Below are 53,130 nucleotides of genomic sequence, written 5' to 3'. Positions count from 1 at the left end.
TCCACCGTGGAAACCGCCCGTCTGCGGGGTCAGGATCCCGTCGACGTCTTGATGTCCTTGCGCTGCTGACCTTCTACAAGCCGCTAATCAGATACCATCCACCTTACAACACCTCGAACAACCCCGCTGCGCCCATGCCGCCGCCGACGCACATGGTCACGACCACATGCTTCGCGCCCCGGCGTTTGCCTTCCAAGAGGGCGTGTCCGGTGAGGCGTGCGCCGCTCATGCCGTAAGGGTGGCCGATAGAAATGCTGCCGCCGTTGACGTTGTACTTTTCGGGGTCGATGCCCAACTTGTCGCGGCAGTAGAGCGCCTGCACCGCGAACGCCTCATTGAGTTCCCACAAATCGATGTCGTCCACGGTCAGACCGTGGCGCTTGAGCAGACGCGGCACCGCGAAGACCGGCCCGATGCCCATCTCGTCGGGTTCGCAGCCGTGAACGGCGAAGCCTTTGAACAGGCCGAGGGGCGCGAGGCCACGCTCACGGGCGAGGTCAGCGCTCATGACCACGCAGGCCGACGCGCCGTCGCTGAGCTGCGAGGCGTTGCCCGCCGTGATGACGCCGCCCTCGAAGACCGGCTTGAGCTTTTGCAACCCTTCCAGCGTGGTATCGGGGCGGTTGCCCTCGTCGAGCTTGAGCGTCACTTCTTTATCGGAAATCTCGCCGGTGGCCTTGTCCTGCACCTTCATGCTGGCGGTGTACGGCACGATCTCGTCGTCGAACTTGCCCGCCTGCTGGGCGGCGGCGGTGCGCTGCTGGCTTCTCAAGGCGTACTCGTCCTGCGCGTCACGCGAAATGCCGTAGCGCTTCGAGACATTTTCCGCCGTTTCCAGCATCGACATGTAGATGGCGGGCTTGTGTTCCATCAGCCACTCGCCGCGCAGCCGGAACTTGTTGGAATGCTCGTTCTGGGTCAGGCTGATGCTCTCCAGCCCACCCGCCACGATGATGTCGCCCTGCCCGGCCATGACGCTGTTGGCGGCTATAGCGATGGCGTTGAGGCCGCTGGAGCAAAACCGGTTGACGGTCACACCCGACACGCTGACCGGGAATCCGGCCCGCAGCGCGATCTGGCGGGCAATGTTGCTGCCGGTCGCGCCTTCGGGGTTGCCCGCGCCCATGATCACGTCTTCGATCTCAGACGGATCAACGCCCGCCCGTTTTACGGCGTGGCTGACGGCATGTGCGCCCATGTCGGAGCCGTGGGTGTCGTTGAGGTAGCCCCGGTAGGCCTTGCCGATGGGGGTGCGGGCGGTGGAAACAATGACAGCTTCAGGCATGGTGGAACTCCTTTGGTTGAGAGGGCTTGGATGCATTGGCTTGCGTTGAGACGGGAGAAGCGGCAGAAAGTAAAAGTCGGGCCAGCCCCGCTGCTGTGTGCTGGGGCGTGTGCGCGGCCAGCACCCGCGCCCGCGCCGCCGCCCCCATCTGGCGGGCACGTTCGGGACTCGCCGACAGGCGGAGCAACGCCAGCGCCAGCAGGTGCGGGGCAGGCGGTACCAGCAGACCCGACACGCCGTCCTCGACGAGTTCGGCCTGTGCGGGAATCGGCGTGGTGATGATCGGCAGGCCGGAAGCCATCGCCTCCAAAGTCACCAGCGACTGGTTTTCGGCCAGCGTGGGCTGGAGCAGCGCGTCGGCGGCGCGGTAGAGGGCAGGCATGTCATGGCGGCGGCCCAGAAAGCGGACGTTGCTGAGACGGGCCAGCCGTTTGAACTGCACGGCCAGCTTGCCCAGCAGTGAGTCCATATCGCCCACGAACACGAAATCAAGGTCGCGGGCGTGCCGGGCCGAGCGCAGCGCCGCCCACTGGTTTTTTTCCAGCACGAAGCGGCCCGGCACCAGCACCGTGAAGCGGGTAAAGCCCAACTCGGCGCGGAGGGCGGCGCGTTCCTGCTGTGTGGCAGGCTGGAACCGCTCCACTTCCACCCCATTCTTTACAAAACCGGAGGCGGGAAGCTTGAAGCGGCGCAGCCAGTCGTCGGCCCACTGCGAGACGGTCAGCACGCCGCTGGCAGAGCGCATGCCCCAGCCTTTGGTCAGCCGAAAGCCCAGCCGGTAAAAGGCCCGCAGGCCCAGCGGATAAAAGAACTCCAGCTGGTCATGAATGACCACCCAGCGCGGCTCGGCCAGCTGCGGGAAGAGGTGGGCGTAGGTGAGCAGCCCCCAGGCGTGCATCACTCGCAGGTCGAAGTCGCGGGTCAGGACGGGCAATTCAGCGAGCCGCTCGAAGCGGGTCACAGGGAGGCCCGCCGCCGTCAGCCGCTCAGCGAAGGTGTCCAAGGCCACTCCCACCGGCACAAACACCGCCGGAGCAATGCCCAGCGCTGGCAGATGCGGTAGCACGCTGAGCAGCCACACTTCGCTGCCCGCCACTCGCGGCGCGTCGGTGAGGAAGGCAACGTTGAGCACCTAAGCATTCTCCTGGCCGAGCGGGAAAACGGAAATCTGGCAGGTGTCTTCCTCGCCGCCCACTGCCGAATACAGGCGGCGGGCGGCCACATTGTCCGGCTCGGTCAGCGTCCAGGCTGCCACGCAGCCCAGCGTGCGGGCGTGCTCTAGCAACGTGTCCATCAGCCGCCGCCCCAGCCCTTGCCCCTGATAAGCGTCCGACACGCCCACCTCGTTGATGAACAGTTCCGGCGGCTTGTCGGGGTGGACATAGTGGACGCCAGACGCCATGCCCACCACCGTTTCCCCGTCCAGCGCGGCGGCCAGATGGTGCCGGGCATCCGCGAAAAACTCTGCCGTCCAGCGCGGGTCAGGTGGATTGTCAAACACGTCTGGGGCGAGATGATTGAGAATATGGGCCTCGTTGGGGTTGAGGACTCGAACTTGGATGGTCATAAGGCTTGAGCAGTGAATTTGACTTGAAGTTGAGCATCCAGCGACCCGGACACCCGCAGCACTTCCAGCGAGTGTTCCCAATAAAAGGGATGGGTCAAGCGACTGACCGCCGAGCGATGGCTACCGATATTTTTGCACTCACCCCCGCCCCGCCCCCTTGTCCCACCCCGCAAACGTTCCCCCCGCATCGGCCAATTGCTTCAGCAAAGGCGCGGGCGTCTGGCCGTACTGCTCCAGATCGGCCACCACATTCTTCAGGCCTTGCTCGTCGGCGTACTGCATCGGGCCGCCCCGGTAGGCCGGGAAGCCGTAACCGTAGATGTAGATCACGTCGATGTCACCGGCCCGCTGGGCAATGCCTTCTTCCAGAATCTTCGCGCCTTCATTGACGAGACTGTAGGTCAGGCGTTTGGCGGCCTCTTCCTGACCGACTTCACGGGGCGTAATACCCTGCTCGGCGCGGTAGTTGGAGAGAAGCTGCGTGACTTCGGCATTCGGCTTGGGCTTGCGGTCTTCGCCGTAATCGTAGATGCCCGCCGCCGTTTTCTGACCCTTGCGGCCCTTTTCCACGATCCGGTCGAGCCAGCCGTCCGGTTTGGGCTTACCCGCGACCTTGGCCTGATGCTGGCGAATGGCGTAACCGATGTCCAGCCCGGCCATATCGCCCATCTGGAATGGCCCCATCGGGAGTCCCAGCCCGTTCATGGCGGCGTCCACGTCCTGCGGGGCCGCGCCCGCTTCCACCAGTTGCCGGGCTTCGTCGCTGTAGCGGTGAATCATCCGGTTGCCGACGAAGCCGTCACAGACGCCCACCACCACGCCGACTTTCTTGATCTTCTTGGCCAGCGCCATGCTGGTCGCCAGCACCGAAGCCGAGGTCTTGTCGGCCCGCACGATCTCCAGCAATTTCATCACGTTGGCAGGGCTGAAAAAGTGCAATCCGATCACACTTTCGGGGCGCTTGGTGACGCTGGCGATCTCGTTCACGTCCAAGGTTGACGTGTTGGACGCCAGAATCGCGCCGGGCTTGGCAATGCCGTCCAGCTTGGTGAAGATGTCCTTCTTAACGTCCATGTTCTCAAACACCGCTTCGATGATGATGTCAGCGTCTTTGAGGTCAGCCATGTCCAGGGTGGGCGTCAGCAGACCCATCCGCTTCTCGACGTCATCCTGGGTCATGCGGCCTTTCTTGGCGGTGTTCTCGTAGTTCTTGCGAATGGTCGCCAGGCCCCGGTCCAGGGCGTCCTGCGCGGTTTCCACGATCATCACCGGCATGCCCGCATTCAGGAAGTTCATGGCGATGCCGCCGCCCATCGTACCCGCGCCAATGATGCCCACCGACTTGATCTCGCTTTGCGGCGTGTCCTTGCCGAGGCCCGCGATCTTGCCCGCCTCGCGCTCGGCGAAGAAGATGTGGCGCAGCCCACGCGATTGCGGCGAGTCCTTGGCCTGCATGAATAAACTGGCCTCGGCGTCCCAGCCTTCCTGAAACGGCGTGGTGGTGGCCTTTTCGGCCAGGTCGATAATGAAACTGGGCGCGAGCTGACCCCGGTGGGTCTTCTTGATGCCTTCTCGGGCGGCGGCAAAGACTTCAGGGCTGCCCTCGGCGGTCTTCTCGCTGATGCGCGGCAGCGGGCGGGCGTCAGCGTGCGCCTCGGCAAACTTCACCGCACCCGTCAGCAGATCGCCGTCTACAATTTCGTCGACCAGTCCCAGCCCAGCCGCCTCGCTGGCTTTAATCGGGTTGCCCGACAGCATCATCTCCAGCGCCTTCTGAGCGCCGACCACACGCGGCAAACGCTGGGTGCCGCCCGCGCCCGGCAGCACGCCGAGTTTGACTTCTGGCAGGCCCAGCATGGCGTCCTTGACGGCCACCCGGTAGGTGCAGGCCAGCGCCACTTCCAGGCCGCCGCCGAGGGCCGTGCCGTGAATGGCGGCCACCGTCGGCTTGGCAAAGGCGTCCAGCCGCACGATGAAACCGCGCAGATCGGGCGACTGTTCGCGGGGCAGGTCGAAGGTCTTGATGTCGGCCCCGGCGATGAAGGTGCGCCCACCGCCGATGATGACCACCGACTTGATGGCCTGATCCTGCTCGGCGGCGTCCAGACCAGCGTGAAGGCCTTCCGGCACGCCCGGCGAGAAGGCGTTGACGGGCGGATTGTTGATGGTCAAAACGAGAACGTTGCCCTGGCGAATCTGGTCTACGATGCTCACGGTGCTACCTCCGGGGTGCGGTGTGGGTGAAGAGGGCTGAAACGCTCAACGTGTCTGATAGGTTGACTTGGCCCGCTCATGGTTTCACGCGCAGGCGAGCAGGTCAACCGCCGCCACTCACCGTTTGTTGCAACTCCGAGGCGAACACGGCGCTTACTGTACAACGTGCTCTCTCCTTCATCCGGGCGATCAGCAGGCGCTTAAAGTAGAGCCATGACCAATTCCGAGACCATGCGCCAAATCTGGGTAGAACAAACCGGCAACCCCGACGTGATGCAGCTGCGTGAAGTTGCCAAGCCCGAACCACGTGCGGGCCAAGTGCGCCTCAAAGTGCAGGCGGCGGGCATAAACTTTGCCGACGTACTGGCTGTCAAGGGTCAGTATCTGACGCCCACCAAGCTGCCACTGATTCCCGGCGGCGAGTTTGCCGGAACCATTGACGCGCTGGGCGAGGGCGTCACCGGCTTTGAAGTGGGCCAGCAAGTCGCCGCGCTGACTGGGCAAGGGGCTTTGCAGGAATACGCCATCGTTCCTCTGCGCGGCATCATTCCGGTGCCGGACGGTCTGGACGCCGCCGAAGCCGCCGCTTTTCCGGTGAGCTATTACACCGCCTTCATCACCCTGATCACTTTGGGCCGCGCCCAAAAAGGCGAAACGGTGCTGATTCAGGGCGCGGCGGGCGCACTCGGCACAGCGCTGATTCAGGTTGCCAAAGCGCTTGAACTCAACATCATTGCGCTGGCCAGCACCGACGCCAAGCTGAAAATAGCCGCCGACTTGGGAGCGCAGACGACCCTTAATTCCGAGCGCGAGGACATCGTGGAGGCGGTCAAGGAAGCGGCGGGCAGCGGCGGCGTCAACATTCTGGTGGAAATCACCGGCGGCGAGATGGTCGCCAAAAGCCTGAAGATGCTGGCCAACATGGGCCGCCTGATGATCGTGGGCGCGGCTAGCGGTGAGCAGGCCACCATCAATCCCGCTGCCCTGATGAAGAAAAACCTGAGCGTGACCGGCGTGTGGCTCACCCCGATGATGGGCGACCCGAGCATGGTCAGGGACGCGCTGGCCTTCTTTAATCCGCTGGTGGCGGCGGGCAAGCTGCGCCCACAAGTCGGCCCGCGTTACCCGCTTGAGCAGTCGGCGCAGGCGTTTCAGGACATCCTGGACCGCAAGACCACCGGCAAAGTCACCATCGAGCCGCAGAAGTAAGCGGTGCTTTCCCTCACGGCGCAGACCCGGATTCGTCTGGCGCGGCCCAGCCTCGATCTGGCCGCCGCCGAGCGCTTTTATGGGCGGGGCTTGGGCCTGGAGGTGCTGCACCAACACACGGCCACCGCTGACACCGAGTTCTCGCTGCTGATGCTGGGCCTGCCGGGAGCGACCTGGCACCTGGAGCTGACCCACTCGGCCCTGCACCGGACCGTACCCACGCCCAGCGCCGACGATTTGCTGGTGTTGTATCTGGGCGAAGTGGTCCCGGAAAGCACCGTCAAACACCTGGAAGCCTGCGGCGGCGTGCGGGTGGCGGCGCTCAATCCGTACTGGGATCAGTGGGGGGTGACGTTGGCTGACCCGGATGGCTACCGGCTGGTGCTGTGTATGCGGGAGTGGACGGCGTGAAGTTGGCAGGCTCGTCACTTCCTTCCCATTCCCCTGACCTCACCGCGCTAACCTGACGGCTATGACTTCTGACAACACCTCTGCCAGCACCTCGCCGCACCCCGCCCGCAAGCGCGTTCTGGTGGCCAACGACGACGGCATCTTCTCGCCCGGCATCAAGGCGCTGGCCCTTGCCATTGCCCGCATCGCTGACGTCGTGGTGGTCGCCCCCGACGTGGAGCAGAGCGGTGTCGGGCACGGCATCACCTTTCGCCGCCCGCTGCGCTTCAAACACACCAGAGCGGCGGGTTTCGGCGACATTCCGGCTTACCGAGTCGACGGCACGCCCGCCGACTGCGTGGTGCTGGGCGCAAACTTGCTGGGCCGCCCCGATATGGTGGTCAGCGGCATCAACCTGGGGGCCAACATGGGCGACGATTTGACCCATTCCGGCACGGTGGCGGCGGCGATTGAAGGCGTGTCGCTGGGCGTGCCGTCTATTGCCCTGAGCCAGATCAGCAACGGGGGAGAGTACGACTTCGCGGCGGGGGCCGACTACGCCGCCAAGTTGGTGGAGCGGGTGCTCAGGGAAGGCCTGCCGCCGCGCACCTTCCTCAATGTCAACATTCCGCCGGTCATCAAGGGCGTCCGCGTGACCCGCCTCTCCGATCACCGCTACGAAGACACGCTGGTGACGCGCCAAGACCCCGAGGGCCGTGATTACCACTGGGTATCGGGCAAGCCCCGCGCCGAGTATGCGGGCGACACCGACTTCGGCGCGGTGGAAGACGGCTTTATCAGCGTCACGCCGATTCGGATGGACTTGACGGCCCGCGACCTGATGAACCAAGTGGCGGGGTATTTGCCGGAGGTCTGAGCCTGCCCTCACGTTTATCTGCTGGCGTTACCCTGAAGTGTGAAGCGAAAGGTGCTGTTTCCAAGTTTGGTGGCGCTGCTGAGTGTTGGCGCGGCTGCTGCATGGGCAACGCCGGACAAGGTTGCTGAGTGCCGAGGCTCGGCCTATACCTGCAAGCTGCCCAATCCCAGTCCGCCGAAGGGCAAAAGCTGCGGCGGCGTCAACCGGCTCAAGAATCCGCTGACAGGCGGCTGCGCCTTTCCGCTGCTGGGGCCGGCTCCACTCGTGGACGGGCTGGGCGGCGTCATTGGCACGGCCAGTTCTCAGGGCATCTCGATCAACTACGGTCAGCGCAAGTTGATTCGCGTCAACGGCGTCACCGCTTCCTACGTGTTCGCCCTCGGCGTCCGCCTGCAAGAAGGAGACGCGGCAGGGAGCGCTTACGTGGTGTCCGGCTGGTTGCCGCTGAGCAGTGTCGCGCCGCAGGGCAACATGCCCGCCGCCATGCCGCAGGTGGCCGCGCCCACGTCGCCCCCCGGCCTACTGAAGCGCTACACCATCACGGGCGGCAGTGCCAAAATCAGAAGCCAGTACGCCGAATTCAAGGTGACACCCAGCGCGCCGTTGGGGCCGAATAGCCATCAGAACGTCGGCGATTACCTGTCGCGGCCTACTCCGAGCGGTCAGGGCGTGGTGAACTTCCTTTACAGCTTGCCCGGCTCCGGCGGCGTGGCCACCGATACTTTGCCGGTGGGCAGCGCGTTCGTGGCTGCCAGTGGAATTACTCCCCAAGCTGTACCGATGTACGACGGCCACACGCGGGTGGCTCAAAAAATGACCTTCGTCTACGGGCGCGTGCCTGACCGCTTGAGTGGCTGGCGCTACGGCTGGATCGCCCGCTGGGCCATCACGCCAGTCGAGGGAGGCAAGTGAATCTGAGTCTACTTCCTCACCACGTTCAGGCCGCTGATCTTGACTGGCGTGAGTGGAATCTTGCTCAGATCGTCTACCTTGCCGACATGGTAAACCAAGACGGTGGGGATGCCTACGGCTTCGGCGTCGGCCAGCGCCTCGGGCGTATCCACCAAACGCAAAGTGGCAGGAGAATTGAGAAGTTGCAGAGAGCCGTCCAACGCAAGGTCTCGGTACGGCCTTAAAAATTTTGGTCAGGCAGACGATTTGCCTCCAGCCGCCGCGCTATGCTGAAAGACAAGATGAATTCTTATCCAAGTTCCAACCAAAACAACAAGGGCGGACGCGGCACCACTGGGAAAGTGCTGCTGTGGGTCGCTCTCCTCCTGAGTGTGGCACTGCTCGGCTTCATGACCGTCTGGGCCGTTCGCAGCAACCCGCTTTACAGCAACGCCGAGGCCAACGGCCTGAGCAAATACAAGTTCATTGAGCAGTGCAAAGATAAGCTGGCCGATCAGTTGGGCGAGTTTGCCAAGCAGCCGGGTGGCGCTCCACTTGGCGCGTCCTATAACGCCCGCGATATTGTGAGCAGCGTCAACGAAGGCATCTCACAGCGCCCTCCCGCCAACTCCACCGCCCTCCCGCCGCGCATTCCGGGTTGGTCGATGGTCAGTCAGGTCAAGGTGAGCCGTGAAGGATTCGCCTCGCAAACCGTGCCGTTTGGTTGCCAATACGAAAAAGACAAGCAAGTGCAGCTTCAATTCCCGCTGGCTCAGCAGTAATCAGCGCAAAAAACCTCTTGGCCCTGTTGTGGGCCTTTTTCTTTGCCCAAACTGCGACAAATCACTTTCCGTACTCTCTTTATCAGTGTCTGATAAACTGCGTACATGGAAGCCAATTTGTTCAAGGGCAATTTAGACTTGATCGTGCTGAGCGTGCTGGAGGGCGGCGAGCGCTACGGCCTGGAAATCGGCAAAGAAGTGGACGCCCGCACGGACGGGTATTTGACACTCAATGCCGGAAGTCTGTACCCCGCTCTGCACCGCCTGGAAAAACAAGGTTGGGTGCTGGCTGAGGAAAAAGCCCCGCCCAGAGGTGGCCCGCAGGTGCGCTACTACACCCTGACCCCCACTGGAGCAGCCGAGCTCAAGCGCCGCCGCGACGCCTACCAGATTTTTGATCAAGCGCTGCGGGCGTTGTGGTAAAGGCTGCGGCGAGTGAATCAGAAATGCCTGCCGCTGTGCAAGCCTACTTGGCCGCTGCCACCCGGCATTTGCCGGGGCGGGCGCGGGCAGTGGTGGCCGCCGAGCTGTACGCCAACTTGTTTCAGCGGATGCTGGATCATTCGCTGAGCCTGAGCGGTGAGACAGCCAGTACCGAAGAAGCTTGGGCGGCGGCGCTGCGCGACTTCGGGCCGCCTCAGCACACGGCGCGAGCCTTTGCCAAAGTTCACCGCTGGCCTGCGCTGATCCGCACCGCTTTGGCCGTGCTGGCGCTGGGCAGCGCTGGCTACGCGGCGGCGAGGAGCGTGCACTGGCAAGCGCTGGGCTGGCCGCTTGTCCAGAGCCAAAGTGAGACTCAGTCGACCGGCAGCGACGCGCCTCAATACACGGCTCAGTAAGTCATCAGTAATGTTTCTCTCTGAACGAATTCAGTGGCGTACACAAGGACATTGATGCACAAAAAGCGGGGCGCATTCCTATTCGGACGCGCTCCGCTTTTTGTGCATTGAGCTTACCTCAAGCTGGCGAGTTTAGCTTTGCTGGCTTCCAAATCGCGCTTTGCCCAGAAGGTGTCGGCGGGCAAGGCGACCATCTTTTGAAGTTGGGCAGCGGCGGCGGTTTTGTTGTTTTGCAAAATCAGCGCGTTGGCGTATTCCATCTTGTGGCTGGGGTTGTTGGGTTCCAGCGCGATGGCTTTTTCGAAGTTGGGAGCGATCTCGCTTCGGTCAGCGCCAGTGGCGCGGGTGGCGATAAAGCCCTTGGCGGTCAGCTCGGCGTTCCATAAGCCCAGCGCCACGTAAGCTGCGGCCAAATTTTTATTCAGGTCAATGGCAGTGTCCAGCTCGCGCTTGACTTCACCGGCCAGGCCCAAGCTCTGCAAAATGCCGCTGTACTGCGCCAATCGGCCATCGGCGCGGGCCAGCTCAAAGTGGGCGTTGGCGCTTTTGGCGTCAAGACTAATAGCCTGCTTGGCGAGGTCTTGCGCTTTTTGAAACTGGGCCTTTTTCTGGTTGTCGGGCAGCAGCGCCGCGCCGAGGGTGTACGACTGAGCGGCCAGCGCGTAGCCCTCGGCGGTTTTGAGGCTGCTCGCCGTGCTGGCGGCGTCTTGCCACTTGCCTTGGTCGAGGAGCGCCTGGGCGTCAGGTAAGCCGGCGGCGAGGGTCTGGCCCAGCAGCAAGGCGGCGAGGGTGGTCAGCAGGCGTTTGTTGAGCACGGGTTTGGGCATAAGAAGTCCTCCGAGGGGCCATCAATGAGTTGAAGTTAAGAAACTGAACCGAGTATAACCAAACCGCTTGACGCTTGCCTGACGAACCTGCCTTTGACGAGCGCTACCTGAAAAGTATGGCCTGAGGAGTGCTGCCCCCCGCGCAGGAACACCCGCTCCTCAGCGCGGCCTGACTCAGCTTTGATACAACTCTTTTACCGTGAACTGGCGTGAGATGCTCTCCATGCTGCGTCCTCACCTGCCTGCTCAGCGCGGAGCGGGTGGGGTGCGCGGTTCGCTGCGCTGGCTGGAAGAAGCCATGCGGGCAAGCGGAGCGAATCCAGCGGCGGTTCGCAACATCATTTACAAGGATGTGGGCCTGCCTGCCGATATGCAGGCGCTTTACGCCATTCTCAGCAGGCTGTACGCCGAGGCGGGCCTGAGCGCTCCGCCGCTGCAACTTCCCGCCAGCGTGCCTGCCGACCTCGAACTTTTGGGCCGCAGCAAAAAGCGGGCTTACCGCACTTTCCTGAGCGGCATTTTGGCAGGCCGCACGCCCAAGCTGATGGTGGCGGGCAAAGCGGGCGTCGGCAAAACCTTGCTGATCGAGCATCTGGAGCGCGAGTTGTCGCGGCAAGTTCCGGCGCTGCGCCTGACCCGTTTGTTGCTGGGCGAGGACATCAGCGCCGCGCTCGGGAGTGGGGACGGGGGCCACCCCAATTTACCGTTCGCCCTGCAAGCCGAGCAGCAAGCGCGGGCCGCTCAGCAGTTCTTGCAGGGGTGCGTGGCGGGTGGGCGCGGCGCTCTGCTGATTCGGGTCAGTGGGAGCGGGCCGTTGGGGGGCCGTCAGTTTGGGGGTCTGCCACTGAGAGGCCACGACGCCGAGCTGGTCAGCAGCGCGGCGTGGGCTGCCGAACACCTGCTGCGCCGCGCTCCCGAGGGGCTGGCGGTTTTGCTGGCGCTTGAAGAGGCTAGCGACCTACCGCCCGATCTGCGGGCCGAGGTGATTCATTTGGCTCAGCCCAGCTCCGCCGAAGCCCGCCGCTACCTGATGAGCACCCTCAGCGTAGACGCGGCGCGGGCAGACGAGCTGGTGCGCCAAACCGGACGGCACCTCGACCGCTTGACGCTGCTGGTGAGTGCCAAGCGCGGGCAGCCGGTGGCGGCCAAATTGCTGGCTGATCCGCAGGCCGCCCGTTTGCTGGCCGCCTTGCAGGTGGCGCAAGGCCCGGTGGGCGTCAGCGCCCCGCGCCCGATTCTGGAAGCGGCGCTGGGTCAGCCGCTGGAGAGCTTGCCTCCCTACCTGCGGACGCTCCTCGATGAAGTCAACCCCGCCGAGCCGCGCCCCATCTCGCCCAGCTTGCTCGCTGAAACCAGCGCCCAGCAAGACCCCGCCGTGTTGCGCCAAACGTGGCAACGCCTCGCCGCCGCTGCCCGCCTGCGCCCCGAGTGGGCCGAGTGGGAGCTGCGGGCGCTGACCGAGCTGCGCGACTGGCCCGCGCTGAGGGCTTGGTTTGAAAGTCACCCCGACTTGGCGGCCCTGGCTGCGCCGCTGTGGAGCCGCGTTCGGCAATCGGCTCCGCCACCAGCCCGGCAAGCGGTGGCCCGCTGGGTGGTGACGTATCAAGCCACGCTGGGCCGCTACGACCACCCGCAGGCCCGCGACGCCCTGTTTACCTTGCTGGAAGCAGAGGAAAGCGGGCCGCGCCTGTGGGCCAGAATCAAGCTGGCCGAGAGCAGTCTGGACGCGGGCCAGTTTGAGGCCGCCGCCGCCCAGCTCGCCCACCCGGAGGTGCGGGCTGCGCTAGACCGGTCTAGCTCATTGGACGCGTGGCACGCCGAAGCGCAGGCCGACGCGCTGCTGGTGGAGGCGGCCCTCAAGCGCTGGCAAGGCGACCTCAGCGCCGCCACCGCCTTTGTGGAGGACCCCCGCACCGACTCCAGCGGAGCGCGGGCGACGCTGTGGCGCGGGTTGATTGCCAAAGACGCCGGACGCTGGGCCGACGCCCTGAGCCTTTTGATGAGCGTGCCGCCGACTTCGCCGCTGCTGTTTGCCCGCGCCCGCGCTCAGGAAGGCGATCTGCGCCTGCGGCTGGGTCAAGTGGCCGCCGCCTTGAGCGCCCTGAATGACGCCAGCGCCCGCCTGCAACTGGGCGGCGCGTCTCCTCAAGAACGCGCCCGCACCGAGGCCCGCGCCGCCACCGCCCTGCGGCGCAGCGGTCACGTTCTCGCGGCGCTGGAGCGTAGCCGAGCGGCACAGGCACTGACAGCCCAGGCACTCACAACGCAGCCGTATACAGCAGTACAGCCGTCCGCTGACCAGGCCGACCCGGTGTTGCAAGCTCGCCTCGTCAGCGAGAGTATTCCGCTGCATTTGGCGCTGGGGCAGTGGCCAGAAGCGCTGGGAGCAGCGGCGCGGGCGCTTGCGCTGCTGGCTGAACCCAATGCCCGACAGGCTGAGGCCGCTTACCGCACCCGCCGTACCGAGTACCGGGCGGCGCTGATTTACTTGTCACGCGGGCTGGGGCTGCCGTATCTGCACCCGTTTCGTGGCCCTGGGCCTGAAGGGGACAACGCCGACCTGCGCCGCGCTCGCCAGATCCTAGACGCGCTCCTGAGCGCCGCGCATGGCCTCTCAGACCGCGAGCAGGTGTTGGCCTTTGACATGCGCCTTTCGCGGGTGCTGTGCGAGCCCGACGCGGCGGCGGCGCTGAACTTCGCCAAACTGGCCCTTGAGCTGACCGACCACCCTTACGCCGAGGCTCAGGCGCGGGCCACGCTGGCCGAAGCGCTGCTGCGCGGTGAGCAGATCGGCGCGGCGCTGGGCGAAATCAACCGCGCCCACGCGCTGCTGCGCCGCGTTGCGCCCTCCGGCACGACGGACACGGATCCGGGCCTGCACGCTCAGTTGCTGACATTAGAAGCCCGCGCAGGCTTGCTGGAAGGCCCAGCCGGAGCCCGAACGGCCCTGACTTGGCTGCAAGTTGCCCTGACCGAAGCCCACCTCGCTCCCTTCCGGGTAGGCGTCTGGCGCGAAGTGGGCCGCCTCTTGGAAGGCGTGGCGGGCGGTGAAGCGCTGGCACTCCGGCTCTGGCCCCAGCTTGGCTTGCCGCAATTTGATTTGGGTGTGTGGCGCTTGGCCGACGCCCTGCCGCTGGCGCTGGCTCCTGAGCCCAAGGCCGATCCGCTAGACTCAGCGCCATGAACTTGTTGCGCCCCGTGATGGGCATGTTGGGGCTGGCGGTCGGCTTCGGGCTTTACGCGGCGGCGGGCCGCTACGGCGATCCTGTCGCCAGCATTTTGATCGGCCTGATGTTCGTGGCGCTGGGCGGCCTGGCCATCTGGTACGCCAAGGGCGAGCGCTGGATTCAGGTGCTGGGCGCGGTGCTGGCCGTCTACGGCGTGCTGAGGATGACGCTGCTGCATTAACGCCTTCCAGACAACTCACCACGCCCTCCTGACAAGCGCGGCGTAAACTGGCAGGCATGATCGAGACCATTCGTGAACTGGCCAAGAAGACCGACGAAAAGATTTTGATGGTGGTGCTGGACGGCATTGGCGGCTTGCCGATGGACCCGGGCGGCGACACCGAGTTGGCCGCTGCCAAGACCCCCAACATGGACGTGCTGGCGCGTGAGTCCCAACTCGGCCAAGTTGAACTCGTCGGCGCGGGTATTACCCCCGGCTCCGGCCCCGGCCACCTGAGCTTGTTCGGCTACGATCCTCTGAAGTTCGTGGTGGGGCGCGGAGCGCTCAGCGCGGTGGGCATCGGCGTCAAGCTCAGTGCCGGTGACGTGGCGGTGCGCGGCAATTTCGCCACCTTGGAGGGCGACCGGATCATCAAAGACCGCCGCGCCGGACGCCCCAGCGACGAGAAGAATGCCGAGATCGTTGCCAAGCTCAAGGGTGTCATTCAGAATATTGACGGCATTCCGGTGGAAATCTATACCGAGAGCGAACACCGTTTCGTGGTGGTCTTCCGCGCTCAGGGCACGTCGCTGGGCGCGAACCTCAGCGACGTTGACCCGCAGGACACCGGCGTGCAGCCGATGATTGCCGTGGCCCACGATGAAGCCAGTCAGACGACGGCGGCGCTGGTCAACAGCTTTGTGACGCAGGCCGAAGCCGCCCTCAAAGACGAGCAGCAGGTCAATGGGGTGCTGTTCCGGGGCTATTCGGACGTGCCGCACTTTCCCAGCTTCGACGACATCTACAAGCTGAGGGCCGCCTGCATCGCCTCCTATCCGATGTACAAGGGCCTGGCCTCGCTGGTCGGCATGGACGTGCTGGAAGTCAAGGGCGAGGAAGATGCGCTGAACGGTAAAGTCGAAGCGCTTAAGACAGCTTGGGGCGAGTACGATTTCTTTTATTTTCACATCAAAAAGACCGACTCGACCGGCGAAGACGGCGACTTCAAAGCCAAGGTCAAAAAGATCGAGTTGTTCGACGCGCTCTTGCCTGAGTTGCTGGCGCTGGAGCCGGACGTGATTTGCATCGTGGGCGATCACAGCACGCCCAGCAAGTTGGCGACCCACTCGTGGCATCCGGTGCCGCTGCTGATTCGCAGCAAGTACGGGCGCAAAGACTTGGCCCAGCGCTACACCGAAGACGAATCGCTCAAGGGCAGTCTGGCGCTCCGCAAAGGCACCGAGATCATGCCCCTCTTGATGGCCAACGCGCTGAAGTTACAGAAATACGGAGCGTAAGTCTCCACCGATTTCATCTGAGACTTAACTTCCTGTGAATGGGCTACCGTCGTCTGGCGTACAACCTGCCTTCATGGCGTCCTCTACGGTAAATGTGGAGGCCTCCCCTGATGCTGAATCTCAAAATTTCCGCCGCCGTTCTCGCCCTGACCGCCTTTTCGCTGGCCGGAGCTGCCGGACAAAACCTAGACGTGATGAGCGGCGGCAAAGCTTATCAAAGCTACCTTTCTGCACCGGAGGGGACGCAGAAAAAGCCCGCCGTGATTCTGATTCATTCGTTTAACGGCTTGGAGCAGGGTTACAAAGACCTGACCGACGAGATGGCGGCGGCGGGTTACGTGACGCTGGCCCTCGGCTGGCAGACCTTCGAGAAGCAGCCAAGCGACGACACCGTGAAAGCGCTGATCGAAGACGGCCTCAAGGTCATGGCGGGCCGCAGCGACGTGGATATGAACCGCGTGGGCTTGACCGGCTTCTGTGCGGGCGGGCGCTACACCATGCTGTTTTTGCCACAGATGCCCCAGTTTAAGTCTGGTGTGGCGTGGTACGGCTTCCCCGATATGGGAGGCACGGCCACTCAGCCCAAAACGCCCGCCGAGTTGATTGGGCAACTTGAGCGCCCCCTGCTGATTTTGCACGGCAGCAAAGATCAGCCCAGCCCGGTGGCCAGCATCTACGAATACGCCAAGAAGCTGGACGCGGCGGGCAAGAATTTCAAACTGGTGGTGTACCAGGGTGCGCCGCACGGCTTCTTACTCAAAGACAGCAAAATCGATGACAGCTACTCCAGCAAAGATGGACGCCGCGCCATGCTCAACTATTTCAGCGACACACTGAAGTAGGCCGCACCGTTTTGCCCAGCTCAGCAGGCACGCCTTAAACTGAAAGCATGCCCGAGATAACGGTTCAAATGTTCGGCCTCAAGAAGTCGGCGGCCACCCGCGCCGCCGAGCGCTTTTTCAAGGAGCGGCGCGTCAAAGTGCATTTCGTGGATCTGGCCACCAAGCCGATCAGCAAAGGCGAGTTGGCGCGTTTTCAGCAAAAATTCGGCTCCAATGGAGTGCTGGATAAGGAAAGCAAAGCTTACGAGGATTCCGGCTTGCCTTATCTGCGCCTTTCCGAAGAAGGGTTGCTCTCCAAACTGGCCGACTTTCCCGCCGCGCTCAACTTGCCTTTGGTGCGCGGCGGCAAGGTGCTGTCAGTGGGCGAAGACAAAGCGAGCTGGGCGAAGATGCTGGAGAGCTGAGCGCCGCTGAAAAGCTGAGCGCCGCTGAAAAGCTGAGCGCTCAGGCCTCGATGTCGGCTCTGCCGAGCGGCAAGTTCACCTCGCCGCTCGGCAGAGGTTTGGCCAGCAGGGTCTGCACCACGCCGATGCGGCCCGCCGTGAATGACTGAGCGCTTCCAGCCATATACAAGCGCCAGATGCGGTACGTCACTTCGTCGGCCAGGCCACGCGCCAGAATCTCGGCGTGGTGGTCTTCGAGGCGCATCACCCACTGGCGCAGGGTCAGGGCGTAGTGTTCGCGCATGTTTTCGGCGTCGCGGATTTCAAAACCAGCTTGCTCGGCCCGCAAATTGACTTCGCTCAGCCGCCGCAGTTCGCCGTCGGGAAACACGTAGTTTTGCAAAAAGGAGTGGGCGTTGAGATAGCGCTCGACCGTTCCAAAGCCCCAGTGAATAAAGTTGGGGGCAATTTCTTTGACGATGCCGTGATTGAGCAGCAAGCCGCCGGGCCGGAGCAGCTTGTAGATCTGGGCGAAATACTTCGGCATCTTGGCCCGCCCGACATGCTCGAACATGCCGATACTGGCAACTTTGTCGTAGCGCGTGGAGGCGGATAAATCGCGGTAATCCCGAATCTCGATCTTGACTTTGTCGCCCACGCCCGCCGCCTCAGCCCGCTCCCGCGCCACCTCGGCCTGCGACGGACTCAGCGTAATCCCGGTGACGGTGACGCCGTAATGCTGCGCGGCGTAAATCGCCAGCCCGCCCCAGCCGCAGCCGATGTCGAGTAGGCGCTCGCCGGGTTGAAGACGCAGCTTTTTGCAGATGCGGTCAAGTTTGGTGGTCTGGGCTTGTTCGAGCGTGTCGTGTTCGGTTTTGAAGTAAGCGCAGGAATACACCATGCGCTCGTCGAGCCACAGCTTGTAAAAGTCGTTGCCGATGTCGTAGTGATAACGGATGGCGTGGGCGTCACGCTCTTTGGAGTGGGTTTTGCTGGTGTCGTCAAAGTTCAGATTCGGAGTGGGGCGCTTGGTGTCGGGCAAACTCAGCAGCGCCGCCACCACCCGCGCCGCGACGGCGGGCCGCAGCAGCTGATCGCCGATTTGCACGGCCTGCGCCAGCACGTGCTCCAAGCTGCCTTCCACATCGAAGTCGCCGAAAATAAACGCTTCGCCCAGCGCCAAATCCGAAGGCGGCCACAGCATTCGCCTCAGCGAAGCCGGCGAAGTCAGCGTCACCGTCGCGGGCGTGCTTCCGGCTGGGCCTTCCTGGCTGCCGTCCCAGTAGCGCACGTGGAAGCTGCGCCGACTTGGCGGGCCGAACAACAAGCTCACGATCTGGCGCGAGGAGGCGAGGGCCTGCTGGGGAAACGGACTCACTGAAGAAAGTGGTAAAGACAAAGTCGGGACTCCTTTTGGCGCAAGTAAACGCTCGCCTTGCTTAATAGGCCGCCGAATGTCCCCCTCCAAAACTTCAGCCGTCAGAAGGCGCTTAACGTTTAGATGATAGTGGCCAGCGTGCTGTGTTCGTTAAATTCAGAAGACAGCATAAAGGATTCAGCAATTTTATAGGCCTGTAGATGAGCAGCGCTTCTTACCCGTTTGCAGAGATCAACCTTGCCACGCTGCATTCAAAGCTCTCGCTGCCGAACCCGCTGGCGAGCGAGTGAAGACCGTTTCAAAAACCAAAAAAAGAGGGCCAGACTGACCCCCTTCATGGGTTTTTGATTCTGTTGTCTTGCCGCTTTTGCTAGCTTACCGTTGCTTTATCTCACCGCGTAATGATTCAAGATTGTCTGCACTTCGTTTTCGCTGAGGCTGGTTTGGTCGGTTTCCACGGCTACCAACACCCCGCCCTTGTCGAGCAGTTCTGCCGAGAACTCGGTGGGCTGAGCGGTGGGCGTGCCGCTTTCCTCATAGGTGCTGCCGAACGGTTTCTTGCGGCCTTCTTCTGTGCTCAGGCCGCTCTCGGCGCTGGCGTAAATATCGCCGAACGCTTCGCTGGAGTGGCTCCCGGCGGCCGCGTGCTCAAGCAGCGTCAGTTTGGCGTCGCCCGCGCCCGCTTGGTGGAGGTCTTGAAGGGCGGCTTCGGCTTGGGCCAGATTTTCAAAAACGGCAGTGATTCGCATGGGAGAATGGCTCCTTAAAAAAGATTGAGGGAAGAAGGCGGAGAAAGAACTGAACTTGAGGTGCCTTCAAAAACGCGGAGTCGATTATAAGCGGAGTGAAGAAGTCGGACATTTATTAAAGTTACAGGGATCAAGATTGCAGGTACTAAAATCGTAGGCCTGCGCTGCCGGCTCTCAGCGGGCGGCATAATGCGTCTTCATGTCCACTGCCTCACCTGATGCGCTTCCTCCCGTTTGGTTCAGCAAAAATATCAGCCCCACCTTGCAGCGCATTCGCCAAGTCAAACGCTCAGGGCGCTACCGGGTGCTGGCCAGCCACACTTCACCGGACGCGGGCTATCTCGGCGCGGCGGATCACGGCTTTGTCGAGCCGGCTATGCCCAGCGCGGCGGCATATTTGAAGTACGTGCTGCAAACCGTGCGGGAACACAACATCGCCGCGCTGGTGGCGGGGCGTTACGCCGCACACTTGGCCCAGCACCGCGCTGAGATTGGGGCCGCCGGTTGCCGCCTCATTGTTCCCAGCACTGACCCGGCCAGTTTTGAGCGGTGCGAAGACAAAGCCCACTTTTACCAGACCTTCGCTGAGCACATCCCCATGCCCGAAACGCGGCCCGTGCACAATTGGCCGGAGATGCTGGCGGCGGCCCGCGAACTCGAAGCCGAGTACGGCTCGGCCTGTATCAAACCCGCACGCGGCATCTTCGGGATCGGCTTTAGGATTTTGACCGAGGGTGACGACCTCAAATACTTTTTGAGCGGCAACCCGCTGCGCCTGAGCTACCCCGCTGCCGAACTGCTGTTTAAGGATCAGGAACTGCCAGTGATGCTGGTGATGGAAACCCTGCCCGGCTTTGAATACAGCATTGACGCCCTCGCTCGCGGCGGCGAGCTGCTGACCTGCGTGATTCGGCGCAAGCTCGTGGGGCTGGGCAACTTGCAAACCGCTGTGGAGCATCCGCAGATGCGCGAGTGGACGGCCCTCCTCTGCCGCGAACTCCAGATGGACGGCCTCTTCAATGCCCAGTTCCGTGAAGATAAGCACGGCCAGCCCAAACTCCTGGAAGTCAACGCCCGTGCCAGCGGCGGCTTGCCCATCAGCGCGGCGCTCAGCGGCCTGGAATTGGGCCTGCTGGAAGTGGATTCACATTTTGGTGTGCCGCTGGGCGACCTGACCTTTGCGGCGGGCAGGCGCGTCACCGAGAGCCAAGAAGTCATTGCGCTGCCTGCAAAAGCGCTGTGAGGTAAACTGTGATTTCATCTTCACTTTAACTTCAAGGCAGGAGGCTCAGCATGGAAAAGCGCCGTGAAAATCTCAAGCAGCTCGACACCGCCGCCGGCAAGGGCGTGACCTTTACCACTTACCAAAGTCCGGTGCAGCCGCACGACCTCTACGAAGCGCAGCACTTCTACGCCGCTGACCGCTTGGGAATGCGTCCCAACGTCCTCGAGATTAAGCTCGACGGCGGCGGGGCGCTGCTGCAACCCGGAGCCTTTCAGTTCAGCCGGGGCAATATCCGCATGAAGTCGCTGAGCGGAATGCAGAGTTCGCCGGGGATGGGCGGCGGCAACCAAGGGGGCGGCGGGCTGGGCGGCCTGCTCGGCGGGGTGGCGCGGATGGCGGCGGGCCGAGCAATGGGCGAGTCGTCGTCGCGCAACATCTTTCAGGGCAGCGGCGTGGTCTGGACAGAACCCACTTACAAACACCTGATTATCGGTGAAAAAGATTCGCCGAACGATAACTACATCATCGACGACGGAGCTTTTTACTCGTGCGAAACCAGCATGGACATGTCGCCGCGCCTCATGCTCGACGCCCGCGCTTTCGGCGGCAACGGCTTGGTGTCGCCGGAACTCAAGGGAACCGGCTACTTCGTGCTGGAGAGCCCGGTGCCGTTCGAGGAAATCGAAATCCACACCCTCAACAACGACGAAATGCGCATAGACGGCGACCTGATCCTGCTGTTTTCCAGCAGTTTGCAGTTCAATATCGAAAAGTTCGACCGGGGCTGGTTCAGCACCTACCGCAGCGGCGAGGGCATGATCTATAGCCTAACCGGCAGCGGCGTGGTGTGGCTGACCCCCACCGCTCAGGCCGCCCGCAAACAGATTGCCGTGCCGCTGGGGGACAGCAGCAAAAGCTAAACGCTCACTTGGGGGCTTCTTTACTTGCCCGCTGGCGTGGCCACGCCCGTCACCAGCGCCTCGCGGATGCCGCGTGCGATGCCCAGCGCCACCCGCTCGAGGTAGTTGTCGTCTTCCAAGTTGCTGCCGTCGACCGGATGGCCCACGAAGCCGATTTCGACCAAAGCGGCGGGCACTCGCGAGCCGCGCAGCACCGCCAGCGAGCGCGAGCTTTTCAGCCCCTGGTTGTAAGCTCCAGTGGTTTGAATAATATTGGCTTGCAGCAATCCGGCAAAGGCCGAACTGGCGGCGTTGTTGTTGTTCCACCAGGTTTCGATGCCGTAGCCCCTGAGCACATTGACCGGCTCCATGCTGTTGGCGTGAATGCTGACATACAGCTGAGCGCCGTTGTAGCCCAGCGCGGCGCGGGCATTGAGGTCGGTGTTTTTGTCGTTGGAAATGGCGCTGTCGTTTTCGCGGCTCATGATGACGTTAATGCCCGCCGACTGAAGGTAGCGCCGCACCCGCAGGGCCACGTCCAGCACCACCATTTTCTCGGTCACCAGGCCCACCGCGCCGGGGTCGCGCCCACCGTGCCCGGCGTCAATGACGACGCTGGGCAGCGCCAAGGCTGTTCCGTTGAAGGTCAGCGCGGATGAGCGCACGGGCGGCGCAGCGGCCAGCACTTTTTCGGCGGGCAAAAGCGGGGTGGTGTTGGCAAAGGCGGGCGAAAAGTCGATCGCCAGCCGCGAGCGGTCTGAGCCGCCGGCGGGCGGCAGCAACACGCCGCGCCAGCCGCTGTGCAAGGTCAGCGGCGAGGACGAAAGCAAAAAGACGTTGCTGCGGCTGGCCGTGCCGGAACCCGCCGCCGCCGGACTGTAGCGCCAGCCGCGCAGCTCGCTGCTGACGATGCCGGCACTGAGCGGATCTGCGCCGACGCCGACCAGGTCGATGCTCAGACCCAGCGCTCCCGGTGAGATTTGAAAACTGGTGCCGGGCGGCAAGTCGAGCACCACCCGCGTGACGCCGGGGTTTTTGCCGATACGTGGCGCGGCCAAAATAGCTCCGGCCTGCGGGCTGCCGTTGGCTTTGCCGCGTGTGATGTTGGGATCGCCGTCGCTGATGCCGGGCAGGCCCACAGCGGGCGCGGGCAAAGCGCCAGCCGCGTTGCCCAGCGAGTCGCCGGGCGGCAGTTGGCTGGCGGCGCTGGTTCCCGAACTTCCGGCGGCCGCGGCCGTGTCACTGGGCGAAAGGAGGCCCTGAGCGGGGTCGGCTAGGCCCACGGCTGAACTGAACGCGGTGGAAGCGAGTGAACTGGTCGCCGCGCCACGGCTTAAGCTGATCGGCGGCGCGGTGCTTAGATTACTCTTGAGCGCAAGCGGGGTCAGCCCCACGCCGCCCGGACTCACCGCTTGTTCGCTGGGCGGGGGGGGATCGGTTTTCACTGTGCCGCGCAGACTGGCCGCCGCGCCGCCACCGATGGCCGGGCCAATTTCTAAAATCAGTACCCGCCCACCGGAGGCGATGATGGCCTCACTGGCCCGCCACCCGCTTTTGGCGCTGAGCGAAAACGGCGTGGCGAGCCTGATCTGCACGCCGCTGGGCGAGGAAGCCACCCGGTATTCACCGACAGCGGCACCGAGTTGAGCGGTGACACTGGGCGCTGAGCGCACTTGCCGGAACTCGAGGCGCAGGCCGCTGAATTCTTGGATCAGGCTGTAGACGACGCCGGTGGGCAGATCGTAGACCACTTTGGTTTGGCTGCCCTCGCTGTAGACGCGGGGCGAGCCGAGCGCGGGGAACTCGCTGGCGCTGGGGGCCGCTGTCGGCGGAAGTGGATTGAGACGGCTGGGAGATGGGGGAGTACTCGGCGGGCTGGAACCAACGGAGTTGCTAAGCGCTGAAGTGCTGGTTGGGTAAGTGCTGGTTTGGAGTGTGGGAGTCGTGAGCGGCGTCAGACCCGGCAAGCTCTGGGCAGGTGCGCCGCGCACGAACGGGTCGCTGGGCGCAGCAGTCTGGGCGGCAACCTGCTGAGTGAGGAGCGCTCCCAGCAGCAAGCTTGCAGATGAAAGGATCTTGAAGGCGTCCCGCATGTCTGAGCCTTACTTTAAGACTCTGGGAGTGAGAAGCGCTCAGGCAAGTCTCATTCAAGGGTTAAATCGGCGTAATCAGGTGGCGGCATACCGGCTAAGGCCCTATCCTCAGGCCATGACCGAGCATCCCAATTGGCCCCGCCTGATTGCCGACGAGCAGCAGCCCTGGCAAACGCTGAGCCGCACCGAACTCAGTGGCCCGCCGCGCCGCTTGGTGAGCGACGTGGTGCGCCTGCACGGCGGCAGGGAAGCCGAATATGTCTACCGGCCACGCGGCCCCCGCGCCGTGTTCGTATTTCCGATCACGGCCTCTGGTCAGGGTGTGCTGATCCGCGAGTACCGCTATCCGCTGGGGGCCAGCATCTGCGCGGTGGTGGCGGGCGGGGTGGAGGAGGGTGAGGACTTGGCAGAGGCCGCCGCCCGCGAACTCAAAGAAGAAGCGGGCGGCGTGGCGAGCGAGTGGGTCGCCCTGCCGGGGTTTTATCCACAGCCGAGCATCAGCGGGGCGGTGTTCTATCCATTTTTGGCGTTTGGTGCCGAGTTGGGAAGCACCCAAAATGAAGACAGTGAACTGATCGAGCGCTTGGTCTTGCCGCTGCCTGAAATCTACGAACAACTGGAAGCGGGTCAGATTTTTGACGGCCCCAGCAGTTTGGTGTTGTTTCACGCCCGACGCGAACTGGCGCGGCGCGGGTTGTTGTGATGGCTGGGCCACCCGCCGACCTGACGCCGTTTACGACGCTGGCGCAGCCGCACCGCACAGACGCCGTGATAGACGGCAGCGAGTTTTTGGCCTTCGCTGAGCGGGCCGACACGCCCGAACAAGCGCTGGCTCAGCTTGCCGCCCTCAAGGAGCGTTACCCCGACGCCACCCACCACTGCTGGGCTTACCAGATTGGCCCGCTTTACCGCTTCTCCGACGACGGCGAACCTAGCGGCACGGCGGGAATGCCGATGCTCAGGGCCATTCAGGGGCAGAGCCTCGATCACCTGATGGTGGTGGTGGTGCGCTATTACGGCGGCGTCAAACTCGGCACTGGCGGACTGGCGCGGGCTTACGGCGGGGGCTGCGCCGAGTGCCTGCGAACTGCCGAGCGTTTCGAGGTGTGCCCCCGCTTGACATATCAAGTTTCGGTGCCCTACGAGTTTCTCAGCGCCCTGTATCACCTGCTCGGCCAATTTGATACCGGGCGTGGTGAGGAGAGTTACAGCGGCGCGGGCGTGAGCTTGCCGGTGCAGCTTTATCCTGAAGACGTGGAGGCGTTTGGGGCAGCCTTGCAAGACGCCACGCGGGGCAGTGGGATCCTGGAAGAAACGGCAGGAGTGGCTTAGAGGGCCAGTCCACTCCTGATCTGTGCCGCCCGCGCCCACCAGTTCGGAAACTGAGCTTGCAAATTGGCCTCTGCTGCTCTCGCCTGCGCCTCACTTTGGGCCAGTCCAAACACTGTGCTGCCCGAACCACTCATCAGCGGGCTGTGGAGGCCGACTTGGGTGAGTGCCTCTAGCGCGGCGGCAATCGGCGGGTGACGAACCGCCACCGCGTCTTGCAGGGCGTTGAAATACGGCACCATCTGACCTGCTGCCAATGCGCCGAGCAGTGCGGGAGCGTCCAGCGGCGGGGTGTAAGCCCCCTTTTCGTCCAGCCACGAATAAGCGTCGCGGGCGCTGACCGGCACACCGGGATTGAGCAGCACCAGCCAGCTTGGCGGGGCAGTTAGCCGGGTCAGGCGCTCCCCAGTGCCCTCGGCCAACGCCGCGCCGCCCAGCAAAAAGAACGGCACGTCCGCGCCGAGTTGCTGGGCGAGTGTGTGTAAATCAACGCCCGCCGGATACAGCTGATCAAGCGCCAGCAAGGTACTCGCCGCGTCGCTGCTGCCGCCGCCGAGGCCGCTGGCCAGCGGCAATACTTTATGCAGAGTGATCTGAGCGCCGCCTTTCACGCCCGCCGCCCTGAAGTACAGCTCAGCTGCCCGGTACACCAGATTGCCGCTGCCGGTTGGCAAATCCGCGCCCAGTACCTTCAGTGTCAAGTCAAGAGCAGGCTCTAGCTCCAGTTCGTCGCCCACCGACAGCGGCAGCATCATGCTGGAGAGGTCGTGATAGCCGTCAGAGCGCAGGCCCAGCACCGAGAGACCCAGATTGATCTTGGCGGGGGCAAAGACCTTGAGCGTCTCAGGCATGTTCGGCGTCCCAGAGTCGTGCCAGCGCTTCGGCCAAGACCAGGTCGCCGGGAGTGGTGACTTTGAAAAGTCGGGCGTCACCCAAAATCAGCGCCACCGGCAGGCCCAGCCGCGCCACCAGCCCGGCGTCGTCGGTGGCCTGAATGCCGCTTTTCTCGGCGGCTCGGTGGGCTTCCAGCAGCAGCTCACGCCGAAAGCCCTGCGGCGTCTGCACCGCCCACAGGCCCTCCCGGGAAGTCAGTTGGCCCCACAAGTTCGGCCCAGCCTGACGCACCAGCGTGTCGGCGACCGGCAGCGCGGCGGTGGCGGCTCCGGTTTGGGCAGCGGCAGCTTTGACAGCCTCACCCACGCTCGGCGGCAAAAAGGGCCGCGCCGCGTCGTGGATCAGCACCACGTCGGCTTCACTGGCTTGCAGCAGCGCCAACACCGAGGCTTGGCGGGTCGCGCCTCCGGTGATGGCGCGGACGTCACCCGGCAAGTTCAAATCATGCAGGGCGTAACCGTCCGGTAGGGCCACCACCACCTCGTCAACAAGTGGTGCGAGGGCCGCCACGCTGCGGGCTAGCAGGCTCAGGCCGCCGACAGTGACAAATGCTTTTGGCCCCTGCCCCAAGCGGGTGCCCAGTCCGGCAGCGGGAATCAGGGCCGCGGTGCGCTGGGGAAGCGTCAAGCCTCGCCCCAGCGCTTAAAATCGCCCGCTTCCAGCCCAAACTGATCGAGCACCCGCGCCGTAACGAAATGCAGCAGTTCGTCCACCGTTTTGGGCGCGTGATAAAAGCCCGGGCTGGCGCTCATCAAGCTGGCTCCGGCGTCATGGGCCAGCAGCATGTTTTGCAACATCGGGCGCGGCAGCGGGTCTTCGCGGGTCACCAGCACCAGCGGGCGGCGCTCTTTGAGGGTCACGTGGGCGGCGCGGGAGAGCAGATTGTCGGCAAAGCCGTGGGCGATTTTGGCCAGCGTTCCGGCGCTGCACGGCACCACCAGCATGCCCGCCGTGCGGTAGGAGCCGCTGGCAATGCTGGCCCCCAGATCGCGGTCGTCGTGAACGGTGTGCACCAGTTCGGTCAGGTCGCTCAGTTGCGGCCCGCCTTCCATGCTCATCACCCGCTTGGCGCCGCTGGAAACCACCAGATGCGTTTCCACATCCAGGCTGCTCAGCGCCCTCAAAATGCTCAGGGCATACGGCATCCCGCTGCCTCCCGAAACGCCAACCACCAATCGCATGCGGCTCAGGCTAGCAGAAGGCGGCAAGTTTCCGGCAGGACGAATGAACTTGGTTCAGCCCGCTTCACTTGTCGAACTTGGCGTACCCCGCTGCCGAGCGCCGCTGAGCGCCGCGTGCGTAGTCGAGCTGCATTTCGACTTCTTCGTGTTTGCCTTCGCTGAACGTCGATTCATGCACCCAATAGTTGAGCTTGTCTTCACCGAGTTGCACCCAGTATTTGGTGCTGTCGCTCTCGTCACGCCAAAAGGTGATGTGTTCAAACCCGTTGCTGCCCGCCCACTTCTCGATGTCGTCCAGCACGCGTGCGGCTTTGGGGTGGGTCATTTGAAAGCTCTGACCGTCGGACTCGTTGCGAAACTGGATATCTGCCATGCCGACAGACTAGCGCTGTTCTCATGAAGGCGGGTCTCAGTGGTATAAATCTTGTCTTGATTTGGGCTTGAAGCGTGGGGCCTTGCTTTATGCTGCCGGGGTGTCCTCCCTTACCTCCCTGAACGTCACCACCCTGAATGTCAACGGCCTCCGGAGCGCCCTCAGCAAAGGGCTGCTCGGCTGGCTGGAGCGCCACGCCCCCGACGTGCTGCTGCTGCAAGAAGTCCGCGCTGAGCCGCTGCCGGAGGTGTTTGCCGCGCTCGGCTACGATTCGTGCTGGCACCCTGCCCAAAAAGCCGGGTACAGCGGAGTGGCGCTGCTGAGTCGGCGCGGCCTGAGTGACGTGCAGATGGGCATGAACGACCCCGAAGTCGATGCCGAGGGGCGGGTCTTGTCGGCGGTGGTGGAGGGCGTCCGCTTTGCCAGCGTGTATTTGCCCAGCGGCGCGAGTCGGCCTGAGCGCCAACTCTTTAAGGAGCGGGTCCTGGTGGACTTTGCCGAGTGGACACGCGGGCATTTATCTGTACCGGACGCAGAGAGCAGCCAAGACGACAACGAAACGAAGACAGCCGCCCCCAGACCGCCCCTGATCATCGGCGGCGATTTCAACGTGGCCCATACGGAGCTGGACATCAAAAACTGGCAGAGCAACCGCAACAAGCCCGGCTTTTTGCCGCATGAGCGCGAGTGGATGAGCCAGTATCTGGCGCTGGGCCTGCGCGATAGCCACCGCGACCACTTGATTGATCGGCGCGAATACACTTGGTGGAGCAACCGCGCCAACGCCTTTAACAACGATGTCGGCTGGCGCATCGATTACCTCCTGGCGGCGGGTCTGCCCCTGACAGAAGTATGGGTGGAGCGCCGCGAACGCTTTTCCGATCACGCGCCGCTGAGCGGACGGCTCATTGGTGTAACGCCTTGAGCTTGCCGGTGTTGGAACTTTTACCGGCCTTGCGGGCGGCGCTCAATCTGCACCCGCTGGTGATCTTGCAAGCCCCCCCCGGCGCGGGCAAAAGCACCGGCTTGCCACTGGAACTGCTTTCTGAGCCTTGGCTCTCGGGCCAGCGTCTGTTGCTGCTGCAACCCCGCCGGGTGGCGGCCAGAGCGGTGGCGGCGCGGTTGGCGGCCACTCTGGGCGAAAAAGTCGGCGAGACGGTGGGCCTGCGGGTGCGCTTTGAAACGCTCGTCTCGGCCCGCACCCGCCTCGAGGTCGTCACCGAGGGCATTTTGACCCGCCGCCTTCAGCACGACCCGGAGCTGAAGGGCGTGGGCCTGATTCTCTTCGACGAGTTCCACGAACGCAGCCTCAACGCGGATTTGGCCCTCAGCTTGGTGCGCGAGGTGCAGGGCGCACTGAGGGACGATCTGCGGGTGCTGATCATGTCAGCCACCCTCGATCCCAGCTTGCCTGCCCGTTTGGGTACACACATTCCCATACTGGAAAGCCTGGGCCGCAGCTATCCGGTGGACGTGCGCTACCTCGCCGCCGATCCGGCTGATCCGGCCTCGGCAGTGGCGGGCGCGGTGACGCGGGCTCTGGCAAGCGATGAAGGCGACATTCTGGCGTTCTTGCCGGGCGTGGCTGAGATTCGCCGCAACATGGCCGCGCTGCGCGAACGTCACCCCGAAGTCTCTGTCTTGCCGCTTTACGGCGACCTCCCGATTGCCGAGCAAAACCGCGCCATTGTGCCCGACCCTGCTCGGCGCAAGGTGGTGCTGGCCACCAGCATCGCGGAAACCAGTCTGACCCTTGACGGCGTGCGGGTGGTGATCGACAGCGGCCTGACCCGCACCCAGCAATTTGATCCGGGCAGCGGCCTGAGCAAAATGGTGACGAGCCGCGTGACCCGCGACAGCGCCGATCAACGCGCTGGACGGGCGGGCCGCACTGCGCCGGGGGTGGCTTACCGCCTGTGGAGCGAGCGCACCCAGCCGCTGCTTGCCGCCGCACGCTTGCCGGAAATCCTGAGCGCCGACCTCGCGCCGCTCCTGCTGGAAGTGGCGGGCTGGGGCGCGGATGTGACAGCTTTGCCCTGGCTCGACGCTCCGCCGCCGCCCAGAGTGGCCACCGCTCAGAGCCTGCTGACCGAGTTGAGTGCTCTTCAAGGTGGCCGCATCACCCCGCAGGGCCGCGAACTCTTGGACCTGCCGACCCACCCGCGACTGGCCCACCTGCTCAGTCAGGGCGCGTCGCTGGGCCTCGGCCCGCTGGCTGCCGACCTTGCCGCCGTGCTGGAGGAACGCGACCCCTTGCCGCGCAGTGCGGGCAGCGACGTGGCGCGGCGGGTCTGGGCGCTGCGCCAGCACCGCAGTGGGGGCAGGGGAGAAGGGGACAGGGCCATCTTGGAGCGAATCGAGCGTCTCAGTCGGCAGTGGCGCAGCTTGCTGCGTGTCCGGCCTGACGACACTTCGCCCGACCCAGAGCAGGTGGGCCAACTCCTGCATCTTGCTTATCCAGAACGGGCCGCGCAACTTCGCCCCGGCACTCTAGACCGCTACCTGCTGGCGGGAGGGCAGGGCGCACGGCTCCCCGAAGGGGATGACCTCGCCGGGCAGCCCTATGTGGTGGCCGCTCACCTGGATGCGGGCAGCGGCGAGGGCCGCATCTACCTTGCTGCGCCGCTGAGTGAAGCGGTGCTGAGCGCTCAGGCGGTGACTTCCGACGTGGTCGAGTGGGACAGCCGCACAGGAACGCTGACCGCCGCCCGCGAGCGCCGCTTTGGCCGCTTGCTGCTCGGCACCCAGCCGCTCCAGCAAGTGCCGGAAGCTCTGCGGGTATCCGCCGTGCGCTCGGCGGTGCTGCGCGAGGGGCTGGGTTCACTGAGCTGGACGAATGAAGCGCGGCAGTGGCAAGCCCGTGTGCTGAGTCTGCGGGCGTGGCGAGCAGGAGAGGAGTGGCCGGATGTTTCGGACGCCGCTTTGCTGGAGCGCTTGGACGACTGGCTCACCCCCCACCTCGGCACGGTTCGCAGGCGCGAGGATTTGGGCAAGATCCAGCTTCTCTCGGCGCTGCATCCCCTATTGCCTTGGCCTTTGCCGCGCCAACTCGACGAACTCGCTCCCACTCAGCTCAGCGTGCCCAGCGGTCACAGCATCAAGCTGGAGTACCGCCCAGACGGCGACGCTCCTATTCTGGCTGTCAAGTTGCAAGAACTCTTCGGGCTGGCCGATACGCCCACCGTCAACGCGGGGAGAGCGCCGGTGCTGCTGCACTTGCTCTCGCCCGCCCGCCGCCCGGTGCAGATCACGCAGGATTTGCGCTCGTTTTGGCAAAGCGGGTACTTTGAAGTTCGCAAAGACTTGCGCGGCCAATATCCCAAGCACCCCTGGCCGGATGATCCGTGGACGGCGCAGGCCACCCGGGCGACCAAAAAGCGGATGTAAGCGGTTGGCTAAGCGCCCCGCACCAGCGCCAGCCAAGCCGCTCCCACTTCCCCCGAAACGTCGGTGGCCGTCAGGCCGTAGCCGTGCTTGGCTCCGGCGAGTTCGCCCGCTTTGCTGTGCAGCCTTACGCCGCACAGCGCGGCGTCCTCGGCGCTCAGCCCTTGTCCCAGTAGACCCGCCAAAATGCCGCTCAGCGTATCGCCCATGCCAGCCGAGGCCATGCCGGGATGCCCGCCCCGCGAGACGAAAAGGCCGTTCCCAGTGGCCAGGGTAGACGGCCCGCCTTTGAGCACCACCACGCCCCCGAACTTGCTTTGAAGCTGCCTGGCCGCACTGAGCGGACCAGCGGTGATCTCTGGTGTGGTGACTCCCAGCAGCCGCGCCGCTTCGCCGGGGTGCGGCGTCCAGATGACTTGGTCGTGGCCGTGTCCGGCGAGTTCGGGTTGCAGGGCGTCGGCGTCCACTACGGTGGGAATTGTCCAACTCAGCACCGTGCGGGCCACCTGCGCCGCATTTGGGCCGAGGCCCATCCCTACTGCCAGCGCGTCCGGCTTTACTTCGTTCTCTAGTGCACTCAGCTGGTCATCCATTTCGACCCGGTGAACCATCAGCTCCGGCGTGATCAGCGGCACATCGGCCCCGCTGTAGATGCTGACCAGCCCCGCGCCCACCCGCAGAGCGCCGAGCCCGGCCAGCGCGGGTGCGCCCACGGTGCCGGGGTGTCCGCCCACCATCCAGATGCGGCCCGCCGTGCCTTTGTGGGCGTCGGCAAAGCGCACTGGCAGCTTGGCGGCGATTTCAGCGTCAGTCAGGCGCAGGGCCACCGCTTCCCGCAAAACCCACTCCGGCGGTACCCGCAAGTCGGCCACACTCACCTCTCCGGCGGCGTGCGCGGCGGGGCCGTAGATCAGCGCGGGCTTGAGGCCGCCAAACGTCACGGTCTGCGCCGCCCTCACTGCCGCCTCTGGACGCTGAGCGTTGCTGGCGTCCAAGCCGGAGGGTAGGTCAATGCTCAGCACCTTGAGACCGCTTTGGTTGATGATCTCCACGAGTTCGCTGAGTTCTGGGCGCAGCGGCGGCACGAATCCGGTGCCGAGCAGGCCGTCCACCACCACCCCGCCGACCATCTGAGCGCCCGTCAGGACGCGGCGCAGGTTGGCTGCTGAGAGGGTCTGCGCCTCAACGCCAACCGCTGAGAGCCGCCGCTTGTTGAGCTGACTCAGCGGGTGCTTGGACGGTTGGGCCAGCACCGTCACTTCGCGCTCCAGTGCCAGCAAATGCCGCGCCGCCACCAAAGCGTCTCCGCCGTTGGCCCCGCTGCCTGCCAGCAGCAAGACGTGGCCCGCCGGAAAGTGGTGTTGAAGGTGGTCGGCCACCGCTCGCCCCGCCGTTTCCATTGCCAGATCCAGCAGCTCAGCGGCTTCTAAACGGGCGTCAAGCGCCTTGACACCTTCGGGAAGGAAAACCGCTTCAGCCATGCCTCAGTTTCGCGCCCAAGTTTTGGTGCGCGTGTGAGGAGAGCGTTTCGGCGTCTTTTTGTTCCCGCATTTTGTTGCCACAGGCCGCAAACGAGAAGCTGCTCTGCTCAGCGCCCTTTGAGGAAAAAGTAAAACACCAGCGCCGCGACCACCAAGCCGATAATCCGCAAATTGGCCGGAGTCAGCCACTTGGCATTCAGCCCTTTGTTGGCCGCGCTGCCGACGCTCAGGCGCGGCGCGTCTTCGCGCATTCGGCGCACCGACAAGCGCTGGCCGCGCCGGATGGCCTTGACCGAGTCGTTGACCCGCCCCTGTCTACGCAGCGCCACGCCCAGATTGTGGTGCGCTCCGGCAAAGTCGGGATTCAGCGCGATGGCGCGGCGCTGGGCGGCCTCGGCTTCTTTGAAGTTTCCGGCTTGCAACTCCAAATTCCCAATATTGCTGACGGCGCGGTAGTGGCCCGCGTCGGCTTCGGCGGCCTGCTCAAACAGCTGGCGGGCTTGGCCGGTTTCCTCATGGATGGCGTGCAGCACACCTACCGAGTTGAGCGCCTCGGCGCGGGTCAGCGGCAAGTCGAGGGCGGGTTGCAGGGCGGCAGTCAACGCTTCGGGTTCTACATGACGCGCCGTCTCCGCCGCTTCCAAACTCGTGAGGGCGGCGTCCAGCGTGTGGACACTGACGTGGCGGCGCACCTCACTCAGCGCGGCGTCGGGTTCACTGAGGTCTTGGGTCAGCCGGTTCAGGGCGCGGCGGGCCTGCGGGTATTTGTGGGCGCGGACGTGATCTTGAATGTCGTGCAGCGACTCCAGAGCGCTCAGTAAACTGCTCGGCAGCGGTGTGGGAGCGAGGCGGGCGGCGGCCATGGCGCGGCGGTACTCGCCGGCCGTCAGGTAGCCGCCCCAGTCCAGATTCAGCCCTGCCAGGTGCGGCGGCATAGCCGGGAGCGGCGCGGACGTGATGGGTGCTCCCCCAGTGCCAACGCCCTTTTGAAGGGATACGGGGGCCTTGCTCTCGGTCATGGCCGAAGTATACTCATTACTTGCGCCGCGTCAGCGTAAGGCCCGCTGTGTTTTGGGCTTGCTCTGGCCGCTCTGCTTTTGCTTATGCCTACTCCTGACCCCGATTTTGACGCTGTGCCCGAACCCTCCGCTGACCTTGCGGCTGGGCTTGCTTCTGAGCCCATCACCGAGCTTGCCGCGCCGCTGTATTCGCCGCGCACGGTGCGCGAACTGCTGGAGCGCTTCAATTTGCGCCCCACCAAAAGCCTCGGTCAGAATTTCTTGATCGACGGCAACACCCTGCGCTTGATCGCTGAAGTCGGCGGCGCGGCGCAGGGCGTCAACGTACTGGAAGTCGGGCCGGGACTGGGCGTGCTGACCCGCGAACTCGCGCGGCGCGGCGCGGCCGTCACCACCTTAGAAAAAGACGAGCGGCTGCGTCCGGTGCTGGCCGAAACGCTGGCGGGCAGCGGCGTAGACATCATCTGGGGCGACGCGCTCACCTTCGATTACTCTCAGTTGCCTCCCGGCACGCGGGTGATCGCCAACTTGCCGTACTACATCTCCACGGCGCTGTTGACCCAGTTTATGCAGGCTCCCGGTATCGTATCGGCCACCGTGCTGGTGCAGCGTGAGGTGGCCGAGCGGCTGGGCGCACAGCCCGGACAAGACGGCTACGGCTACCTCTCGGCGCTGGTGGCCCTTCACGGCAGCGCCAAAATCATCCGTGACGTGTCCAAGGGAGCTTTTTTTCCTGCGCCCGACGTGACCAGCAGCATCGTTCGGCTGGAATTCAGCGGCTCCAAGCCCGACCCGGCGTTCGTGCGCTTTTTGGAAGTGGCTTTGCAGCACCGCCGCAAGACGCTGCGCAACAACCTCCGGATGGCCGGCTATGAGGGCGAGTTCATTGACGCCGCTATCCAGAAAGCTGGTCAGGCCGGCCCGCAGCTGACGGCCAATGTCCGCGCCGAAGACGTGCCGCTTGTCCAAATGGAGCAAATTTTTACGGCGCTGCGCCCAGTGGACAACGTAGACTGAAGGCCAATCCAAAAATAGTCTTCGCTGGGGCCAGATGCCCAGTCGGTCAGTAACTCAGCAACAACCGGCCTCTCTCCGCCGCAAGGCTCAGGCGGCGCCGTGTATCATGGGCAAGATAAGCGTATTCAAGACGAAAATTCTCCCGTCAAGGCGAGGTCTGCTTGGCGGGTGCGGAGGAAAACAGTGAAGTTCTATGTAATTGGCGATGTGACGGTGGATCACTTGTATCACCTTGACCACCTGCCCGCGCCGGGGGAAGAAGTGGCCCCCAACCGCGCCACCATGCAGCCGGGCGGCGCAGGCGGCACCATTAGCGTCACGCTGGCCCGCCTCGGCCACAGCGTGACGCTGGCGGCGAGGGTGGGCCAAGATCCTTTTGCCGACTTTGCGCTCTCGAGCGTGCGCAGCAGCGGCGTGTCGGAAGCGGCGGTGCAGCGCGACACCGAAGCGCTGACCAGCACCATCACGGTGATGCAGACGCCCGACGGCAAGCGGGCCATGATCAGTTACGGCGCGGCCAACCGCGAACTCGATCCGGCCAAACTCAAGAAAAAAGACATCGACAGCGCCGACGCCCTGATTCTCTCGGCCTACAGCCTGATCGGCGGCCCGCAGCGCGACTACGCCCTCAAATCGGTGGCAGCGGCGCAAAAGGCTGGCGTGCCGGTGTTCCTCGACCTCGGCACCGGGGCGGTCAACGCGGTGGGCATGGGCCTGCTCGACAGCGCGGTGGGCGCGGATTATCTGCTGCTCAACCAGCACGAGCTGCTGGCCCTGACCGGCACCCACAGCATCAGCGCGGCCCTCTCGACGCTCGGCGCACGCGGCACCAAACGGGTCGTCGTCAAAGTGGGCGCGATGGGCAGCATCGTCTGGACCCCCGACGAAACCGAACTGGTGGACGCGGTGCCGGTCGGCGACCGGGTGGTCGACACCACTGGCGCGGGCGACACCTTCGTGGCCGCTTTTGCCCACGCCGTCCTGAACGGCAAATCGATGGCCGAAGCCGCCAAGCTCGGCAACGCGGCGGGCGTCCTGAGCGCCACCAGCCTCGGCGCACAGTCGCGCCCGATCAGCGCAAGCGAGTTGGAATCGTTTGCCTGAGGGCAAGCCGGGGTGAGTGGGAAGTGGGGTGAGCAGCTGGCCCGCTTCCCACTTTTTTTGGTTTTTCTACAAAGTCGCAGGCCACAGGCCCTAAACTGTTCCACGTGATTATCGCCATCGGCCACGATCTGGTAGAGGTAGAGCGAATTCGCGGCCTGATTGAGCGCGAAAGCCACCGCCTCGGCAAGCTGTTCACGGAAGGCGAGCTGGCCTACTGCCAAGCCCTCGCCGATCCGGCACCGAGCTTCGCGGCGCGGTTTGCGGCCAAGGAAGCCTTTCAAAAAGTCTGGCCGCGCCCGCACGCCTGGCGCGATGTGTGGGTGGAGCGCCCCCGCACCCCAGACGGCCCCTTTCCGTATGCGCCGCCGCTGCTGGGCTTTGCGCCCGCTATTGCGGCCGAGATGCGTGAGCGCGGCTACGTCGCCCACCTAACCCTGACCCACACCCGCCAGCACGCGGCGGCAGTGGTGCTGCTGGAACAGCAGTGATGGGAGAGTGTGGAAGCCGCTCCCCGTTTCCGGTCAAGATAGAGCCATGAAGTTCAAATTGGTGGCCAGCGACCTAGACGGCACTTTGCTGAGTTCGGCGGGTGAGGTGTCTGTGCGCAGCCGCGCCGCGCTGGCGGGCGTGCAGGCGGCGGGCGGAGTGGTGGTGCTGATTACCGGGCGGCCCTCGCGGATGGTGCTGCCGCTGGCAAAGGATTTGGGCCTCAGCGGACACGTGATTTGCAGCAACGGTGCGGCCATTCACCGCCTCCCCGGCGGTGAACCCGAGGACTTGCGAACCCTGTCCCCCGAAGTGCTGCGCCGCGCCGTGCCTGCCTTGCGCTCGGCCTGCCCCGACTTGGGCTTGGCGCTGGAGTGGGGCAGCGGGATGCAGGCCGAAACCGCTTACCGCGCCGCGCCCGACAGCGTGAGTGACGTTCTAGAGGTTCTTGATGCAGGCCACCCCGTGCTGAAAGTGATGGCCCGCTCCGCCCGTTTGTCACCCGCGCAACTTACAGAGCTGATCAATGCGCGGTGCGGCGACGAACTCCACGCTTCGCTCAGCGGCGCACCCTTTGCCGAAATCGCGGCGCGGGGCGTCCACAAAAGCGCCGCGCTGGCCCGCTTGTGCGCCGGGCTGGGGATTAGGGCGGGCGAAGTGCTGGCCTTTGGGGACGCGCCCAACGACCTGCCGCTGCTGTCGTGGGCAGGCTGCGGGGTGGCGGTGGCCAACGCCGTGCCGGAAGTTTTGGCACTGGCCGCTGAAGTGACCCTCAGCAACGACGAGGACGGTGTGGCGGCGGTGCTGGAGCGGCTGCTGGTGGCGGGGAAGATAGGTTCAGGTTCCTAACCCACTGCACGGGAGTCGCAGGACGACTTGCCCCCGGTTACCGCTCAGCGCCGCGTCAACTTGCTGACCACTTCCACGTGGCTGGTCTGCGGATAAAAATCGTGCGGCACCACTTCGCCCAGTACCCAGCCGCGCCGCACCAAGTCGCCCACGTCTCTGGCCCAGGTCGCCGGGTCGCACGAGACATACACCAGGGTGTTGGCGGTGTTGTCGTCAATGGCGTCTCTGGCCTCGCTGCTCAGGCCCGCACGCGGCGGATCGACCACGATGGCGTCGGCATTGGGCAGGGCGGCGGCGTCATCCCGGCGAAAGACCACGTTTTTTTCCCCGCTTTGCCGCACGTCGCTTTGGCCGCGCCGCAGCGCTTCGCTGGAGGTGTCGAGCACGATCACTTTGCCAAACGTCCGGGCCAGATGACGGCCAATCGCGCCGCTGCCGCCGTAGAGGTCGAGCGCCGTTTTGTTTTTGTCGGGCATGTTGCTCCCGTCTAACTCGGCGTTCTCGTCTAACACAGAGCTGCTTCCCGCCAACTGAGCCGCCATCCGGTAAGCTTGCCCCGCCGCCTCGGGATTGACCTGCGCGAAGCCCACCGCCGATAAGCTGACCTGCACCTCACCGAGTTTTTCTTGCACGCTGCCTTCTCCGGCGATGAGCTGCACGCCCGCTGTAAATCTACGCTGCGCCGCTCCGGCCAGCGACACGCCCACCACGCCCACATCCAGCAGGTGATGGGCGGCCCGCAAAAACCGGCCCGGCTGCCCGACGCCGATCAAGCTGGCGACCACTTCCCCGGTCTGGCGGCTGCCGCGAAAGGCAATTTCGTGTGCCGGATCGAGCCGCTCAGGGTCGAGTTGATCCAGCACGGCCTGCACCGCGTCCATCACCAAGGGGTCTTGGCCGCCCTCAAGCCGCCACATGCCCTGGCCCCTGCGCTCGCGGTAGGCCAGGCCGCGCGGCGTCACCAGGTACTGAGCTCCGTTGCGGTAATGCCACTCCCTCGGACTCGGCACGGTGTCGGCCACCGGATGATCCAGTTTGGCGATGCGGCTCAGCGCTTCTTCCACCAACTCGCGCTTGATGCGGAGCTGCGCCGAGTAGCGGGCGTGGGCGAGGTCAGCGGTGGGCAAATCGGGAGCGTCCACCCGGTCAGGACTGGGCCGCAGCACCCGCACCACCCGGCCCTGCCGCACGCCCCGCGCCGCTTGCACCTGGGCTTCCACCTGTTCGCCGCCGAGTGCGCCGCGCACCAGCACCACGCCGTCCTCGTCGCGGGCCAGGCCGAGGCCGCCCGCCACCACCTTCTCGATGTCCAGCACCTTGAGCTGGGACGGGCGGACGGGATAACGCTCTTGGCGCGGCTCCGGAGTTGGAGGAGTGAGGACGGTCGCGGGGAGTGAGGCTTGAGCGGAACGGGAACGGTTGCCGGAAACTTTGACCTTCATGCTGAGTTAGGCTAGCGCACCGGAGCGTGGGCATTTGAGGGATGAAGGGGAAGTGGGGCCGAGCGACGCGGTTTCTCAGCACCCCGTCAGCTCTTAGGGCTTAGCATGCAGCATGAACCGTTTTGCTGCTGCTGCTCTGCCGCTCACTTTGCTGGGCGTTCTGGCGTCGTGTGCCCCGACTATCACCGACACGGCGGGCCGCTTGGTCAACGCGGTCAGCGGGCAAGAAGGCCGGGTGCTGTTCCTCGGTGGTTTCCAGCCGCGCCCCGTGCTGGCCGGAACGCCTGATAACGTCACGGTGCAACTCGGCCAAGACCTCTACAGCGGCAAATACAGCGTTATCGGCAACCAAAACGCGCTGGGAGTGAGTGTCGGCTTTGGCGTCGGCTCTTCGTTCGGTGGCGACTCTGAGGATCGCCGCAGCGGCTACGGCGGCCTGAGAACTTCCGCTGAGGCCCGCAATCCCACCGGCCCCGGCAACTTGATCGTCAAGACTCAGCGCCTCAACACCGCCGCCGTCAAAACCATCACCTGTGACTTTCAGGCCGACGCCAGCGGCCACGGCGTCGGCAATTGCAAGGGCAGTGACGGCTCTACATACGCTTTGCAGTTTTAAGATCTTTAGTTGAACATTAATTTGCTTGAGAGTCAGTTCAATCTACCTTTAGCTAAACTCTAAACAAGATTTTTGGCTCTCTCCTGCTTGCTTGAAATTTCGCTTATCTTGCAATTGATCTAACCTTGGCCTAACACCGCTCGTCTATAACGTGACCTGAAGCAATGTGTGCCGCTTTGATGGTGGCCACTGTTTGTTGATTAAGGGGGCGTTTATGAAAGACGATCAAAACAAGCCGCAGGCCAGTAATTTACCGACCATTCAAGAAGCCATTCAGCAACCGACCCAGCGTCTGACCGACAACCTCGGCCACGCCATCAGCGACGATCAGAACTCGCTCAGGGCGGGCGTGCGCGGCCCCAGCTTGCTGGAAGACTTTTTGCTGCGCGAAAAAATCAGCCACTTTGACCATGAGCGCATTCCTGAACGGGTGGTTCACGCACGCGGCGCGGGAGCGCACGGCACTTTTCAGGTGTATGACGATTCGCTCTCCGAATTCACCGCCGCCAAAGTGCTGACTGATGCCAGCCGCGTCACGCCGGTTTTCGTGCGCTTCTCCACGGTGGCCGGTTCACGCGGCTCCGCCGACACCGCCCGCGACGTGCGCGGCTTTGCGGTCAAGTTTTACACCGAGGAAGGCAACTGGGACCTCGTGGGCAACAACATTCCGCCGTTTTTTATTCAGGACGCCATCAAGTTTCCCGACCTTATTCACTCGGTCAAGCCGGAGCCGCACCGCGAGATTCCGCAGGCGGCCAGCGCCCACGACACCTTCTACGATTTCATCTCGCTGACGCCCGAAACCATGCACATGCTGATGTGGGTGATGAGTGACCGCTCTATCCCGCGCTCGCTGGCCAACATGGAAGGCTTCGGGGTGCATACCTTCAGGTTCATTAGCGCTCAGGGCCAGTCCAGTTTTGTCAAATTTCACTGGAAGCCGCTGTCGGGCATTCACTCGCTGGTGTGGGACGAAGCGCAGGAACTGGCCGGACGCGACGCCGATTTCCACCGCCGCAGCTTGTGGGACGACATCGAAGCGGGCAACTTTCCAGAATGGGAACTGGGCCTGCAAATCTTTACCGAAGATCAGGCCGCCGAATTCGATTTCGATGTGCTGGACGCCACTAAACTCGTACCGGAAGACCTCGTGCCGGTCAAGCGGGTGGGCAAAATGACGCTCAACCGCAATCCCGACAACTACTTTGCCGAAACCGAGCAGGTCGCCTTTATGCCCACCAACCTGGTGCCGGGCATTGATTTTAGCAACGATCCTTTGCTGCAGGGCCGCTTGTTCTCGTACCTCGACACCCAGATCAGCCGCCTCGGCACGCCCAACTGGGTGGAGCTGCCGATCAACCGCCCGCTTGCGCCGGTCTCCAACCACCAGCGCGACGGCCAGATGCGCCGCACCATCAACCCGGGCCGCGTGTCGTATGAGCCCAATTCGCTGGGCGGCGGTCAGCCTGCCGAAGTGCCTGCCGAGAAGGGCGGTTTCGTGACTTACCCCGAACCTATGACTGGCGTCAAGGTTCGCCAGCGGGCCGAGAGCTTTTCCGATCACTACGGTCAGGCCCAACTGTTTTGGAATTCGATGTCACCTGTCGAAAAAATGCACATCGTGCGGGCGCAACAATTCGAACTCGGCAAAGTCGAAGTCCGCGATATTCGCCTCAAGATGATCGAGCATCTGCGCCGCATCAACGCGGTGCTGGGCGATCAGGTGGCGGCGGCTTTGGGCGAACTGGAAACGGCGGGGCCAATGCCCAGCGACACCGAGCTGATGAAGCTGCTCGAAAAAGCGGTATCGGACACCACTGCTTCGGGCGGCCTCAAGCGTGACGCGGCGCTGAGCATGGTGGATCACAACACCGCGCCGCCTTCGGTGAGGGGCCGCAAAGTGGCGATTTTGGCCGCTGACGGCGTGAACGCGGGCGACGTGCAGACCATCAAAGACGCTTTGGCCGCTGAAGGGGGCAAGGCCGAGGTGGTCGGCACCCACCTGGGCAGCCTCAGGGCCGATGGGGAAGAAGTCAAGGTGGACAAAACCATCCTGACCACTCCCTCGGTGGTTTACGACGCGGTGTATCTGCCCGGCGGCGCGGCCAGCCTCGAGGCGCTTAGCAGCATGGGCGACGCTGTGCGCTTCGTGGCGCAGGCGTACAAGCACGGCAAAGCGGTGGGGGCCAGCCACGAGGCCTTATCCTTCCTCCAGCGCTCCGGTGTTCCAGTGGACGCGGCGAAGGGCGTTTTCGATCTGTCCAAGCAGTCGGCAGACGACTTTGTCAAAGGGGTGGCCCAGCACCGCTTCTGGAACCGCTCCGGGGATTTGATTCCCGCTTAAGTACGACGTTGAAGCGAGTAAAACAAGCAGCCAGCCGAGTACAATTCCGGCTGGCTTTTCCTTATTTTCGGCTGTGCGGCGTCTGCGCAAAGAATCAGTGCAAAGAACGGGTAAAGCGCCGCCAAGACTTCGACAAACGGCAGCCGGGTTTCGCGTCGGCGGAACGCTTGGCGGGCAGTGCCGCCCGCCCCTGAACGCTCTGAATTTGGCCCAGAACGGGCAGACGCTCAGAAAGCTTAGGCTGCGGCAGGACGGCCCCCGCCAACAATAAGCGGTGCAGCGTGACACGCAGTTCCCGCTCGCTGTAAAAGAGCTGCCCCGTCAACTCCGCCGCGCTGATTCCCCAGCCGAGATACGGCTGAATCTGCTGCCATTTGTCTTGAAGGGCGTCACTTTGAACCAAATCGGCAAAAGGCTTAGCCAAGCAAGCGTCCACAAACTTATCGTGTGGACGGGGCAGCTCGTTTTCAGGAATCATGGTGTCTTGCGCGGCCTGTGTTAAGAGCTGAGCCAGATCCATATCGAGCCAGAAGTCACACTCGCTCCTGAGCCTGCGGTTATCGAACTCGAACTTGCCGTTGTACTGACTGATGAGCGTATAAATGATTTCCCGCACCCGCATTTGCTCCTGAATGCGGAATCCATCGGCGTGAAGGGTTCTGAGTTTTCCTTTGACCAAATACATTTCCAGCGTCCGGCCCTGATACGCTTCGCCGAGTGAAAGAGTGCCTGTTTGATTGTTGACGAAGTTGACTAGATCTATAAATGCAAACCGCTCAAGGTGGCCCCAAAGTGTCATCTGTTCTCCGCGAGTTTGTTCACTGATCAGCTCGGATCAATGAAACTTGTACCCCCAGTATGGTCTGAGCGCGATAACAAAATCCTGACAATTCCTGCGGGTTTTCCGACAAACTGTGAATACTTCTGAGAAAAAAATCACACCGAGCTGCCTTGGGACGGCTGATTGGCGATTTGGTTTTGCTGCCCAAGCACGGCGTTCCAAGGCCGAAGTGGGCAGCGCTTGAGGATGATGAGTGGGTGCTGCTGGGCTTGACTCAGGCGGTGGAGCGAAATGCCGTTCTCAACGAACCGTTTAAGGAGTTGAAGAAGAGCAACGAAAAAAGGCCGACTCTTTAAGAAGTCGGGCCTTTTTGGTTCGTTAAGGTGTTGTTACGCCTGCTGGTACATCACTGCCCGCTTGACTTCCTCGATCAGTTGGGTGATCGGGATGTCGCGTGGGCAGGCTTCGGTGCAGTTGTAAGCGGTGCGGCAGCGCCACACGCCGGTATTTTGGTTCATGATATTCAGGCGCTGTTGGGTGGCGGCGTCGCGGGTGTCGAAGATGAAGCGGTGAGCTTGCACGATCGACGCCGGGCCGAGGTAGCTGCCGTTGACCCAGAAGATCGGGCAAGAGGTGGTGCAGCAGGCGCACAGAATGCAGTTGGAGCTTTGATCCATCCGCTCGGCGTCTTCGGGAGATTGCAAACGCTCGGCGGCGGGCGGCGCGTCGTCGTTGATGAAATACGGCATGATCGAGCGGTAAGCGTCGAAGAACGGCTCCATATCCACCAAGAGGTCTTTTTCGACTTTAAGGCCGCGAATCGGCTCTGCCGTGATGGTGCCGCCGTCTTTGACGATGTCTTGCAGCAAGGTCTTGCAGGCAAGGCGGTTGCGTCCGTTGATCAGCATGGCGTCGCTGCCGCAGATGCCGTGGGCGCAGGAACGCCGGAAGGTCACGGTGGGGTCGATGTACCATTTGACGTGGTTGATCACGTCGAGTACGCGGTCGCCGGGGCTGGCTTCGACCTGATAGGTTTCCCAATGCTGCTTTTTGTCTTTTTCCGGATCAAAACGCAGGATTTTGACATTGATGTTCATTGATTGACTCCGTGAATGCTCAGAAGGTGCGCGGCTTGGGCGGGAACTTGAGATCGCCCGGCGCGGTCGGCGTGTAGGTGTTCACCGTTTCGTATCCGCGCTCGCCCTTGAAGACCACCGGCTTGTAGCCGATTCTGACAGAACCAGGGTGGCTGAAATCCTTGTAGGCCATCGAGTGCTTGAGCCAGTTCACGTCGTCGCGGGTGTGAAAGTCCTCGCGGTCATGTGCGCCACGCGACTCGGTGCGGTTGAGGGCGCTGTGGGTCATGGCCTCGGCGCAGTCGAGCATGAAGCCGAGTTCGATGGCCTCGATCAGCTCGGAGTTGAAGCGCTGCGAGGGGTCTTGCACCCCGACGTGCTGATAGCGTGCCCGCAAATCATGCAAGATCTCCACTTGTTTTTCCATGTCGGGGCCGTTACGGAAAATCCCGACATTGTTCATCATGGTTTCTTGCAGCTCTTTGCGAATGCGGGCGGCGTTTTCCGAGCCGTCGGCACTCTTCAGGCGCTCGATGAGGGCCAGCGACTCGGTTTCCGGCGCTTCCGGCATCTCGGCCAGCTCGGCGTGGCGGGCGTACTTGGCGGCGTTGACGCCGGAGCGCCGTCCGAAGACGATCAGGTCGCCCAGTGAGTTGGTGCCGAGCCGGTTCGCGCCGTGCAGCGACACGCAGGCCTGCTCGCCCGCCGCGTAAAGGCCTTCGATCAAGTTGCCGTCGTCGTCGGCAATGCACTCGCCGTCGATGGTGGTGGGAATGCCGCCCATAGCGTAGTGGGCGGTGGGCTGAATCGGCACCAGATCCTTGACCGGGTCGAGGCCCAAATACGTGCGCGACAAATCGGTGATCTCGCTGAGCTTGTTTTCGATCACGTCTCTGGGCAAGTGGGTCAAATCGATGTTCACGGCGTCTTTGTCGGGGCCGACGCCGCGCCCTTCGCGGATTTCAGTGTAAATGCTGCGTGAAACGATATCGCGCGGCGCGAGGTCCTTGAGGGTCGGGGCGTAGCGTTCCATGAAGCGCTCGCCGTCTTTGTTGCGCAGGATGCCGCCCTCGCCGCGAATGCCTTCGGTGACCAGAATGCCGAGCTTGGTCAGGCCGGTCGGGTGAAACTGATAAAACTCCATGTCTTCCAAGGGCAGGCCCTTGCGGTAGTAAATGCTCATTAAATCGCCGGTCAGGGTCAGGGCGTTGGAGGTGATCTTAAAGATGCGCCCGTAGCCGCCCGCCGCCATAATCACCGCTTTGGCATGGAAGGTATGGATTTCGCCGGTGGAGAGCTCGTAAGCCACCACGCCCGAGCAGCGCCCGTTTTCGATAATCAAATCGAGCACGTGGAACTCGTTAAAAAAGGTGGTGCCTTCTTTGACGTTTTGCTGGTAGAGGGTTTGCAAGATCATGTGGCCGGTGCGGTCTTTGGCATAGCAGCTGCGCTCGACGGCCGCTTTGCCGAAGTCGCGGGTGTGACCGCCGAACTTGCGCTGGGCGATTTTGCCTTCCTCGGTGCGCGAAAATGGCAGGCCCATGTGTTCGAGTTCGTAGACCGCTTCGATCACGTCTTTGGCAAAAATCTCGGCAGCATCTTGGTCGGTGAGGTAATCGCCGCCCTTGATGGTGTCGTACATGTGCCATTCCCAGTGGTCTTCTTGGATGTTGCCGAGCGCCGCGCCCACGCCGCCCTGCGCCGCGCCGGTGTGCGAGCGGGTCGGGTAGAGCTTGGAAATACAGGCCACCGAGACATTGCCTTTTGCGGCGTAGAGCGCCGCCATTAAGCCAGCGCCGCCAGCGCCAACCACCAAAACGTCATAACGATGATGCATCTTTAGTCCTTATGTTGAAGGGGGAGCGCGGAGTACGGGGAAAACGAAAAGAGGGTCGGGCTTTTCTCTATTTTGCTCTTTATTTTCCTGACGTTTGTCTGCCTTCCCACGGCTCTGGGCTCACTGCTCTTGGTTCAGGCCTCAGTTCGGGTTGAACGAAAACAAACCCACCGTGCCCAGCGCAAAAATCATCGCCACCACCGTGAAAAAGCTGTTTCTGACCCAGGCGCGGTTGGGGCGGCTGCGGACATAGTCGTCGATGCTGTAGCGTGCGCCGTTGACGCCGTGCAGCATGGTGAGCGCCAGCAGCAGCCAGTCGTAGAACTTCCAAGCCGGGTTGGAGAGTTTGTTGATGACCGCGTCGAAGGTAGCGTCGGATTCGCTGACCTGCACAAAGGTCATATAAATGTGGCCCAACACCAAGAAAATCAAGATCAGGCCGCTGATCCGCATGAAAATCCACCAATTGAGTTCAGCGTTGGTGTGAGATTGCTGTTTGGCATCTTGCATGGTGCGTGCGCGAATGGTCATTTCAGTTCCTTGTTCATTTAGACGCCCGCCGCTACGCGCGGCAAGACCTTAAAGGCCACGTAGATGGTCCAGACAACGCTGATGAGCAGCACGCCGTACCAGAGTTGGCGCTGATAAGCCACACCTTTGCCGGTAAAGTCCATCACGATGATTCTCAGGCCGTTCATGGCGTGGTACATGACGCCCGCCGCCACCAGGATCAGGGCCAAACGAAACAAGATAAAGTCGTAGCCACCGTGAACAGCCATGTAAATCTTCTCACCGAAGACAAACAAGCTGATGCTGATGACGTGAATCAAAAAATACGCCAAAATCGCCAAACCCGATAAGCGGTGAAGATAAAAGGCCCATTGGCCCTCTCTGCCTTTATACATAACGTCTTGCCTCCTTGAGCTGGCCCCACATGGAGCTTGGTGGCGGGCCGCACGCCTATCAGCTCATCACCTTATCAGCCAATCTTGCGCCGCGCTCCGAGTTGGCCGGATGGTTGCCTCAAATGCGGCTGCGGCGGCTGGCCAAGCTGAAGTTCAGCTCAATGCTGTGCCCTACTCAAACCTGCTCAGAATACCACCGCCCGACCTGAGGCGGCTGTTCTCAGGCTTACCGTTTTGGCCGCCAGGACGCCGTTTGTGTGCGGCTTAGTCGGCTGTGTTAGAGGACTGCTGTGCTAGAGGGCCGCTGTGTTAGAGGGCTTCGACCAAAATCGGCTGAAAGCCCACCGCCACCCGCTCACCGGCCCGAATCAGGGTGATGGCTCCCTGCGGCACCGGCAGCACCAACAAGTCGCGCACGGCTGAGGCGCTCAGGCCAGGCATCACCGCGCTGAGATCGCCCTTGTAATCGTTTCTCAGCGTCACGCTGCGCCCCTTGACTTTGACGGTCAGCGGCTCGCCCCGGAACACCAGCAGGGCGTATTCGTCTCCATTGACCTCGGGCACGCTCAACAAATCGGCTTGGCCGATGATGGGAAGCGAGTGGAGCTGCAAGCTGAGGCGCACCAAGTCCAGCAAGGCTTCGCTGTGGGCGCGGCTGAGCTGCAAAAAGGTGCGGGCTTCAGCAAAAGCGCGGCTGAGCGCTTCGTCGTCGCCCTGCGCGGCGTAGGCCAGCAGGGTTTGTGCGCCCTGCCGGGCAAACGCCAGCAGCGTTTCGGGCGGCGCGGCGGCGTAGCGTGAAGCGCTCTCGGCAGAGACTTTCTCGCCGCTGATGGGGTTACCGCGCAGGCGCTGGGCGGTGGCGCGTGCCAGCCGCAGGTGGGCGTACGCCGTGCCGGGTTCGAGCAGCGCGGCGGTCAAGCGGGCTTCCACCGACAGCAAATACAAGTCGCTGTGGGTCACCGGACGCAGCTCCAAAGCCAAATCCTTGCCGATCAGCACCAAGCGCACCGGCTGGCCGCTGAAGTGACTGTCGACCTCGGGCCGCTGCGCCGATAAGCGCACGATATTCGCCGCGCCCTGGGTGGTGGCGTGGGCTTGCGCTGGCCCGCTGTGGGCGTCGGTTTCGTCGCTCAGCCGGATTTCCCAGCCGGATTGCCGCTCCGAATGGCCTGCTACAGAGGTGCCCAGCGAAAATGGCGTCCAAGAGATGCTCTGCCCGCGCCAAGTCGTTTGCTGACCGCCGGGCAGGTGAATGGCCAGCGACAGCGCCAACGGGTCGGGTTCGGTCAAGCGCAAGGTGGCGCTTTGCGAGTACAGGAGGCCGTCGAGGAGCGGCCACTCCAGCCCCAGACCGCCGCTGCTGCGCGGAATCACCGTCTCCAAAAACGTCAGCAGTCTGCTGGCGGCGCTGCGGATCGGCGGGCGCTCCGTGGCGCTGCGCGGCGCGTCGGGGCCACGTTTGAGAGCCGCGATCAGGGCCTTTTTGACTTCCTCGCTGAGCAGTTCTTGTTCGGCGGCCTGCACGTTGGCGTCGACGAGGTCGCCAGCAGCCGTGCGCGGAAAAGGCGTGTCGGCCAGTTGCGTCAGGGCCAAGCGGACTTGCAAGTAGCGTTTGGACAACTCGCCGACCTGCACGCTGAGGTGTTCGGCCAAGCGGCTCAGCACCTCAGCGGCAATTTCGGGATTGTGCAGTGAGGAAAAAGGATCGCGCAGCGGCGGCACGGCGGTACCGGACGCGCCGCGCTCCAGGTTTTCGGTCAGCGCGTAAGCCAGCCGCAAAGTGGCCAGCCGAGGCTCTTTGAGCCACACGCGGGCTTGTTGCCGCGCCCGGCTGCGGAGTTCGGCGTGAAACAGTCCGGCCCGCAGGCCGCTCAGCACGTCCCATTCGTTGCGGGTATTGGCCGCGCTGTCTGGCCCGCTCTGCGCGGCGTTCAAGCTGCTCAGCTGGTCTTTAAGGGGGCCGGACATTTCACCCAGTGCGCCGAGTGGTGAGCCGCCCACGCCGAGTTCGCCCAGGGAGAGTTCGCCGAGTGCCCCGACTTGCTCGCCGTGCAGCGCCTCACCCTCCAGCGCTCCGCTGCCCAGAGGTTTGCCGTCGAGGTGCCTTCCGGCATTGCCCGCCTTCCCACTTTGGGCGGCCTTGAGCAGGCGGTCTGCGGCCCGTACCCGCTTGTTCAGGGCCACGTCGAGCGAGCACCCCAGCAAATAATCGCGCAGCTCGGCCAGCGCCCGTTTGCCGCCCCGAGGCTCGCGGCCCCGCTGCAAGTCGGCGACTTTGTATTCGAAGAGTTCCACCAATTCTGGGTCGTGCGTCACGCTGCAAGTATAGATTGCAGAGTGCTGCTCAGCGCTGCATGCCCACAAGCTGCGGGCGCGGCGCGTCGGGCGCTGCTTTCGGCGGAGAGCCGTTCACAAAATGGCCAGCGGCCAGCGGCATGTCAGTCCCGCGTGAGACTCCTTCCGTTATAACTGTGAAGATATGGCTGCCTCCTTTGTTCTCCGCCCCCCCATCAGCGCCGCTTACGCACTTGGGCACAGCCGATGAGCGCCCTCATCACGCCCCTGCTCTTGGTTGCTCTTTTCGTGGTGGCGTTCTTGCTGCTGATTCGCCCGGGTGAGCGGGTCACGGCGCTGATCCTAGCCGCCGTGTCGCTGGTGGCCGCCGTGCTGGTGCTGCTCAGCGGCAGCCTTGAGCGGGCGCAGGGCCTGTTGGTGGCCGCACTGGCGCTCAGCGGCGGAGCGCTGCTGAGCCTCGGCGGCGAGCGGGCTTTGTCTAAGCCGGTCAGCGTCAACCGCACCGCCAAGCCGCGCAACCCCACCCAGCGCACCCTGACCAAGTCGCCCACCGTCGTCGATCTCAAGTTTGCCGACTACGACGTGCTCGACCGCATCGGTATCGGCGGAATGGGCAGCGTCTTTCGGGCCCGCCGCAAGCAAGACGGGCGCACGGTGGCGCTCAAGGTGCCGCAGGAAAAGTATTTGGCCGACGCTAAGTTCGTCAAGCGCTTTTACCGTGAAGCCGAAGTTCTCAAGCGGTTTAACCACCCCAATATCGTGCGGGTCTACGATTACCGCTCGCAGGGCGACGAGTACTACATCGCCATGGAATTTCTCGACGGTGACAGCTTGGAAGCGCTCCTGGAAAACAGGCAGCTGGCCTTTGGCGAAACGGTGCAGGTCATCCGCTCGCTGGCCGACGCGCTGCGTCACATTCACGCCCAGAACGTGGTTCACCGCGACATCAAGCCCGCCAACGTGATGGTGCTGCGCGGCGCACTGCAAGATGGCAAACTGCGCGAGGGCGGCGTCAAGCTGATGGATTTCGGCATTGCGGTGGGCAAAGTCCTGACCCGCCTGACCATGACCGGGGCGCGGGTCGGCACGCCCATTTATATGGCCCCCGAACAGGCCAAGGGCAACCGGGTCGACGCCCGCAGCGACGTGTATTCGCTGGGCTTGCTGGCTTACGAAATGGTCACGGGTCAGACCGCTTTCCGGGGCAGCTACGAAGCGGTGGTTCACCAGCAGATTTTCGAGTCGCCCAAGCCGCCCAAGCAGGTGCGCCTCGAAGTGCCGGGCAAGCTCAACGATTTGGTGCTGGGCATGATCGAAAAAGACCCGGCGCTGCGGCCCTCGCTCGATGAAGTGATCAGCCGCCTAGACGCGGGCGTGCTGAGCGACGAAACCTTCGACGACCCCTACGCGCTGGCCATGAGCGTGCAAGAAAAGCGCGGCACCCTGCGCCTGCTCGACCTCAAGGGCAAGTTGCGCCTGAGCCTACGCGACACGGGCGCGGGCGTAGACGACGCCCTGCCCTCAGCCCCCAACGCGCTCGCCGCCGACGAGGACGGCAACATTTACCTGAGCTTGCCGGAATACCGTCAGGGCAAGAGCGGCGCACTGATCCGTAAACTCTCGCCGGGGGGCCAAGAACTTCTGGCCTTCGGCGCTTACGGCCTCGGCGAGAGCGAACTGCTTCAGCCGATCAGCATGACGCTGTGCGGCGATTTGCTGTTCGTGCTCGACGGTGAGTCGCACCATGTGGTGGTTTTTGACAAAGAGGGCCGCTATCAGCGCCGCTTCGGTGGGCGCGGGCAAGGGCTGGGGCGCTTCGAGAAGCCGCGCAGCATCGCCGCGACGCCGCAGGGCCACGTTTTTGTGCTCGATAGCGGCAACCGCGAAGTCCAACGCTTCACGCCGCAGGGCGATTATGTTTCGCGCTACGCCTTCAGGATGGACCGCACCAGCGACGAACTGCGCCCGCTGCACGGCCTCGGGGTAGACGCACGCGGCACGGTTTACATCGTGGACGGCGTGGCCAGCAAAGTTCGCAAGATCGAAGCCGACGGCACGCCCGGCAACACCTTCTCGCTCGAATCGTTGGTGGGCGAATCGACTGACGCGCCTTGGCTGATGCAAGTCAGTTCAGAGGGCTACCTCTACGCCGTCAAGCAAGGTGGGCAAGTGCTCAGGATGTACAGCACGGTGGGCGACCTGCTGAGCAGCAACGATATGTACGCGCCGGTTCAGGCCATTGCCCTGGTCAACCGGCCACTGGCATAAGGAAGCTAAAGTTCTGCGCCCGCTTCGTTACGGCGCGATAGACAGAGTTTTCACAACAAAAAGGGAAGCGGCCACTTGAGCAAGCTTCCCCTTTTGCTTTGTGCTCTCACTTCAAAATGCGCTCAAATAAAGAGTGGGGCTTCTGGGTCTTCGCTTCTGACGGTATCGCGGGGCGGCAGCGACAGCACCCAGGCGGCGAGTCCCACCCCGATCAGCACGCCCAGCGCCACCAACAACGCGGTGGTGTTCTGGTGTTCGCGGATGGCGGACTCCAATTCGGTTTCCAGTCGGATCATGTCTTTACCATACCAAAAAGCCTCTAAGAGAGGGTTTCAGCTTTCAATCATGGACGGGGGCAGGGTTCATTTAAGCGGGGGTTTGCTGACCACCTGCGTCAGCGCCGAACGCAGCACCGACACCGCCAAGTCGTACTCGGCCAAATCGAGCCGCTCCTGCGGGGTGTGGTCGAGGCCGCTGTCGCCGGGGCCGTAGGCGAGGGTGGGCACCGTCCACTGATGGGCGACCACGTTCATGTCGCTGGTGCCGGTTTTGAGCTTAAAGACCGGCGTGCCGCCGTGCTGCCGAATGGCGATTCGCAGGGCGCGGGCCAGCGGCGTGTCGCGTCCGTAGCGCACAGCCGTTTCGTCGCCGGTAAAGGTGAGGCTCAGCCCTGCCATACCGGCCAGCAACGCCGTGATCTGCTCCCGCACTTGGGTGGGCGAAAGGTGCAGCGGCAGCCGCAAGCCGTAACTGGCGCGGGCGACTTGCTCCATGCCGTCACTCTCGGAGCTGATGGCCTGAATGGTGGCCTGCACCCGTCCGAAGACGCCCTCCTCCGAAGCGTCCTCAGCCCACCGCCGCACCCGCTCCCAGCTGGTCGCCAAGTCGTCGCCCGCGCTGGTGCCTTCACCTGCCGTGTGAAAGTTGTCTTTGACGACCTGCACCTTGACGATCAAGCGGCCCTTGTAGCCGAGCGTGAGCCCTTCCCAGCCGCTCGGCTCACCGATCACCACCAAGTCAGGCGTGTACTGGGTCAGGGCAAACCGCGCTCCTTTGCTGCTGGGCACTTCTTCTTCGGTGGCCCCGACGCAAGTAAACGTGGCGGCGCTCAGCGCTTCTGCGGGCAAGGCCGCCACAGCCGCCACGAAAGTGCAGAAACTGCCCTTGGCGTCTACGCTGCCGCGCCCGTGCAGCACCCCGCTTTCGTCGACCCGCACTGGAATGTGGCCCGGCACGGTGTCGATGTGGCCGAGGAGCACCACCTGAATTGGCCCGCTGCCGCGTGAGCCTACAGCGTTGCCTGCCGCGTCTACTCGGGCTTCAAAGCCGTTGGCCTGCATCCAGCCGACCAAAAACTCGGCCACATCGCTTTCATTCCCCGACACGGAGGCTCGCGACACGGCTCCGATCATCAGTTCTCGGGCGGTGGATGCCGGCCCACTTAAGGGTTCAGTCACGGGCTGATCCGCCTTGCCGCTCCGAAACCACCTGACCCAGCAGCGACAGCATTTTGAGCAGTTCGGCCATGACCAGCAGTCCCACCGCCGTCACGATGCCGATCGTCACCGTCCACAGCGCCGGAAGCTGGCTGCTCTTGCCTTGTTGCCACAGCACGTAGCCTATGCCCAGCGCACCGACCACCAAGACCAGGGCCAAAATCCGCAGCGTCCAGCGCTGAGCGCCCAGTGAACGGGCAGTGCGGGCGAGGCGGTTGACCTGCTGTGCCGCGTTGTCGCTCATGGGGGCGGCCATTTGCAGATCAGCCGCCGGAAGAGCGGAAGACACGGGAACCGTGCTGGCCGCTTTGGGTGCGGCGCTGGTTGAAGGGGTACTGGGTGCAGACGTATGAGGCAGCGGGGCCGGTGAGAGCGGTTTGGCGGAGCTGGGTTGCTGCTCTGGGTTGAGTTTGTTCAGGGTAGAGGCGGCGTTAACACTGATGGGCGGGCGGGCTTCGATCCGAATGGTGCTGGACGGCGGGGACACTGGAGGAGGTACAGGGACTGGGGAAGGCGCACCGCCGGGCGCGGCTGAACCGCCAATCTTGACGACCTTGGCACCACTGTTGGGCGCGGCTGATGCGTCTCGGCTTCCGGTGTCTTGGCGCTCGCCCAACACAATCGGCTCTGGTTGCGGCGCAGTGTTGGATACAGGGCTGGCGCTTGGCGCGGGTGTGGGCACGGCAGGAGCAAACATCTTGCTGCCGGCGCTGGGCAGCGGCGAAGAGGGCTGCTGCTTGGTGTGGGCGGTGGTGTCGCGCACCGTTTGAAAAAAGCGCTGCACCCGGTTGGGATCAAAGCCCAGCAGCGAGGCCGTGATGCTGGTTCCGGCGCTGGTTTCGACCCGCAAAGTGCCCTGATGATCCGAGTGAATCCGGCTAATGTCACGCAGGGTGACTTGTTGCAGCGGGCTGCTGGCTTCAGCGCCGTGAAAGAGCAGCAACTGCGGGGTAAGGGCAAAAAACTGTTGTTCATGGTCGAGGCTGGCCAGCGGCGCATCCGTAATGCCCACCATTTTAAGCGCTCCCAAAATTCGGTCATTCATGGCAAAACTCCTTCAAATCGTCCTTAGCGTCAGCATACCCGACGTGCTGAGACGTTGGGTTGTTTTGCCGATGGCCTCACCTCCCGGCGGCCGCATAAAGGCGACTGAAGCCAAGCTTCACCCGTCCGCAGCATCTGGCTGCCAGACTGAGCCATGACACAACATGGCAAATACGGGGACGCGCCGCTGGGTAAGAGTGACGAGGAGTTGCGTGAAGAAGGAGCCGACGCGCTGACCAACAGCGAGCGCCGCAGGAACGCCGAAATGGGTAGCGACGAAAGCGTGCCAGTGCTGATTCCCATCGCGGGGACGTCCTCGCCTGCCGTCGTGGCCGCCGACGCGGTGTTGCCCGATGAAGAAGAGCGGCGCGAAGAATCGTAGCCAGCCCAGCAACTTAAAGCGGCTCAGCACTGGGGCCGCTTTCTTATGCTTTGACAGTGAACGGTGTTCTGCAAACATTCTCAAGCCCACGCTCACCCGCTTCACCACGCGGCGGTGAGCAGCGGAGCCGAAGTACCATTCTTTCACCGATTGGCAGCACCTTTGGGGCAAAGGCTGATAAGAGCCTGTTCGGAAAATACGTAAACTAATGGTATGACGACGACACAGACTCACCAAGCGCAGATTGATGAGCAAGAAACTATCTGGGAAGTCCCAGATGCCCTCTGGACACGCCTTGAACCGCTCCTGATCATTGACAAACCACGCAAGAAGTCTGGGCGTCCCTCACGGGATGCCCGTTCCATTTTCAACGGTTTAATCTGGCTAGCCCG

The 53,130-nt window shown here is 63.4% G+C and carries 51 protein-coding genes; 26 read left to right on the top strand and 25 right to left on the bottom strand.

From position 1 onward, the window contains the following. Positions 1 to 103 precede the first annotated feature (103 nt). The 4 genes from FNU79_RS15455 to FNU79_RS15440 form a co-directional block, all read right to left on the bottom strand. Positions 104 to 1,285 (bottom strand): acetyl-CoA C-acyltransferase, encoded by a 1,182-nt coding sequence (locus FNU79_RS15455; protein ID WP_143721702.1) that lies wholly within the window; start codon positions 1,283 to 1,285, stop codon positions 104 to 106. Continuing rightward, a complete protein-coding gene (locus FNU79_RS15450; RefSeq protein ID WP_143721701.1) occupies positions 1,278 to 2,417 on the bottom strand; it encodes a glycosyltransferase family 4 protein in 1,140 nt (379 codons plus the stop codon). Before FNU79_RS15450 ends, FNU79_RS15455 begins: the two co-directional genes overlap by 8 nt. Continuing rightward, positions 2,418 to 2,852, bottom strand: coding sequence for a GNAT family N-acetyltransferase (locus tag FNU79_RS15445; protein WP_143721700.1), 435 nt, complete (start codon positions 2,850 to 2,852; stop codon positions 2,418 to 2,420). Between the two features lie 138 nt (positions 2,853 to 2,990). Then, entirely contained in the window at positions 2,991 to 5,066 is a 2,076-nt protein-coding gene (locus FNU79_RS15440; protein ID WP_143721699.1) for a 3-hydroxyacyl-CoA dehydrogenase NAD-binding domain-containing protein, read from the bottom strand. Positions 5,067 to 5,279: 213 nt separating this feature from the next. Here FNU79_RS15440 and FNU79_RS15435 point away from each other — a divergent pair, with 213 nt between their 5' ends. The 4 genes from FNU79_RS15435 (at position 5,280) to FNU79_RS15420 (ending at position 8,454) form a co-directional block, all read left to right on the top strand. Next, positions 5,280 to 6,275, top strand: coding sequence for a quinone oxidoreductase family protein (locus FNU79_RS15435; RefSeq protein WP_225430113.1), 996 nt, complete (start codon positions 5,280 to 5,282; stop codon positions 6,273 to 6,275). Between the two features lie 3 nt (positions 6,276 to 6,278). Continuing rightward, positions 6,279 to 6,686: a VOC family protein gene (locus FNU79_RS15430; protein WP_143721698.1), complete on the top strand. Its 408-nt coding sequence runs from the start codon at positions 6,279 to 6,281 to the stop codon at positions 6,684 to 6,686. 61 nt (positions 6,687 to 6,747) lie between these two features. Continuing rightward, a complete protein-coding gene (gene surE / locus FNU79_RS15425) occupies positions 6,748 to 7,542 on the top strand; it encodes a 5'/3'-nucleotidase SurE (protein ID WP_143721697.1) in 795 nt (264 codons plus the stop codon). A 39-nt stretch (positions 7,543 to 7,581) separates the two neighbouring features. Further along, the gene (locus FNU79_RS15420; protein ID WP_143721696.1) at positions 7,582 to 8,454 is read left to right on the top strand and encodes a hypothetical protein; all 873 of its coding nucleotides are present in this window, start codon (positions 7,582 to 7,584) and stop codon (positions 8,452 to 8,454) included. Positions 8,455 to 8,462: 8 nt separating this feature from the next. Here the strand turns inward: FNU79_RS15420 and FNU79_RS15415 are convergent, their stop codons facing one another. After that, positions 8,463 to 8,654, bottom strand: a complete 192-nt coding sequence (locus tag FNU79_RS15415) for a hypothetical protein (protein WP_143721695.1) — start codon at positions 8,652 to 8,654, stop codon at positions 8,463 to 8,465. 81 nt (positions 8,655 to 8,735) lie between these two features. Between FNU79_RS15415 and FNU79_RS15410 the strand changes: the two genes are divergently transcribed. From FNU79_RS15410 to FNU79_RS15400, 3 genes are all read left to right on the top strand, one after another. After that, entirely contained in the window at positions 8,736 to 9,215 is a 480-nt protein-coding gene (locus tag FNU79_RS15410) for a hypothetical protein (protein ID WP_143721694.1), read from the top strand. A gap of 105 nt (positions 9,216 to 9,320) precedes the next feature. Next, a complete protein-coding gene (locus tag FNU79_RS15405; protein ID WP_143721693.1) occupies positions 9,321 to 9,638 on the top strand; it encodes a PadR family transcriptional regulator in 318 nt (105 codons plus the stop codon). A gap of 23 nt (positions 9,639 to 9,661) precedes the next feature. Next, positions 9,662 to 10,054, top strand: a complete 393-nt coding sequence (locus FNU79_RS15400; protein ID WP_143721692.1) for a hypothetical protein — start codon at positions 9,662 to 9,664, stop codon at positions 10,052 to 10,054. A 113-nt stretch (positions 10,055 to 10,167) separates the two neighbouring features. Here FNU79_RS15400 and FNU79_RS15395 read toward each other — a convergent pair whose 3' ends face one another. Then, on the bottom strand, positions 10,168 to 10,881 hold the full coding sequence (locus tag FNU79_RS15395) for a tetratricopeptide repeat protein (RefSeq protein WP_143721691.1): 714 nt from the start codon (positions 10,879 to 10,881) through the stop codon (positions 10,168 to 10,170). Between the two features lie 223 nt (positions 10,882 to 11,104). Here FNU79_RS15395 and FNU79_RS15390 point away from each other — a divergent pair, with 223 nt between their 5' ends. The 5 genes from FNU79_RS15390 (at position 11,105) to FNU79_RS15370 (ending at position 16,812) form a co-directional block, all read left to right on the top strand. Further along, entirely contained in the window at positions 11,105 to 14,065 is a 2,961-nt protein-coding gene (locus FNU79_RS15390) for a hypothetical protein (protein ID WP_225430112.1), read from the top strand. After that, positions 14,062 to 14,289, top strand: a complete 228-nt coding sequence (locus FNU79_RS15385) for a hypothetical protein (protein WP_143721690.1) — start codon at positions 14,062 to 14,064, stop codon at positions 14,287 to 14,289. The genes FNU79_RS15390 and FNU79_RS15385 overlap by 4 nt, the downstream gene beginning before the upstream one ends. Positions 14,290 to 14,345: 56 nt before the next feature. Beyond that, the gene (locus FNU79_RS15380) at positions 14,346 to 15,566 is read left to right on the top strand and encodes a 2,3-bisphosphoglycerate-independent phosphoglycerate mutase (RefSeq protein WP_404825801.1); all 1,221 of its coding nucleotides are present in this window, start codon (positions 14,346 to 14,348) and stop codon (positions 15,564 to 15,566) included. Positions 15,567 to 15,676: 110 nt separating this feature from the next. Continuing rightward, complete coding sequence (locus FNU79_RS15375) at positions 15,677 to 16,408, top strand: dienelactone hydrolase family protein (protein ID WP_185974748.1); 732 nt, start codon at positions 15,677 to 15,679, stop codon at positions 16,406 to 16,408. A gap of 47 nt (positions 16,409 to 16,455) precedes the next feature. Further along, positions 16,456 to 16,812, top strand: a complete 357-nt coding sequence (locus tag FNU79_RS15370; RefSeq protein WP_143721687.1) for an ArsC/Spx/MgsR family protein — start codon at positions 16,456 to 16,458, stop codon at positions 16,810 to 16,812. A gap of 40 nt (positions 16,813 to 16,852) precedes the next feature. Here the strand turns inward: FNU79_RS15370 and FNU79_RS15365 are convergent, their stop codons facing one another. Both FNU79_RS15365 and FNU79_RS15360 read right to left on the bottom strand, forming a co-directional pair. After that, entirely contained in the window at positions 16,853 to 18,190 is a 1,338-nt protein-coding gene (locus FNU79_RS15365; RefSeq protein WP_225430111.1) for an SAM-dependent methyltransferase, read from the bottom strand. Between the two features lie 365 nt (positions 18,191 to 18,555). Beyond that, positions 18,556 to 18,918 carry a hypothetical protein gene (locus FNU79_RS15360; protein WP_143721686.1) on the bottom strand — a complete coding sequence of 121 codons (363 nt, stop codon included), beginning with the start codon at positions 18,916 to 18,918 and terminating at the stop codon, positions 18,556 to 18,558. Between the two features lie 199 nt (positions 18,919 to 19,117). Here FNU79_RS15360 and FNU79_RS15355 point away from each other — a divergent pair, with 199 nt between their 5' ends. Then, the gene (locus tag FNU79_RS15355; protein WP_143721685.1) at positions 19,118 to 20,161 is read left to right on the top strand and encodes an ATP-grasp domain-containing protein; all 1,044 of its coding nucleotides are present in this window, start codon (positions 19,118 to 19,120) and stop codon (positions 20,159 to 20,161) included. A 50-nt stretch (positions 20,162 to 20,211) separates the two neighbouring features. Continuing rightward, entirely contained in the window at positions 20,212 to 21,063 is an 852-nt protein-coding gene (locus FNU79_RS15350) for an AIM24 family protein (protein WP_143721684.1), read from the top strand. A 20-nt stretch (positions 21,064 to 21,083) separates the two neighbouring features. On the opposite strand, the gene FNU79_RS15345 is transcribed toward FNU79_RS15350, so the two are convergent. Next, positions 21,084 to 23,135, bottom strand: coding sequence for an N-acetylmuramoyl-L-alanine amidase family protein (locus tag FNU79_RS15345; protein WP_143721683.1), 2,052 nt, complete (start codon positions 23,133 to 23,135; stop codon positions 21,084 to 21,086). 115 nt (positions 23,136 to 23,250) lie between these two features. On the opposite strand from FNU79_RS15345, the gene FNU79_RS15340 reads away from it, so the two are divergent. Together FNU79_RS15340 and FNU79_RS15335 are read left to right on the top strand one after the other, a co-directional pair. Further along, the gene (locus tag FNU79_RS15340) at positions 23,251 to 23,838 is read left to right on the top strand and encodes an NUDIX domain-containing protein (protein ID WP_143721682.1); all 588 of its coding nucleotides are present in this window, start codon (positions 23,251 to 23,253) and stop codon (positions 23,836 to 23,838) included. Continuing rightward, a complete protein-coding gene (locus FNU79_RS15335) occupies positions 23,838 to 24,467 on the top strand; it encodes an IMPACT family protein (protein WP_143721681.1) in 630 nt (209 codons plus the stop codon). The genes FNU79_RS15340 and FNU79_RS15335 overlap by 1 nt, the downstream gene beginning before the upstream one ends. Here the strand turns inward: FNU79_RS15335 and FNU79_RS15330 are convergent. The 4 genes from FNU79_RS15330 to FNU79_RS15315 all read right to left on the bottom strand — a co-directional run bounded on the left by FNU79_RS15330 (position 24,464) and on the right by FNU79_RS15315 (position 26,912). Continuing rightward, complete coding sequence (locus FNU79_RS15330) at positions 24,464 to 25,315, bottom strand: 4-(cytidine 5'-diphospho)-2-C-methyl-D-erythritol kinase (RefSeq protein WP_143721680.1); 852 nt, start codon at positions 25,313 to 25,315, stop codon at positions 24,464 to 24,466. The genes FNU79_RS15335 and FNU79_RS15330 overlap by 4 nt on opposite strands. Further along, the gene (ispD, locus tag FNU79_RS15325) at positions 25,308 to 25,985 is read right to left on the bottom strand and encodes a 2-C-methyl-D-erythritol 4-phosphate cytidylyltransferase (RefSeq protein ID WP_225430110.1); all 678 of its coding nucleotides are present in this window, start codon (positions 25,983 to 25,985) and stop codon (positions 25,308 to 25,310) included. The genes FNU79_RS15330 and ispD overlap by 8 nt, the downstream gene beginning before the upstream one ends. Beyond that, the gene (locus FNU79_RS15320; protein ID WP_124871843.1) at positions 25,982 to 26,539 is read right to left on the bottom strand and encodes a UbiX family flavin prenyltransferase; all 558 of its coding nucleotides are present in this window, start codon (positions 26,537 to 26,539) and stop codon (positions 25,982 to 25,984) included. Before FNU79_RS15320 ends, ispD begins: the two co-directional genes overlap by 4 nt. Before the next feature lie 64 nt (positions 26,540 to 26,603). After that, entirely contained in the window at positions 26,604 to 26,912 is a 309-nt protein-coding gene (locus tag FNU79_RS15315; protein ID WP_124871845.1) for a hypothetical protein, read from the bottom strand. 100 nt (positions 26,913 to 27,012) lie between these two features. Between FNU79_RS15315 and FNU79_RS15310 the strand changes: the two genes are divergently transcribed. Then, positions 27,013 to 27,837 carry an exodeoxyribonuclease III gene (locus tag FNU79_RS15310; protein ID WP_124871849.1) on the top strand — a complete coding sequence of 275 codons (825 nt, stop codon included), beginning with the start codon at positions 27,013 to 27,015 and terminating at the stop codon, positions 27,835 to 27,837. An 8-nt stretch (positions 27,838 to 27,845) separates the two neighbouring features. After that, positions 27,846 to 30,299: an ATP-dependent helicase HrpB gene (gene hrpB, locus FNU79_RS15305; RefSeq protein WP_241191160.1), complete on the top strand. Its 2,454-nt coding sequence runs from the start codon at positions 27,846 to 27,848 to the stop codon at positions 30,297 to 30,299. Between the two features lie 8 nt (positions 30,300 to 30,307). On the opposite strand, the gene FNU79_RS15300 is transcribed toward hrpB, so the two are convergent. After that, positions 30,308 to 31,777: an NAD(P)H-hydrate dehydratase gene (locus tag FNU79_RS15300; protein ID WP_164473470.1), complete on the bottom strand. Its 1,470-nt coding sequence runs from the start codon at positions 31,775 to 31,777 to the stop codon at positions 30,308 to 30,310. A gap of 107 nt (positions 31,778 to 31,884) precedes the next feature. After that, positions 31,885 to 32,796, bottom strand: a complete 912-nt coding sequence (locus FNU79_RS15295) for a tetratricopeptide repeat protein (protein WP_164473471.1) — start codon at positions 32,794 to 32,796, stop codon at positions 31,885 to 31,887. A gap of 84 nt (positions 32,797 to 32,880) precedes the next feature. On the opposite strand from FNU79_RS15295, the gene rsmA reads away from it, so the two are divergent. From rsmA to FNU79_RS15275, 4 genes are all read left to right on the top strand, one after another. Continuing rightward, on the top strand, positions 32,881 to 33,813 hold the full coding sequence (gene rsmA / locus FNU79_RS15290; protein ID WP_143721678.1) for a 16S rRNA (adenine(1518)-N(6)/adenine(1519)-N(6))-dimethyltransferase RsmA: 933 nt from the start codon (positions 32,881 to 32,883) through the stop codon (positions 33,811 to 33,813). 183 nt (positions 33,814 to 33,996) lie between these two features. After that, positions 33,997 to 34,917, top strand: coding sequence for a carbohydrate kinase family protein (locus FNU79_RS15285; protein WP_143721677.1), 921 nt, complete (start codon positions 33,997 to 33,999; stop codon positions 34,915 to 34,917). A gap of 104 nt (positions 34,918 to 35,021) precedes the next feature. Then, positions 35,022 to 35,405 carry a 4'-phosphopantetheinyl transferase superfamily protein gene (locus FNU79_RS15280; RefSeq protein ID WP_143721676.1) on the top strand — a complete coding sequence of 128 codons (384 nt, stop codon included), beginning with the start codon at positions 35,022 to 35,024 and terminating at the stop codon, positions 35,403 to 35,405. A gap of 46 nt (positions 35,406 to 35,451) precedes the next feature. Then, positions 35,452 to 36,252, top strand: a complete 801-nt coding sequence (locus tag FNU79_RS15275; protein ID WP_143721675.1) for a Cof-type HAD-IIB family hydrolase — start codon at positions 35,452 to 35,454, stop codon at positions 36,250 to 36,252. Between the two features lie 44 nt (positions 36,253 to 36,296). Here FNU79_RS15275 and FNU79_RS15270 read toward each other — a convergent pair whose 3' ends face one another. After that, complete coding sequence (locus FNU79_RS15270) at positions 36,297 to 37,694, bottom strand: class I SAM-dependent RNA methyltransferase (RefSeq protein ID WP_143721674.1); 1,398 nt, start codon at positions 37,692 to 37,694, stop codon at positions 36,297 to 36,299. Between the two features lie 112 nt (positions 37,695 to 37,806). Here FNU79_RS15270 and FNU79_RS15265 point away from each other — a divergent pair, with 112 nt between their 5' ends. Both FNU79_RS15265 and FNU79_RS15260 read left to right on the top strand, forming a co-directional pair. Beyond that, on the top strand, positions 37,807 to 38,310 hold the full coding sequence (locus FNU79_RS15265; protein ID WP_143721673.1) for a hypothetical protein: 504 nt from the start codon (positions 37,807 to 37,809) through the stop codon (positions 38,308 to 38,310). 214 nt (positions 38,311 to 38,524) lie between these two features. Further along, positions 38,525 to 40,654, top strand: coding sequence for a catalase (locus FNU79_RS15260; RefSeq protein ID WP_143721672.1), 2,130 nt, complete (start codon positions 38,525 to 38,527; stop codon positions 40,652 to 40,654). A 94-nt stretch (positions 40,655 to 40,748) separates the two neighbouring features. On the opposite strand, the gene FNU79_RS15255 is transcribed toward FNU79_RS15260, so the two are convergent. From FNU79_RS15255 to FNU79_RS15230, 6 genes are all read right to left on the bottom strand, one after another. Beyond that, positions 40,749 to 41,453, bottom strand: coding sequence for a DUF4388 domain-containing protein (locus FNU79_RS15255; RefSeq protein WP_143721671.1), 705 nt, complete (start codon positions 41,451 to 41,453; stop codon positions 40,749 to 40,751). A 371-nt stretch (positions 41,454 to 41,824) separates the two neighbouring features. Next, positions 41,825 to 42,532 carry a succinate dehydrogenase iron-sulfur subunit gene (locus FNU79_RS15250; protein WP_124871880.1) on the bottom strand — a complete coding sequence of 236 codons (708 nt, stop codon included), beginning with the start codon at positions 42,530 to 42,532 and terminating at the stop codon, positions 41,825 to 41,827. Between the two features lie 19 nt (positions 42,533 to 42,551). Further along, positions 42,552 to 44,348, bottom strand: coding sequence for a succinate dehydrogenase flavoprotein subunit (gene sdhA, locus FNU79_RS15245; RefSeq protein WP_143721670.1), 1,797 nt, complete (start codon positions 44,346 to 44,348; stop codon positions 42,552 to 42,554). 141 nt (positions 44,349 to 44,489) lie between these two features. Then, entirely contained in the window at positions 44,490 to 44,879 is a 390-nt protein-coding gene (locus tag FNU79_RS15240) for a succinate dehydrogenase hydrophobic membrane anchor subunit (protein WP_124871886.1), read from the bottom strand. Positions 44,880 to 44,896: 17 nt separating this feature from the next. Continuing rightward, the gene (sdhC, locus tag FNU79_RS15235; protein ID WP_124871889.1) at positions 44,897 to 45,253 is read right to left on the bottom strand and encodes a succinate dehydrogenase, cytochrome b556 subunit; all 357 of its coding nucleotides are present in this window, start codon (positions 45,251 to 45,253) and stop codon (positions 44,897 to 44,899) included. Positions 45,254 to 45,562: 309 nt separating this feature from the next. Next, a complete protein-coding gene (locus tag FNU79_RS15230; protein ID WP_143721669.1) occupies positions 45,563 to 47,569 on the bottom strand; it encodes a hypothetical protein in 2,007 nt (668 codons plus the stop codon). A gap of 225 nt (positions 47,570 to 47,794) precedes the next feature. On the opposite strand from FNU79_RS15230, the gene FNU79_RS15225 reads away from it, so the two are divergent. Continuing rightward, positions 47,795 to 49,816, top strand: coding sequence for a protein kinase domain-containing protein (locus FNU79_RS15225; RefSeq protein ID WP_143721668.1), 2,022 nt, complete (start codon positions 47,795 to 47,797; stop codon positions 49,814 to 49,816). A gap of 122 nt (positions 49,817 to 49,938) precedes the next feature. On the opposite strand, the gene FNU79_RS19200 is transcribed toward FNU79_RS15225, so the two are convergent. The 3 genes from FNU79_RS19200 to FNU79_RS15215 form a co-directional block, all read right to left on the bottom strand. Further along, positions 49,939 to 50,112, bottom strand: a complete 174-nt coding sequence (locus FNU79_RS19200; RefSeq protein ID WP_164473472.1) for a hypothetical protein — start codon at positions 50,110 to 50,112, stop codon at positions 49,939 to 49,941. A 66-nt stretch (positions 50,113 to 50,178) separates the two neighbouring features. Next, a complete protein-coding gene (locus FNU79_RS15220) occupies positions 50,179 to 51,273 on the bottom strand; it encodes a [LysW]-lysine hydrolase (protein ID WP_143721667.1) in 1,095 nt (364 codons plus the stop codon). After that, positions 51,266 to 52,357, bottom strand: a complete 1,092-nt coding sequence (locus tag FNU79_RS15215) for a hypothetical protein (protein WP_143721666.1) — start codon at positions 52,355 to 52,357, stop codon at positions 51,266 to 51,268. Before FNU79_RS15215 ends, FNU79_RS15220 begins: the two co-directional genes overlap by 8 nt. A 153-nt stretch (positions 52,358 to 52,510) precedes the next feature. On the opposite strand from FNU79_RS15215, the gene FNU79_RS15210 reads away from it, so the two are divergent. After that, the gene (locus FNU79_RS15210; protein ID WP_143721665.1) at positions 52,511 to 52,738 is read left to right on the top strand and encodes a hypothetical protein; all 228 of its coding nucleotides are present in this window, start codon (positions 52,511 to 52,513) and stop codon (positions 52,736 to 52,738) included. Positions 52,739 to 53,130 lie beyond the last annotated feature (392 nt).

The organism is Deinococcus detaillensis (genome assembly GCF_007280555.1).
Classification (GTDB): domain Bacteria; phylum Deinococcota; class Deinococci; order Deinococcales; family Deinococcaceae; genus Deinococcus; species Deinococcus detaillensis.
This window is presented reverse-complemented; position numbering and strand designations above follow the sequence as displayed.

What these genes read in the sequence shown, in the direction of transcription:
- FNU79_RS15250 (WP_124871880.1), bottom strand. Translation starts at nt 42,532, where the DNA reads ATGAACATCAATGTCAAAATCCTGCGTTTTGATCCGGAAAAAGACAAA.
- FNU79_RS15370 (WP_143721687.1), top strand. Translation starts at nt 16,456, where the DNA reads ATGCCCGAGATAACGGTTCAAATGTTCGGCCTCAAGAAGTCGGCGGCC.
- sdhA (WP_143721670.1), bottom strand. Translation starts at nt 44,348, where the DNA reads ATGCATCATCGTTATGACGTTTTGGTGGTTGGCGCTGGCGGCGCTGGC.
- FNU79_RS15340 (WP_143721682.1), top strand. Translation starts at nt 23,251, where the DNA reads ATGACCGAGCATCCCAATTGGCCCCGCCTGATTGCCGACGAGCAGCAG.
- FNU79_RS15345 (WP_143721683.1), bottom strand. Translation starts at nt 23,135, where the DNA reads ATGCGGGACGCCTTCAAGATCCTTTCATCTGCAAGCTTGCTGCTGGGA.
- FNU79_RS15210 (WP_143721665.1), top strand. Translation starts at nt 52,511, where the DNA reads ATGACACAACATGGCAAATACGGGGACGCGCCGCTGGGTAAGAGTGAC.
- FNU79_RS15360 (WP_143721686.1), bottom strand. Translation starts at nt 18,918, where the DNA reads ATGCGAATCACTGCCGTTTTTGAAAATCTGGCCCAAGCCGAAGCCGCC.
- FNU79_RS15300 (WP_164473470.1), bottom strand. Translation starts at nt 31,777, where the DNA reads ATGGCTGAAGCGGTTTTCCTTCCCGAAGGTGTCAAGGCGCTTGACGCC.
- FNU79_RS15355 (WP_143721685.1), top strand. Translation starts at nt 19,118, where the DNA reads ATGTCCACTGCCTCACCTGATGCGCTTCCTCCCGTTTGGTTCAGCAAA.
- FNU79_RS15405 (WP_143721693.1), top strand. Translation starts at nt 9,321, where the DNA reads ATGGAAGCCAATTTGTTCAAGGGCAATTTAGACTTGATCGTGCTGAGC.
- FNU79_RS15260 (WP_143721672.1), top strand. Translation starts at nt 38,525, where the DNA reads ATGAAAGACGATCAAAACAAGCCGCAGGCCAGTAATTTACCGACCATT.
- FNU79_RS19200 (WP_164473472.1), bottom strand. Translation starts at nt 50,112, where the DNA reads ATGATCCGACTGGAAACCGAATTGGAGTCCGCCATCCGCGAACACCAG.
- FNU79_RS15330 (WP_143721680.1), bottom strand. Translation starts at nt 25,315, where the DNA reads ATGCCTGAGACGCTCAAGGTCTTTGCCCCCGCCAAGATCAATCTGGGT.
- surE (WP_143721697.1), top strand. Translation starts at nt 6,748, where the DNA reads ATGACTTCTGACAACACCTCTGCCAGCACCTCGCCGCACCCCGCCCGC.
- FNU79_RS15265 (WP_143721673.1), top strand. Translation starts at nt 37,807, where the DNA reads ATGAACCGTTTTGCTGCTGCTGCTCTGCCGCTCACTTTGCTGGGCGTT.
- FNU79_RS15225 (WP_143721668.1), top strand. Translation starts at nt 47,795, where the DNA reads ATGAGCGCCCTCATCACGCCCCTGCTCTTGGTTGCTCTTTTCGTGGTG.
- FNU79_RS15315 (WP_124871845.1), bottom strand. Translation starts at nt 26,912, where the DNA reads ATGGCAGATATCCAGTTTCGCAACGAGTCCGACGGTCAGAGCTTTCAA.
- FNU79_RS15240 (WP_124871886.1), bottom strand. Translation starts at nt 44,879, where the DNA reads ATGACCATTCGCGCACGCACCATGCAAGATGCCAAACAGCAATCTCAC.
- FNU79_RS15445 (WP_143721700.1), bottom strand. Translation starts at nt 2,852, where the DNA reads ATGACCATCCAAGTTCGAGTCCTCAACCCCAACGAGGCCCATATTCTC.
- FNU79_RS15395 (WP_143721691.1), bottom strand. Translation starts at nt 10,881, where the DNA reads ATGCCCAAACCCGTGCTCAACAAACGCCTGCTGACCACCCTCGCCGCC.
- rsmA (WP_143721678.1), top strand. Translation starts at nt 32,881, where the DNA reads ATGCCTACTCCTGACCCCGATTTTGACGCTGTGCCCGAACCCTCCGCT.
- FNU79_RS15270 (WP_143721674.1), bottom strand. Translation starts at nt 37,694, where the DNA reads ATGAAGGTCAAAGTTTCCGGCAACCGTTCCCGTTCCGCTCAAGCCTCA.
- FNU79_RS15375 (WP_185974748.1), top strand. Translation starts at nt 15,677, where the DNA reads ATGCTGAATCTCAAAATTTCCGCCGCCGTTCTCGCCCTGACCGCCTTT.
- sdhC (WP_124871889.1), bottom strand. Translation starts at nt 45,253, where the DNA reads ATGTATAAAGGCAGAGAGGGCCAATGGGCCTTTTATCTTCACCGCTTA.
- FNU79_RS15385 (WP_143721690.1), top strand. Translation starts at nt 14,062, where the DNA reads ATGAACTTGTTGCGCCCCGTGATGGGCATGTTGGGGCTGGCGGTCGGC.
- FNU79_RS15380 (WP_404825801.1), top strand. Translation starts at nt 14,346, where the DNA reads ATGATCGAGACCATTCGTGAACTGGCCAAGAAGACCGACGAAAAGATT.
- FNU79_RS15335 (WP_143721681.1), top strand. Translation starts at nt 23,838, where the DNA reads ATGGCTGGGCCACCCGCCGACCTGACGCCGTTTACGACGCTGGCGCAG.
- FNU79_RS15320 (WP_124871843.1), bottom strand. Translation starts at nt 26,539, where the DNA reads ATGCGATTGGTGGTTGGCGTTTCGGGAGGCAGCGGGATGCCGTATGCC.
- FNU79_RS15410 (WP_143721694.1), top strand. Translation starts at nt 8,736, where the DNA reads ATGAATTCTTATCCAAGTTCCAACCAAAACAACAAGGGCGGACGCGGC.
- FNU79_RS15255 (WP_143721671.1), bottom strand. Translation starts at nt 41,453, where the DNA reads ATGACACTTTGGGGCCACCTTGAGCGGTTTGCATTTATAGATCTAGTC.
- FNU79_RS15350 (WP_143721684.1), top strand. Translation starts at nt 20,212, where the DNA reads ATGGAAAAGCGCCGTGAAAATCTCAAGCAGCTCGACACCGCCGCCGGC.
- FNU79_RS15400 (WP_143721692.1), top strand. Translation starts at nt 9,662, where the DNA reads ATGCCTGCCGCTGTGCAAGCCTACTTGGCCGCTGCCACCCGGCATTTG.
- FNU79_RS15435 (WP_225430113.1), top strand. Translation starts at nt 5,280, where the DNA reads ATGACCAATTCCGAGACCATGCGCCAAATCTGGGTAGAACAAACCGGC.
- FNU79_RS15215 (WP_143721666.1), bottom strand. Translation starts at nt 52,357, where the DNA reads ATGAATGACCGAATTTTGGGAGCGCTTAAAATGGTGGGCATTACGGAT.
- FNU79_RS15275 (WP_143721675.1), top strand. Translation starts at nt 35,452, where the DNA reads ATGAAGTTCAAATTGGTGGCCAGCGACCTAGACGGCACTTTGCTGAGT.
- FNU79_RS15295 (WP_164473471.1), bottom strand. Translation starts at nt 32,796, where the DNA reads ATGACCGAGAGCAAGGCCCCCGTATCCCTTCAAAAGGGCGTTGGCACT.
- FNU79_RS15455 (WP_143721702.1), bottom strand. Translation starts at nt 1,285, where the DNA reads ATGCCTGAAGCTGTCATTGTTTCCACCGCCCGCACCCCCATCGGCAAG.
- FNU79_RS15390 (WP_225430112.1), top strand. Translation starts at nt 11,105, where the DNA reads ATGCTGCGTCCTCACCTGCCTGCTCAGCGCGGAGCGGGTGGGGTGCGC.